This window comes from Neiella litorisoli (genome assembly GCF_014773395.1).
Classification (GTDB): Bacteria; Pseudomonadota; Gammaproteobacteria; order Enterobacterales; family Neiellaceae; genus Neiella; species Neiella litorisoli.
This window is the reverse complement of record NZ_JACXAF010000016.1, coordinates 57,672-115,342: the sequence shown is the minus strand read 5'-3', so window position 1 is coordinate 115,342 and position 57,671 is coordinate 57,672. Positions and strand designations below refer to the sequence as shown.

The window sequence follows — 57,671 nt, the reverse complement described above, 5'->3', positions numbered from 1 at the left end:
TTTCACAGATAGCACCGCTCAATAAACCCGTGCTTATCATTGGTGAGCGCGGCACCGGTAAAGAGCTCATCGCCGAGCGTTTGCACTTCCTGTCATCCCGGTGGGACCAACAATACATCAAGTTGAATTGTGCTGCACTCAACGAGAGCCTGTTAGAAAGCGAACTATTCGGCCACGAAGCAGGCTCTTTTACCGGCTCGGGTAACAAACGGCGAGCCGGCCGCTTTGAGCTAGCCGATAAAGGCACCTTATTTTTGGACGAGTTGGCTAATACCTCCGGGCTGATTCAAGAAAAGCTGCTCCGTGTGATCGAATACGGCGAATTCGAGCGTGTGGGTGGTAGCCAGTCGATCAAAGTTGATGTGCGCCTTGTTGCCGCTACCAATGAGGATTTGCCAACTCTCGCCGAGCGCAATGAATTTCGCTCTGATTTGCTCGACCGCCTCGCCTTTGATGTGATCACCCTACCGCCCCTTCGGGCCAGACGCAGCGACATCATGCTGCTAGCCGATGCGTTTGCCATCAAAATGGCGCGACAGTTAGACCATCCGGTGTTTTCCGGCTTTTCCCGTGAAGCACGAGAGCTGCTGCTCGATTATCACTGGCCCGGCAATGTCAGGGAATTGAAAAACGTGGTGGAGCGGAGCGTCTACCGACATAACGATCCGGAAATGCAAATCGACCAGATCATTCTTGATCCGTTCGAGTCAGAGTTCCGCCCCGGCCAGACCATACGCACCAAAGACCGCCGTGATAGCGAGCCACAGACTCAATCGCAGCAGCCTCCGCAAGCAGAGGATGACAACCTAACCATTCCTAGCTTTCCTTTTGACTTGAAAGCCCATTTACAAGATCACGAAACAGCAATTTTACAAAAAGCCCTTGAGCAACATCAGTTCAATCAAAAGAAAACTGCTGACGCTTTATCGCTGACCTATCATCAGTTGCGCGGTATACTCAAAAAATACAACCTGTTAGATGGCATAAACTCTGGTGAATAAGTTGTTGCTGCAACTCGCTCGGCCCCCTGTCACGGCACTGCTGCTTGGTACTTTGGCTCTCATGGGGTGTGAGCCAATGGACATGCCAAAACCAAAAGACGGATTGGTTTATTGTTCACTGGGAAACCCGTCGAGCTTTAATCCGCAGCTCAGCACCTCTGCCAATGTCGTCGAAGCGACCAGCATGCAACTGTACGACAGGTTGATGGATATGGCCCCCGATGGTCGCAGTTTTGTGCCAGCGCTCGCTACCAGTTGGCAAGTTGACCCATCGGGCACCCGTTATACCTTTCATCTGCGCCCTAATGTGCAATTTCACCAAACCAAGTATTTCACACCATCACGCCACTTTAACGCCGATGACGTGGTGTTTAGTTTCCGCCGCATCATTGATAAAACCCACCCTTATCATTATGTCGGGCGCAGCGATTATTCGTTTTTCGTTAGTGTCGGCTTTCCGTGGATGGTGAAGTCGGTTCAGGCACTGGAGGAACACACGGTAGAATTTGAGTTATTTGCCGCTGACAGCACCTTTTTGAGCAACATCGCGACCAATTTTTCTGTGATCTTGTCTGCTGAATATGCAGCCAAATTGTCGTCTGAAGGCCAACGCCACTTGATCGACAAATTACCAGTCGGTACCGGCCCATTTCATTATTACCGTTATAAAGAAGAGCATTACATCAAATATCGGGCCCACAAGAACCATTGGCGCGGTCGCCCGAAACTCAATGAAGTGGTGCTGGATATCACCCCAAATGGCACCATGCGCTTGGCCAAGCTGTTGACCGGCGAATGCGACGCCATGGCGTCGCCGCTTGCCAACGAGTTAGCGCTGTTACGTGACCAGTCGGACTTCAAGCTGCAATCTGAAACCAGCTTTAATGTCGGCTACTGGGCGTTTAACACCGACAATCCACCGCTGGATAATGCCAAAGTACGCCGAGCTCTCTCGCTTGCTATCAATCGCGATGTAATTATGGAAGCGGTGTTTTATGGCACAGCATCAGTGGCATCAACGCTGCTGCCACCGGCTTCATGGGGGCATGATGGTTCAGTCGCGGGGCAGTTGTATGCCCCTGAGCAAGCGCAACAATTATTGGCCGAAGCAGGCTACCCCGATGGCTTTGATATCGATATCTGGGTACTGCCGGTGCAGCGTTCGTATAACCCCAATAGCCGCAAGATGGCCTTGTTAATTCAGGATAACTTGCGGCAAATAGGTGTCCATGCTCATCTGGTCAATAAAGACTGGAACGCTTTCCGCTCAGGGTTGAGCAAAGGCGCCCACGATACGGTTCTGATTGGTTGGACCGCCGATAACGCCGATCCCGACAACTTTTTCCGACCACTACTCAGTTGCCAAGCCAAACTAGCCGGTACTAACCGAGCAATGTGGTGCGACAAGTATTATGATCGGTTAATCGACTTGGCGCGCCAATCAACGTCATTTGAACAGCGTCAACAACTATACAGCCAAGCGCAAAGCTACCTAGCAGAGCAAATGCCGGTAGTGCCCATTGCCCATGGCATGAGAACGCAAGCAACCGGCTTGCATGTCAATGGGCTCAATGTTTCGCCATTTGGTGGCATTGATTTTTCCTCTGCTTCAATAGAGTAAGACCATGTGGCGCTATTTCATTCGTAAGTTCAATCTGCTGATCATCACTATTTTTCTGCTCAGCTTGCTGTCATTCAGCTTATTGCATCTGATGCCGGGAGCGCCGATTGACGCGCTCGATCCCGACTCGTCTTTGTCTTTGGCGGAAAAATCTGCGCTGATCCAACATTACGCGTTAGATCAGGGGTATTGGTCACAATACATTCACTACATGGGCAATATTTTCAGCGGTGACTGGGGTACTTCGCGCATTGACCAAATTCCCATCTTTGCCCAAATGATCAATAGCTTCATGGCAACCCTGCAACTGGCTATTTCAGCCATGTTTGTAGCCATGCTGGTTGGCGTACCACTGGGCATTATTAGTGCTTACTACCATGGTTCATGGTTTGACCGCGGGGTCACTACCTTAACCCTTATCGGCCAATCGGTGCCGGTATTCTGGTGGGCACTGATGTTAATTCTGATCTTCGCTTTGGGTCTCCATTGGTTGCCAATCTCTGGGCGTATCGGTTTGTTGTATGACATTCCAGAAGTCACTCATATCCTACTCATTGATATTGCTTTAGCCGATGATGAATACCAACGGGCCGCATTGTGGAGCGCCATTCGTCACATTATGCTGCCGACACTGGCAATCAGCATTATTCCGACCACCGCGTTGGCACAAATCACTCGCGCTAGCCTCATCGATATCAGCGAGAAAAACTACATTCAGGCTGCCAGAGCCAAGGGCCTCAGTCGTTATCAGGTGTTATGGCGTCATGCCCTGCCAAATTACTTCAGTAGTTTTATTCGTCATGTTGGCGCGCTGACCAACCCGTTACTGACCACCACCATGGTGGTCGAATATATCTTCTCCTGGCCAGGTGCTGGCCGCTGGCTCATTCACAGCTTGGTGGCACAAGATGTGCCAGCTATTCAGGCCTGCATGCTAACCATATCGATCTTCGTTATCTGCGTCTCAGTGATCACTGATTTACTCGCCGCATGGAGTGACCCTCAACAGCGGAGTATGCCGCATGGATAGAAATACGATTTATCAGGACGACGCTGTTCCTTCGATTTTCCGTCAGGTAGCCAATGCCTTTAATGCCCGGGGCGCTTATATGGTTGCGTTCTGGACCCTAATGATCATGCTGGTGATCATGATTTTCAGTGCGGTGCTGGCGCCCTATCACCCTCACCATCAGCACACTGATTTACTGTTGCTGCCGCCAAGCTGGGCCGACAAAGGCACCGTTGAGTTCTTTTTTGGCACCGATGATTTAGGCCGCGACATTTTATCCCGCGTCATTAGTGGCACCCGTTATACCCTTGGCGGGGCGTTGCTAACCGTTGCCATTTCTGGCCTCATTGGTGTTGCCATTGGTGCCCTAGCGGCCATGTTACGTGGCTTGCGCTCTAGTATTTTGCATCACCTGCTCGATACCGTGTTGGCAATTCCGTCGTTGTTATTGGCAATTCTGGTGATTGCCATTCTTGGCCGCGGCTGGAGTACCGTATTACTTGCGGTGACCATTGGCCTTATTCCGCAATTCATCCGCGTCAGCCACCAAGCGGTACTGGAAGTACTGGCCACTGAATATGTCCGGATGGCGCGACTGGATGGCTACAGCAAATTCAGGCTGTTTTACCGTGTGGTACTGCCGAACATCGCTGAGCCGTTGATCATTCGTTTTACTGCGGCGATTTCCAGTGCCATCATGGATCTAGCCGCGCTCGGCTTTCTCAGTCTCGGCGCTCAAGCACCTGCTCCCGAGTGGGGTAGCATGATGGCCAGTGGCATCTCGTTGCTGACCACTGCGCCTTGGGTTATCACCTTACCTGGCATTGCAATCTTCATTACCGTATTGAGCATCAATCTGGTTGGTGCAGGACTGCAAAGTAGCTTCAAGAAATTGGAGTCATCATGAATCTGTTGGACATACGTAACCTCACCATTGAGCTTGAGACACCGCAGGGCATTATCACTGCGGTCGAGCGTTTCAGCTTAGTGGTTCAAGATGGCGAGTTTCGTGGCATTGTTGGCGAATCTGGCTCAGGTAAATCGCTTGTGGGTCGCGCCATTATGGGTTTGCTGTCGAATAAATGGCGAGTCCGAGCGGACCGTTTCTTCTTCGCTGGCGAAGATCTCCAGCAAATGGATGTCGATGAGCACCGCCGCTTTATGGGTCGAGAAGCAGCCATGATCTTCCAGCAGCCGTCGAGCTACCTTGATCCGATTGCCAAAATTGGCGAGCAGATCCTCGAAGCGCTGCCCCAAACGCCTCGGCTCAATCTGGCATTCTGGCGTCGCAACAGCGATCGCTTAGAGAAAGTCAGCGCATTGCTCCATAAAGTTGGCATCCGCGATCACAAACGAATTATGGCGTCGTATCCTCACGAATTGTCGGAGGGCTTATGCCAAAAGATCATGATTGCCATGGCCATTGCTAATGAGCCAAGGTTGCTAATTGCCGATGAACCAACGTCAACCATGGAAGCGACCACCAAAATCCAAATCTACAAGCTGATGGCAAAAATGAATCAGCTCCGAAAGCTGTCGGTGGTCCACATTTGCAATGAGCTCGAAACAGCTGCCAACTGGACGGACCGTGTCACCATCATGTATTGCGGCCAATCAGTTGAAGCAGGGCCAACCCAGCAAGTCGTCGAGCAGCCGCTTCACCCATACACCCATGCATTAGCCACCTTGATTAAACGCGATCCACAACGACAAATGCTCAATGTGATGCCCGGCACTATGCCGACCTTGCAGCATTTACCGACGGGGTGCCGATTGGGCCCTAGGTGTCCGCGAGCGCACAAGGATTGCATTGAAATGCCACGCTCACGGTATTTAAGAAATCGCAGCTACCGTTGCCATGCACCATTCAACCTGGAGGAAAAGCATGCAAACGCCGCTGCTTCAGGTCAAACACATTAGTAAAACCTATCACAACTCAAAAGGTTGGTTTCGACACGAAACCGTAGAAGCGATTAAGTCGGTATCGTTCGATCTAAAACGAGCTCACACCTTGGCGGTGATTGGTGAAGCAGGCTCAGGTAAATCGACACTTGCGCGCATTCTGGCTGGTGAAATGTCACCCTCTTCGGGCGATATTTTACTCCATGGCCAAAACCTCAATGACACCAATCAGCGGCAACGCTGCATGGATATCAGAATGATCCCGCAGCGGCCGTCATTGTCGTTGAATCCTCGGCTCCGAGTGGGTATGCAAATATTAGCGCCGCTGGTGCAGCACCGCTCGCTGACGCCATCACTGCGGCAGCAGAAGCTATACGCCACCATGCGCGACGTAGGCCTACTCGAAGAACATGCCGACTATTATCCCAATATGCTATCGGCCAGTCAGCGTTTGCGCGTGACCTTGGCCCGCGCCATGATTGTCGATCCTGAAGTGTTGGTGTTTGACCAAACCTTATCGGCGATGGACATCACCATGCGCGCTCAATTGATTAACCTTCTGACCATGCTGCAACAATCTCGCGGCATGGCATACATCATGATTGGTCACCAATTATCGATGATCCGCCACTTAGCCGATGATGTCATGGTGATGCAACAAGGCGAAGTCATTGAATTCAGGCCTACCGATGAGATCTTTGAGTCGCCTGCCAGTGAATATACTCAGCGACTGATTTACGCCTATAACGAGTTGGTTCAAGGGCCAAGTTCATAAGCCACAAAAAAAGCACACCGAAGTGTGCTTTTTGATGTGTCATTGAGACGAATGCCGCAGCAATTAGAACAAATCGCTATCCGCTTCATCCTGGCGAACATAAACAATGTCAGCCTGTTCTTTTAAGGCGTTGACCAGAGCCGTATAGGCTACTTGTGCTTGAGTTTGCTCCAGCGCTTGTGCCAGTCGCTCATCACTTTCTGGCTCGGCCACTTGTGACACGTTATCCAGCGCAATCACTGCAACGTAATCACGGCCTGAAACCTTGGCAAATTGGCTGCCCTGCTCTGGGCGTGGCATGGCAAATGCGCGATCCCGAACAGCACGGTCTAGCTCCATTGAGTCACGGCGAAAATCAGCTTGCGATAACAGTACAATTGGCTGGTCTGCTTCAATTAACGGTGTCTCGCCAGCCGCCAACTTAGCTAAGTAGTCGTCAGCGATGTCATTTGCAGAATCGGCGGCGTTTTGCAAAGCGACCGCTTGCGCAACTTCTGGCTTCACTTCATCCAAGGTTTTGCTACGAGCAGGCTGGTAATCTTTCACGCGAACCACCATCAACAAGCCTTCACCCAACTCAATTGGATCAGAGTTCAAGCGATCTCGCATCACTTGTTCAGAGAACAACGCGGTAATCACTTTTGGATCGGCAACCACTGCTGGCGGGTTGCTGCGCTCGAAGGTATCTGTGTGCTCAACCGTTAAACCTGTTTCGGAGGCAAGTTCATCAAGGCTATCGGGCAACTCAAAGGCCAGGTTAGTGACTTCTTCTTGGAGCTGATAGTACTGCTCTAGCGCTTGGTTTTGTTGCAACTCTTGCTGAATGGTAGTGGCTACTTCAGACAATGGTTTGGTCGCTTCTGGGCGAACACCAGTCAACTGAATGATGTGCAGGCCAAATGGCGTTTCAACGACATTACTGACATCACCTTCTTGGGTCAAAGCGAATACCGCTTCGTCGAATTCGTCGCCCATAATGCCACGAGCGAACCAATCTAGGTCGCCACCTTTTTCAGCAGAGAAGGTATCTGTTGAATAGGTTTTAGCCAGCTCAGCGAAGTCGCCACCAGCCGCCAATTCAGCTTCGACTTTGCGCGCCGCTTCGCGACCTTCATCGGAGTTTTCCAACAGAATGTGCGACGCACGGCGTTCTTCTGCGGTTTTATACAAATCAACATTGGCTTCGTAATACTCAGCAACTTGTTGTTCTGAAATAGAGATGTTCTGTGCTAGTTGCTGCGCGTCAATGCGAATGTATTCCGCGGACAACATTTCAGCTTGCTGGTAAAGGTACTGATGATCATCAAAGTACGCCTGAACCTGCTCTTCTGTTGGAATATAACTGGCAGCAATTTTCGCGGTATCAATTTTCCAATAGCGAACCGAGCGAGTTTGGTTCAGCAATGATTCAATGCGCTCCAATTCGTTAGGCAGTACAAAATCACTATCCAACACTCCAGTAACAAACTGACGACGAGACATATCGGCGCGCACCGTCTCACGGAAACTCGCTGGCGAGAACCCCTGGCGGCTGATCAGCGACAAATACAGATCGTTATCAAACACACCATCGCGCTGGAATGCCGGCATGCTGACAATGGCTTGACGAACTTGCTCATCACCAATAGCCAAGCCATGCTCAGCAACCGCTTGATCTAATAGAGCTTCAGTTATCAAACGCTCCAATACCGACGCTCGGATTTGCTGTTCGAATGCGGGGTTAGACGCCATCATTTCAAACTGCTCACCCAGTTGCTGCTGGAGCCGAGTTCGTTCGTCACGAACGGCATTTTCCAAAGCTTGAGTATAGATTTTTTGGTCGTTGACTTTAGCAGCAACAAGCTCCGCAGGATTACCTAAATAACTACCTACACCGGCTAGTGCGAAAGAAAGGATAACCGCACCGAGAACTACTTTAACAATAGTGCCCTGTGAGCCTTCACGAATTTTTTCGAGCATGCTTTTTCTCTTGCCTGAGTAATTTGAATCCGAATTGAGTAAATTAATCAGATTGAATGAATTGCGTTTACCAAACAGATGAAGGCGTCACTTGCAACCAAGCATCTCACCATCACCAACAATGCGGCGCATGTTAACACAGCCGAGTAATCAGACCAACGATGTCAACCGAGTTGTGCCAACATTAAAAAAGGCCGATAAAAATCGACCTTTTTGATTCAATGAATTCTGCAGGATTTTAGTTAACTGCGTCTTTCAGTGCTTTACCTGGCTTGAATGCAGGAACTTTAGCTGCTGCAATTTCAATAGTTTCACCAGTTTGTGGGTTGCGGCCAGAGCGAGCAGCACGTTCACGAACAGTGAAAGTACCGAAGCCAACAAGAGCCACTTGATCACCTGCTTTCAGCGTATCAGTTACCGCTTCTACCAGAGCATCCAATGCACGACCAGCAGAGGCTTTAGAAATATCCGCATTCTCTGCAATTTTGTCGATTAGTTGAGATTTATTCACGTTTACATCCCCTTTGATTTTATATCGGTCACCTTGGCAGTTGCGTCCCTAAGTGATGACCTGCGCAGGTTTTATATCAAGCTTGGTATTTAGATTCAAGCTCAAAAATTACAAATAAATTTCTTGCCAAGCCGCGCCAACACTGGGTTCAAGTGCGGTCGACAAGATTCAATCTAGGCTATCACAACAAATTTGAGTTGGAAGCTCTCAAAAAGAACTTTTTGCGAATAAATTTGAGAGCAAGTTCAAATTTGCACAAATCGGCCGGCTAAAAACCGGCCAACCTGCGCCAGCAAAGGCCTAAGGCCTAGTTTTTCGACAATTTACTGACACTTGACGGGTTCATCTTGCAGCGCCAATTTCAGCACATCATCGATCCAACGAACGGTGTGAATTTCTAGATCTTGCTTGACGTTATCCGGAATTTCTTCCAAATCACGGGCATTTTCATGTGGAATTAACACCCGCTTAATACCACCGCGATGCGCTGCCAACAGTTTTTCCTTTAATCCACCAATTGGTAACACTTCGCCACGCAAGGTAATTTCGCCAGTCATAGCGACATCGGCTCGCACTGGATTGCCCGTTAAGGTCGATACCAAAGCGGTACACATGGCAATACCAGCACTCGGGCCATCTTTTGGTGTGGCACCTTCTGGGACGTGCACATGCATATCACTTTTCTCATGAAAATCACTGGAAATACCCAATTGCTCGGCGCGCGAACGCACCACAGTCATTGCCGCTTGAATCGATTCTTGCATCACCTCACCCAAGGAGCCGGTGTAAGTAAGCTTACCTTTACCCGGTACACTAGTGGTCTCGATGGTGAGTAAGTCGCCACCAACTTCGGTCCAAGCTAAACCAGTAACCTGACCAATGCTGTTTTGATCGTCGGCCTTGCCAAAATCAAAGCGCTGCACACCAAGAAACTCTTTTAGGTTGTCGCCATTGACGATGACCTGCTTAAGATCTTTCTCAAGCAAAATACGTTTCACTGCTTTGCGGCAAATTCGAGACAATTCCCGCTCCAAGTTCCGCACACCAGCTTCTCGCGTGTAATAGCGAATGACACCGGTAATGGCCGAATCTTGGATTTCAATTTCACCCGCTTTTAAGCCATTGCGCTTAATCTGTTTTGGCAACAAATGCTGCTTGGCAATATTGAGCTTCTCATCTTCGGTGTAACCTGACAGACGAATCACTTCCATCCGGTCGAGTAATGGCGCTGGGATGTTCATCGAGTTGGACGTCGCCACAAACATGACATCCGAGAGGTCGTAATCAACTTCCATGTAGTGGTCGTTGAACGAGCTGTTTTGTTCTGGATCGAGCACTTCAAGTAACGCCGAAGATGGGTCTCCACGCATGTCTGCGCCCATTTTGTCGATCTCATCCAGTAAGAACAGCGGGTTCTTCACCCCAACCTTGCACATTTTCTGGATCAATTTGCCTGGCATAGAGCCGATGTAGGTACGGCGATGACCGCGGATCTCGGCTTCATCACGGACGCCACCCAGCGCCATGCGAACGTATTTACGGCCAGTGGCTTTGGCAATGGATTGTCCCAATGATGTTTTACCCACACCCGGTGGTCCGACTAAACAAAGAATTGGCCCTTTCAATTTGGCAATGCGATTTTGTACCGCCAAGTATTCAAGGATCCGCTCTTTGACTTTTTCCAAGCCGTAGTGGTCCTTGTTAAGAATTTCCTCTGCCAGCGCCAGATTCTTCTTCACTTTACTGCGCTTTTTCCATGGCACGCTGATCATCCAGTCAACATAGCTACGAACAACCGTTGCTTCTGCCGACATGGGAGACATCATTTTGAGCTTATTCAGTTCAGCCTCAGCTTTGCTGCGCGCTTCTTCGGGCATCCCTGCTTCTTTAATCTTATTGGCTAAAGCCTCAAATTCATCCGGCGCATCGTCAAGCTCACCAAGTTCTTTTTGAATGGCTTTCATTTGCTCATTCAAGTAGTACTCGCGCTGGCTTTTCTCCATCTGCTTCTTCACCCGCGAACGGATCCGTTTTTCAACCTGAAGCAAATCGATTTCTGATTCCATCATCGCCATTAAGTATTCAAGGCGATCTTTGGCGTCAGTCAGTTCCAATACCTTTTGCTTGTCTTCAAGCTTCAACGGCATATGCGCAGCCATGGTATCGGCCATGCGCGAGGCTTCTTCGATACCTTGAAGCGAAGTGAGTACTTCTGGTGGAATTTTCTTATTGAGCTTGACGTAACCTTCAAACTGGCTGATGGTCGAGCGGATCAACACTTCCAATTCTCGCTCTGGTGGCTCAAGTTCGGCTACCTCGGCGACAGTCGCGCTGAAAAATGGCTCTTCTTGCAAAAAGCTATCGAGTTGTGCTCGACGGCTGCCTTCAACCAGCACCTTAACCGTGCCGTCGGGCAGTTTTAACAATTGCAGAATGGAGGCAATGGTACCGACTTGGTACACGTCATCTTTTGATGGCTCTTCGGTAGAAGCATCTTTTTGCGCCACCAAAAAGATTTGTTTGTCCTGCTCCATCGCCGCTTCTAAACACTGAATGGATTTTTCCCGGCCAACAAACAGCGGAATCACCATGTGGGGATAAACGACGACATCGCGCAATGGTAATACGGGGAGTTCAATTAAATCAGAGTGCGATTGCACCATGGGCAGTCTCCACAGAAAAGGTATATGACAGCATATGGGGATCAGAGCTTATTTTTAAATGGCTTTCTGCCGTAAAAACAAAAAAAAGGAGCCTAAGCTCCTTTTTTGTTTACTAATTAGTCAATCGACCATTATTCCGAGACCGCTTGCTTGTCACTATTTTCATAAATCAAAATAGGGTCTGACTCACCGTTGACCACAGATTCGTCAACCACCACTTTGGTGACATTTTCGATTGACGGCAATTCGTACATGGTGTGCAACAAAATGTGCTCCACAATGGATCGCAAACCACGGGCTCCGGTCTTACGCTCCATCGCCTTATTAGCAATGGCGAACAACGCATCTTCACGGAACTCAAGCTCAACATCTTCGAGCGAGAACAAAGCACCGTATTGCTTGGTTAGGGCATTTTTCGGTTCATTGAGGATTTGCACCAAGGCATCGCCGTCCAATTCGGTCAGCGTTGCAACCACAGGCAATCGACCAATGAATTCTGGGATCAGGCCGTATTTAACCAAATCTTCAGGTTCCACTTGCTCGAAATTAGCGGTCAGCGAGGTTGTTTCAACCTTGCTCTTCACTTCTGCGCCAAAGCCGATACCGCTATTTTTGTCGGTGCGTTGCTCAATAACCTTGTCCAAGCCAGCAAAGGCACCACCACAAATGAACAAAATTTTAGACGTATCAACTTGCAAAAACTCTTGCTGCGGATGCTTGCGGCCACCTTGCGGCGGCACCGAGGCAATCGTTCCCTCGATCAGCTTCAACAGCGCCTGCTGAACACCCTCACCAGAGACATCTCGGGTGATCGATGGATTATCAGATTTACGAGAAATCTTGTCGATTTCATCGATATAAACAATGCCACGCTGTGCTTTCTCGACATCGTAATCGCATTTTTGTAGCAGCTTCTGGATGATGTTCTCTACATCCTCACCGACATAACCGGCTTCGGTTAAGGTGGTAGCATCTGCCATGGTGAATGGTACATCGAGAAAACGAGCAAGGGTTTCAGCCAGCAGCGTCTTACCGCTACCAGTTGGGCCAATTAGCAAAATGTTGCTCTTGCCAAGTTCAACGCCATCAACACTGTCACCATTGCGAAGACGCTTGTAGTGGTTATAAACCGCTACTGAAAGTACCTTCTTGGCGTGTTCCTGCCCGATCACGTAGTCGTCCAGGTGCTCACGAATCTCTCGTGGCGCTGGCAACGCGTTAGAATCTTTGCGCGGAGCAATCTCTTTGATTTCTTCGCGAATGATATCGTTGCAAAGCTCAACACACTCATCACAAATGAACACCGAAGGACCGGCAATCAATTTGCGTACTTCGTGCTGACTTTTACCGCAAAATGAGCAGAACAGCAGCTTGTTATCGCCTTCGGTTCCGCCTCTGCGAGAATCAGACATCTGATATCCTCAATCTCAAACTATCGTATTTATCACTGTCGACCTGAGTGTACTTCATTCCAGCCGACTTTGCAGGACTTAGTCCTTTTCTGCGCGCTTGCTCAAGACATCGTCAATTAAGCCGTACTCTTTGGCTTGCGCAGCACTCATGAAATTGTCACGGTCAGTATCGTTTGCAACCACATCATAATCCTGGCCCGTGTGCTCCGCCAACAAGCGATTCAACTTCTCTTTAATAGACAGGATTTCTTTGGCATGAATTTCAAAATCTGACGCCTGGCCTTGGAAACCACCGAGTGGTTGGTGAATCATCACCCGCGAATTTGGCAAACAGAAGCGCTTACCTTTGGCGCCACCGGCCAACAGGAATGCGCCCATGCTGGCTGCCTGACCAATACACACGGTACTAACATTCGGCTTAATAAATTGCATGGTGTCATAAATCGCCATACCTGCCGTGACTGAACCACCGGGTGAGTTGATGTACAGATAAATATCTTTATCTGGATTTTCTGACTCCAAAAACAGCATCTGGGCAACAATTAAGTTGGCCATGTGGTCTTCAACCGGCCCAACCATAAAAATCACGCGCTCTTTCAGTAAGCGGCTGTAGATATCGTACGAGCGTTCACCTTTACTGGTTTGCTCAACAACCATTGGGATCAGAGCGTTAAGCGGAGAATCGATCAAATCAGACATTGGTACTGCCTCCTTGTCTTGAAAATAAATAGCCTAAAAAAATGGCTCGTGTGATCTTCACACGAGCCATTATAGGCGTCAGGCCTGCGGTTTCGTCAATTATTGCTTGAACTTACTGCGCAGGTTGCATCACGTCTTTGAAAGATTTTTCAACTTCGGTGACCTTGGCTTCTGCCAACAAAGCGTCAATTGCTTGGTCTTCCAGAGCCAGATTGCGCATTTGCTCCATCAACTCATCGTTCGACTTGTAGTAAGCAATCACTTGGTCTGCATCTTCATATGCAGAGGCCATTGAAGCGATTTGCGCTTCAACGCGCTCGTCTTCAACTTTCAGTTCTTTGGCCTTGATGAACTCACCCAATACCAAACCAACTTTAACGCGCTTGCGAGCTTGTTCGTCGAACAATTCAGCAGGCAACTCTGGCGCATTTTGGGTGTTACCACCAAAGCGTTGCAGCGCTTGTTGACGCAGCGCATCAATTTCTTGAACAACCAGAGCCTGAGGAACGTCAACGTCGTTTTGCTCAACCAAACCATCTAAAACCTGTTGCTTAACAGTATTCTTCAGCGTTTGCTCAAGTTCGCGAGTCATGTTTTTCTTCACTTCTTCGCGCAGCTCTGCAATGTCGCCAGACTCAACACCGAATTTCTTAACAAACTCTTCGGTCACTTCTGGCAGCACTTGTGCTTCAACTTTGTTCACTTTAATCGCGAACTCAGCTTCTTTACCTTTCAGGTTTTCAGCGTGGTAGTTTTCTGGGAACGTTACGTTAGCAACAACATCTGCGCCCGCTTCGGCACCAACAATTGCGTCTTCGAAACCAGGAATCATTTGACCGCCACCAAGGGTCAGATCAAAGCCTTCTGATTTGCCGCCGTCGAACTCTTCACCGTCAATTTTGCCAACGAAGTCGATGTTCACTTTGTCGCCTTCGGCAGCTGCACGCTCTGCAACTTCCCAAGTGGCGTTTTGCTTACGCAATGTTTCGATCATGTCGTCCAAATCAGCATCTGCGATTTCAACAACAGGCTTTTCAACTTCTACTTTGTCAACGCCAGACACTTCAAACTCTGGGTAAACTTCAATCGTAGCCTTGAATTCCAGGTCGGCACCAGCTTCCGCTTTGGTCACTTCCAAGCGCGGGCTGCCTGCTGGGTTGATTTTCTCAGCAATGATGGCTTCAACGTAGCTGCGCTGAGCAACTTCACCGATCACGTCCTGACGAACGCTAGCGCCATACATTTTGTTAATTACACTTACTGGCACTTTACCTGGGCGGAAGCCAGGAACACGACGCTTCTTGTCGCTCGCCATGCGGCGAAGTTGGCCTTGAACCGCAGAATCTACTTTGTCAGCAGGTACGGTGATTGTCAGACAACGCTCTAAACCTTGAGTCGTCTCAACAGAAACTTGCATTGGATTTACCTCAGTCGTTCAGCCGCCAATAGCAGCCATGGCGAGAGCCCTGCCCCATGGCGATTTGGCTTCTCATTCGTGCTTACGCGCGAACACTTACGTAATAGCTAGTGCTCAGTTAAAATTTTGACGCGACATTATAGCGGCGGGTTATCGGGGAGTCGAGAGCAGAAACACGGAAATTCTGGCTTCTCGCTGAGAATCGCAAATAATGGCGACCCCAGCAGGATTCGAACCTGCGACCGTCTGCTTAGAAGGCAGATGCTCTATCCAGCTGAGCTATGGGGTCATGACTTGCGGCAAACCTTGGTCCACTTGCCGATCAGGCGGCGATAATAGCGATGCTGCCGAACAGCGTCAAACGGTTTTTGGTATTGTGCGGAGCATCACCAAAGCTTTGTGGTTAATTAACCATCAATCGCCGGTTGCAACCGCTTGACGCTTCCAATTTTCCCTAAAAGTCTGCGACAATATCGCTTCTTTTCCCTACATCAATAAACAGACAACAAGATGACTGCACAAATCATCGACGGTAAAGCCGTCGCTGCTCAACTCAAAGAGCAAGTTGCTGAAGCGGTAAACGCACGTCGTGAAGCCGGTAAACGAATTCCTGGGCTGGCCGTTGTGTTGGTCGGCGCCGATCCTGCTTCGCAAGTCTATGTCGGCAACAAGCGCCGTTCATGCGAGCAAGTTGGGTTTATCTCCCGCTCCTATGATTTACCAGCAACCACCGATGAAGCAGAACTGTTATCGTTAATTGATGAGCTTAATAATGACAGCGAAGTCGACGGCATTTTGGTGCAGCTACCACTGCCGGAGCATCTCAATTCAGAGCTGATCTTAGAGCGCATTCACCCGCACAAAGACGTTGATGGTTTCCACCCGTATAACATTGGCCGTTTAGCCCAACGTATTCCGGCACTGCGCCCATGTACGCCCAAAGGCATCATGACGCTGATTGAATCCACCGGAGTGAAAACTCACGGTTTGAATGCCGTGGTCGTGGGCGCATCAAACATTGTCGGCCGGCCAATGATGCTCGAGCTATTGCTAGCAGGCTGCACTGCCACCTGCTGTCACCGGTTTACTAAAGACTTAGAAGCCCACGTTCGTGAAGCCGATTTGGTCGTGGTCGCCGTGGGTAAGCCAAATTTCCTTCCCGGAGCTTGGATCAAGCCGGGCGCTATTGTGATTGATGTGGGCATCAATCGACTAGAAGATGGCAAGTTGGTTGGTGATGTCGAATATGCCGCAGCAGCGGAAAGAGCCGGCTTTATTACGCCTGTTCCTGGCGGCGTCGGTCCAATGACCGTTGCCAGCTTGATTGAGAATACCCTGCTGGCAGCCGAGCAATACCACGATTAATTGCGATTGAGTCGTAGCAAGCCTCCGCCATATGCGGAGGCTTTTTTGTTGTGGCCGTGATAGTTAACGTTAAAATTTATAGCGAATGGTTGCCCGCAGATCGTGCGCTTTGTCAACTGGTGGCGGCATTCCCATCATTTCAGCCATAGCCCATGCATCAGCAATTTTCATCGGTGTGCCAGTAGCATTGCCAAAGAACCCATTACTACCGGTGTAGTCGTAATCGATATAGGTAAAGCGCAACTGGAAAGTCAGCGCTTCATCAATCAGCGGCAAGTTGTAATACATTTCAAAAGCATCACCACGCGCCGCAATTTTTGAACCGATCATGGTGTCTTCACCATAGGTGAATGAGCGCCAGTATTTCGATCCGTGATTGAATTCAATACCGAAGGAGTCATCAGAGAGGAAGCCTGGGAAGTTCGCGCCGAGCCAATAAGAATAACCGGTCTCTTTTTTGGTAGAGCCAAGCATGGCCATACCCGACGCCGGATCCGTCTCAGACATCGACACCGAGGCAAATAGTCGCGTTTCATCAAGAAAATCATTGATGAACTCGCCGACTCCGTTCATCTCAAAAGAGACAGTGGCATTATTCAGATCGCCAAAATCTTTAAAGTTATACTCGCCGGTCATCATGATATCGGCCATGTCATAACCAATCAGGTTCGTGGCATGGTAGAGCTGTGCTTTGATGTCGTATTGACCATCATTGTATGGTGTATAGATCAGCCCGATCATGTCAATATCGTCAGTTTTACTGTCATCTTTGGCATAATCAGTACCCGCAGGCACAAAGCGAGAAGTGGCATTGCTCAGCCCTCGGCCAGCACAAAACTTCAGCGCATGTCCGGTCATATCAGTGAGCTGATCCAGCTTCATATTGAAGCTGGCACCATCAAATTCAACGTTGATGGAATGAGCCAGCGGCGAATTCGCTTTATCAAACCCTTCTCGATGATTGGCCAGAAAGCCCGTGGTCGACGGACGACGACCAACACTGACGCTCCATGGCAACTGCTCATTACCAAACAAGGCATCACCCATATAAAGGAAGTAAGCCTCTTTGACGCGCAAGTCATTGTCATAAAGGTTTTCATTAATGACCCAGTCGAAATCAGCAAAACCAGACTCGTTGCGCTGGTCATGATTGGCTGTATCACCAAACGCCTTGTTGTATGAAATGACGCCTTTGAACACTAAGTTATCGTTATAGCGATAGCCCATCTTCAAATGCAGCCTGTTAGCAAGCAGCGAATTGTTTTTCACCTTGCTGCCATCCGCCAGTTCATATTCCAGCGTGTCGTGAGTGACGCGATAATCAACGCCAAATTGCAGATGATTGCCGCCGGATTTGGCTTGTAGCTTGCGCAACTGCTTCTGCAATTGCTCTACTTTTTGCGCCAGCTCTTCTGTTTGGCGGGCCAATTCATCATTATTTTCCGTTGCCAACGCGCAGGCAGGTAACGCCAGCAGCAAGGCTGCCGCAATGGGAGTGAGTTTTTTCATAAATAACACCAATTATTATTTGTTGTATTGATTGATGGTTGAGCCTTCAACAACCGCGCGGTTAGGAATTGCAATCCGGCAATTCACCGCTGTCCGCCGCATATTTCATGACAAAATCTTGCAAATGCGGGGCAATTTTCTGGAAGGTTTCACTGTTGAGAAACTCAGCAGCTTCTGGGTGTTTTTGTGAATATTTCTTAATGAATTTCTTGGCGTCTTTGCGGAAGTAGCTTTTCCACTCCACTTGGAGGTGTTGCTGGGCCAGCACATCACCGTTATAGCCAAATAGTGGCTTCATGTATTTCAGGTAATAACTCTGGCCTTTTTCAGCATCTGCCAATGCATTGAAAGACAGCATCAGAGCGGCAACCGCAATCGTGATTTTTTTCATCATGTGTTCCTCAAGTGATTATTTGGAGTCAATCTGTTCTTTGCCGGTAACCATGGCTTTGAGATGGGCACCGAGCGTCGCGCCGAAGGTGATCATGTACAGGTGGATCACGAGAAAGCTGAGCAAGGCATAGGCATTTAGGGTGTGGATAATGGCGATCCAGTCGATCTGCTGAAGCCAACCTGCAGCGCGCAATTCAGGGAAGAAAAAGAACATCAGCCCAGTGAAGATTTGCACTGGCAGCATGACAAACAGAATGGCGATATAGCCCAAACGTTGCAGCGGGTTAAATTTATTGGCCACCGTCATGTGATGGGGGTGAGGCTGGCCTTTGAAGACGCCATAAGCGTAATACTTCAGTGTGGCGGGTACGCCATCGAACGAAGGCTTGTACTGGCGCCACTCACCAGTGGTGGCGATCCAACTGAATACCAGCACCAATAACGCCAGCCAGATAAATCCTGCCCAGTCATGCAATTGCACCGCAGTGTTAAAGCCAAACAGGCTAAAAAGACCGTGCAACTCCAAGCCCGTCGCTAATAAGAGCAATATCAGTAGTGCCTGCAACCAATGCCACAGGCGCTCAAATCGTTTGAATATGGTGATTGTTGTCGCCATGGTCTTAATCCTGCTGTTGGTCGTCATATTGATTGTCATGTTGCTTGCGGTTGCTCGCGTTGCGGCGGCGATAACTGACATAGCGATAGGCGCTATGGCCGCCGACTCCCGCTAAGCCACCGAACACCATCACGGCGCCCAACAGGTCGACCCAGGTACTGCCGTCGCGCCCGAGTAAATAAAAGCCGTCAAGCGACTCGAGGCGACCGCCGCGAGCATGGCATTGCTCACACGCAACGGCCTGTTCGGCAGGCGCCACCATGTGCTTGATGGGCCAGTAGCCATTGCTCTCGATAAAATCGAACTGGCCACTGAATTCCATCTCGTTTAGCGCTGCGCCAGCGGCTAACGCTTTGGCCCAGTCGAAGTCGCTCCATAAGGCACCGGAGCCTTTTTTGCCAACCAAGTAGATTGGCAGCATGGTGTTGTTTTCGGTGTCGTAAGGCTGCTTGCCGCGATGAATTTTGAAGGGCCAGATCTTTGCGTCTGGATCATCGTAATCGCCGGTTGGCGGGTTAATATCAATTGGCGCTTGGTTCGGGTCGATCACATCCGAAAGGCTTTTTTGGAGCAATTCGCCTTTGTACCAACGGTACTCTGGCACTACATTGCGGCCCCATGTGAAAGTGCCTTTTTTGCTCATGTATTGATGAACATGCACGCCGTCAATTTCAATGTCTTGAGAAAACGGCTTACCGTCTTTGAGTTCTCCAGCCGTTGACCAGTCCCAGCTCAGCTTGGTTGGGTAAGGTCCGCGTGCCATTTCACCAATATGGCAACTGGTGCAGGCAACCTTACTGGTATGGTTGTCGAGCTGGCGCTCGTCATGGGGCCGATTGCTATGACAGGATTCGCACGACACATTGTTGCCGAGTCGCTCATGGCGGCCCATGTCGAGCTGATCATCAAGAAACGCTTTTTTGCCGTTGTATCGACCGGAGATCTGGTGACCGCTGGTGCTATGGCAGGTTTGGCAGGAGAAATTGAGCTTGTCGGCGCTCATGTGAACGTCCAACTCATGCACCGGATCGACCAGTGACATGTCGGTATCGCCGTGTTTAACGCCGTTACCACCACCGCCATTGGCATGGCAAGCTAGGCAGTTTTGCCGGCTCGGCAGGCCTACGCTTTGAGCGACCTTACGTAAATCAACGCCTTTAATGAGTTGGTCGCCGACCTGAGTATCTTCATAGTAAGGGTGGCCGGACATTTTTGCCGATTTCTTATAGGTGCCCGTGGTGTCGTGACAAACCAAGCAATCGACGTTTTCTTCTGCTTCTAAATCAAAATCATCATTACGCCAACCATAGCCGGTATGACATTGACTACATGAGCTATTCCCGCGCGCCGCAACGCAATAATTGTTATAGCCATTTTGACTTTTGCCCACCATTTTGCCGTCAACCTTGGCCGCCCAACGCCAATGTGGCGTTTGATGGATTTGTTGAGCAGCTTCGGTATGGCACTCAAGGCAGGCTTCGGTCACATCCGGCGCAAAATCAAATTCATCATCAAGGATCTCAAACTTCGAATGGTCGGCAGTTGAGTTTTGAGGGGAAATGACTGGGGCTGGCTCGGCTTGTGATGTATTTGTCACTGCATCAACTGGGCTTATAGCAAGCGCAGCACATACGAAAGCAGCAAAGTAAATTTTCATCAGAACAACTCATTTCAGCAACAATTAATTTTCAGCTGAAACTAATTTAGATCTAACTAATTTATTTAATGCTAATTTAGATCAATCTTTCTTTCGAATGATTTCACGATCGCCTGCAGTGTGATCTGGTTCTCTGGCTGACTCTGATCGGTACCGATGTCGCACAAAAAAACCGGAGCAAGGCTCCGGTTTGTTCTGATGTGCTGACGTGAATGGTGATTATTTGCGACGCCAAGTGGTGCCGTTCGGCCCATCCTCCAACTCAACGTTGAGCGCATTGAGGGCATCACGTGCCTGATCGGCTGCCGCCCAATCTTTATTGGCACGAGCATTGGCTCGCTGCTCAATTAGAGCCTCAATCTTCGCCACTTCGTCATCATCTCCGCCGCCCTGCAAAAACGCCTCGGGCTGTTGTTGAAGAATGCCCAACACCGCAGCCAGCTGTTTCAAAGTGCCTGCCAAAACGGCAACATCATCACTTGCTTGCTCTTTTGCGCGATTCAGCTCGCGGACTAAATCAAACAACACCGCCATCGCTTCGGGGACATTTAAATCATCGTCCATTGCCTGACAGAAACGTGCTTTGTAGTCGTTTCCTTGCAGTGACACATCAGCGACTTCAACACCACGCAATGCGGTGTACATGCGCTCCAGTGATTGGCGAGCTTGATTGAGGTTATCTTCGCTGTAGTTCAACTGGGTGCGATATTGCGAACCAATCAAGAAAAAGCGGATCACCTCACCAGGGTATTCTTTGAGCACATCGCGAATGGTAAAGAAGTTATTCAGCGACTTCGACATCTTCTCAGAGTTAATCTGCACCATACCGCCATGCATCCAAGTGTTGGCATAGTTTTTACCAGTGGCGCAGCAGGATTGGGCAATTTCATTTTCGTGGTGAGGGAAGGTCAAATCTGAGCCGCCACCGTGAATATCAAACTCTTCACCCAAGTGAGCCATGGTCATGGCCGAGCACTCAATATGCCAGCCAGGGCGGCCTTTACCCCAAGGCGAATCCCAACTTGGCTCGCCGGGCTTGGCCGATTTCCACAAGACAAAATCTAACGGGTCGTCTTTGTGCTCATCGATATCAACGCGTGCGCCGGCTTTGAGCATGTCTAAATCTTGTTGGCTCAACGCGCCATATTTATCAAAGGTCGAGACATCAAACAGCACATCGCCATTGGCAACCGCATAGGCATGGCCACGTTCCACCAAACGTTCAATCAAGGCGATGATTTCAACCATTGATGTGCTGACTCGTGGCTCAACATCTGGTCGGCCAATGCCAAGGGCATCAAAATCTTCATGCATGGCGGCAATAAAGCGCTCGGTGACTTGCTCGAAGCTCTCACCATTTTCATTGGCGCGGCGGATAATCTTGTCATCGACATCCGTGATGTTGCGAACATAGTTGACCTCATAGCCGGAAAACTTGAGATAGCGATTGAGAATGTCGAACACCACATAAGTGCGGCCATGACCAATGTGACAGAAATCGTAAGTGGTGACTCCACAGACGTACAAGCCAACCTTGTTCGGCTCAATTGGCTCAAATACCGATTTTTTGCGCGTCAGCGTATTGTGAAGTTGAAGCACTTGGATTCCTTATTAATCTGTAAAAAGAGGCGGCATTGTATCACTGCTCAAGCACCAAACAAGCGCCCTGCCTTAATCCACGGACAAATTACGGGTTTAGGAATTACTTTTCCAATGGCCCGCATTTAGTTACTATTCGGCTCCCTGATTTTGACGAGAGTATGTTTCATGGTTGTTCTTCACACCACCTTTGGTGACATCAAACTCAACTTGTTTGAAGACAAAGCACCAAAGACCGTAGCCAATTTTCTGTCGTACGTAAAAGATGGATTTTACGACAACACTATTTTCCACCGCGTCATTGATAACTTCATGATTCAAGGTGGTGGCTTTGCCCCAGGCATGGAAGAAAAGGACAGCAACGAGCCGATTCAGAATGAAGCCAACAATGGCGTCAGCAACAAAGTAGGCACCATTGCGATGGCTCGTACCATGGAGCCTCACTCCGCCTCTGCCCAGTTCTTCATCAACGTTGCTGACAACGGCTTTTTGGATTTCAAAAACGAATCAGTGCAAGGTTGGGGCTACTGCGTATTCGGCGAAGTCGTCGAAGGAATGGATGTCGTGAACAAAATCAAAGCGGTGAAAACCGGCAGCTTTGGTTTCCATCAGGATGTGCCAAACGAAGAAGTGCTGATCACTAGTGCGACTATCGAGGACTAATCATCATGTCCGGCATCACCTACCTCTTGTCGGACATGCATGTCACCGAGCAACGGCCTGATATTACCCAGACCTTGCTCGATTTTCTCGCTGGCCCAGCGAAACAAGCCGACGCCGTTTATCTGCTTGGCGATGTGTTCGATTACTGGGTTGGCGATGACTATCGCACCGATACCATTGATCAAGTCAAAGCAGCGCTAGCTGCCCTTTCTGCTGCCGGAGTGGCACTGTATTTTATTGCTGGCAATCGCGACTTTCTGATTGGTCGTCGCTTTAGCAAAGAAACCGGCGTCACCATTCTGCCCGAACACAGCGTGGTGGACCTTTACGGCCAATCGGCGCTGTTGATGCATGGCGATACCCTGTGCACGCTCGATGTTGATTACCAGAAATTTCGCCGCAAAAGCCGCAGCTGGTGGTGGCCATTGCTGATGCTGCGACTGCCGTTAAAAGTTCGCACCCGTATTGCTGAAAACATGAAGAAGCAAAGCAAGTCGGCAAAATCTGAGAAATCCATGACCATTATGGATGTGACTCAAACCGAGGTGGAGCGGCAGATGACCCTTCACCAGAGCCGCTTGTTAATTCACGGCCACACTCACCGCCAAGCCATTCACTCGCTTGATATTGACGGCAAGCAAGGCCGACGCATTGTACTGGGCGATTGGTTCAAGCAAGGTAACGTGCTAGCTTGCACCGACGACGGTGAAATCCGCTTTATTGAACTCCCCCTCCGTAGTGCTTAAACGACAAATTTAGCCAACCAATCAGAACATCCACAGTCATTGTGAGGATGTGGCATACATGTTGAATTGATTCCTCCATAACACTTTGGCCAATGGAGGCAGTTATCAAACCCACACCGCAACAACAGTGTTTCCTTGATGAAAACGGCCTAGATATCAGTTATCTCCAGCATGCGCAAAAATGGTTCATGCCAATTTCAGCTGAAATCAACGAGCACCAAAATGGTGCAAAAAGGCCACTAATCGTTGCGATTAATGGTTGCCAAGGCTCCGGAAAGTCGACATTGGCGGCCTATCTCGAACTCACCCTTAACGAAACTTTTGGCCTGTCTGTCGTCGCCATGTCGATGGATGATTTCTATCTCACCAAAACAGAACGCCAGCAACTAGCCAAATCAGTGCATCCTCTGCTGGCGACTCGCGGCGTCCCAGGAACGCACGATTGCCATTTGATGATGGACGTGATTGGCGCATTACAACGCAACGAGACAACCGCAGTGCCACGTTTCAACAAAGCCGTTGATGATCGATTTGAAGCCAGCCAATGGACTAAGGTGTCATCTGCAGTGGACGTTATTATTGTCGAAGGTTGGTGTTGGGGTATTGGCCCTCAGCCTGCCGATTCACTCATAGACCCGTTGAACCCACTGGAGGCTGAGCAAGATAAGCAAGCCGTGTGGCGCACTTATGTCAACGAACAAATCATTGCCAACTATCAACCTTTGTATCAACTGACTGATGTCATGTTGATGCTAAAAGCACCATCGTTCGCCTGCGTCAAGCAATGGCGTCACCAGCAAGAACAAAAACTAGCCGCCCGATTATCAGCGGATGATGATCGTTCCGGACTGATGAGCGAACAACAAATCGAAACGTTTATCAGCTATTTTCAACGTCTGACAGAACACGGATTAGCCACCTTGCCAGCCCATAGCCATGTGGTTTGGCAGCTTCAGGCCGACCGTTCAATATCCCAAGTCAGCCGCAACAAGGAATTATTTTTATGATTGGTCAGCCGCTAATTTTCACCGACTTAGATGGCACCCTGTTGGACCACTTTAGCTACTCGTTTGAACCGGCCCAAGCACTACTGAGCTACTTTGACGAGCAGCAGATCCCTGTGATTGCAAACACCAGCAAAACTTGCGCGGAGCTGATCCACATTCGCAAGGAAATCAATAACTCGGCACCGTTTATTGTTGAAAATGGTGCCGCCGTATACCTACCGAAAAAACTGTTTCCGGATTGTCCGCCCGATTGCCATGATGATGGTGCTTTATGGCGCTATCAAATGAGCCGGCCACGAGCCCATTGGTTAGATTTGCTGCACAGTTTGAAGCCCAGTTTTCAGTCTCTCTATACCAGCTTTTCTAATCTTTCGATTGAACAGTTAGTGCAGTTAACCGGCTTAACCACCGAGCAAGCGGAGCGGGCCGCACAACGGCAATTCGGTGAACCCGTGCTCTGGCACGGAAACCGTGAAGACAAGTTATTGTTTATTGAAGCCATCAACGAGCTCGGTGGCAATGTGTTGCAAGGCGGGCGGTTCCTGCATGTTGGCGATGCGGTCAACAAGGGCTCGGCCATGCAGTGGCTCAAACAACTCTATAGCAACCAACATCCAGATAAAGATTTTCAATCGATCGCGTTAGGCGACAGCCAAAACGACGTCGACATGTTGGAGCTTGCCGATCACGCCGTAGTGATCGCCTCTCCGACCCATTCGGCTCCTAGCCTACAACGCCAGCACAACCTTAATTATTCCAAAGCCTATGGCCCCGAAGGCTGGCGCGAGACCCTTATTCAATTGCTGGACATTCCAGCACAGGCCCTTTTAGAACGAGAGAAATAATATGGCAGACTTTTACCAAAATGGTGTGATCACCACACTGCATAACATTGCCGAACGCCCACTTGATGAAATTGAAGCGGAGCTGTACGAATTTAATAAAACCCGCCCGATGGCGCTTATTTTGCCGTCGCTCTACTCCGAGCTTGAAGGGCCCGCACTGAAAAACATCATCGATAAACTCAAGGGCGTCAATTACCTCACTGAGATCGTCATTGGCCTTGATCGCGCCGATCAAGCGCAATATCAACACGCTCTGAAATTCTTCGGCGAACTACCGCAACATCACCGCGTGCTGTGGAATGAAGGCCCGCGATTACAAGCGCTGGATAAAGAATTAGCCGAGCTTGGCTTGGCACCCAAAGAGCTAGGAAAAGGCCGCAACGTTTGGTATTGCATGGGCTACATTCTGGCTTCGAATAAATCAGAATCGGTCGCCCTGCACGATTGCGATATTCTGACCTACGAACGCGATTTGCTAGCACGCCTGATTTACCCAGTGGCCAATCCCCAATTCAACTATGAGTTTTGTAAAGGTTTCTACGCTCGAGTCGCCGATGGCAAAATCAATGGCCGAGTCTCGCGCTTGCTGGTTACGCCGCTATTACTGGCACTAAAACGCATCTGTGGCCACAGTGAGTACCTCGAGTACATGGACAGCTTCCGCTACCCGCTCGCCGGTGAGTTCTCGTTCCGCCGCGATGTATTAAATGACATCCGCATCCCAAGTGATTGGGGCTTAGAAATTGGTGTGCTCTCTGAAATGCACCGCAACTATTCCAATAACCGCTTGTGTCAGGTTGACATTGCGCGGGTGTACGATCACAAACACCAAGATCTGTCACTAGAAAACAAGAATGCCGGTTTAAGCAAGATGTCCATCGACATTACCAAAGCGCTATTCCGCAAACTGGCAACCCAAGGTGAGACCTTTAGCACCGAAGTGTTCCGCTCGCTCAAAGCCACCTATTACCGTATTGCGCTAGATTTTATTGAAGCCTATCGCAACGATGCCATCATTAATGGCTTGACCCTTGATATTCACAATGAAGAAAAGGCGGTTGAAATGTTTGCCCAAAACATCATGACTGCCGGCCAGCAATTCCTCGAGTATCCAATGGATACACCATTTATTCCGAGCTGGAACCGCGTCGTCAGTGCCATGCCTGATGTACTCGAGCGCCTGTACACCGCGGTGGAAGAAGATCGCAATGAATTCATGCGTTAAGGAGCGCCAATGACCGACGCAACCGAGTACCTGCAACAACGAGTGCTGCACCATCTCACCACCATCTATCAAGATATTGAGTTGGCGGAAGATCTCGAAATTATTATGGGCCGCGTGTTAGCAACAATGAGGCTCGATGAAGTTGACGCCACACCGGCGCCATTCGTCAATCATTGGGACCAGCAAGATGTCGTGCTGATCACCTACGGCGACAGTATCTGTGGCGAGCAACAACAGCCACTGAAATACCTCCATCAATTCCTTGATCAGCATTGTAAAGGCGTCATTAACTCGGTTCACATCTTGCCGTTTTTTCCATACAGCTCAGACGATGGCTTTGCCGTCATCGACTATTCCAGCGTGAATGATGCGTTGGGTGACTGGCAAGATATTGAAGCCATTGCTGGGGATTATCGATTGATGGCTGATTTGGTGATTAATCACTGCTCCAGCCGCAGCCCTTGGTTTCAAAACTTCATTCGTGGTGAAGGTGTCGGCAGCGATTACTTTATGACTGCCGAGCCTGATGATGACTTGTCGCAAGTGGTTCGTCCTCGCACCTCACCATTGCTCCGTGAAACCGAAACCGGCAACGGTATCAAGCACGTTTGGTGTACCTTTAGCCATGATCAGGTTGATTTGGATTTCCGCAATCCCGAGGTATTAATCGCCTTTATCTCGATTATTCGTCAATACCTCGATAGTGGCGTGAAATTATTCCGGCTCGATGCGGTAGCATTTTTATGGAAAATTGTTGGCAGTAGCAGTATCAACCTACCGCAAACTCACGAATGTATTCGCTTACTGCGCTGCTTGATTGAGCATGCGGTGGAAGATGCAGTAGTGATCACAGAGACCAATATTCCCAATCAGCAAAATCTCAGCTACTTCGGTAACGCCAACGAAGCCCATTGGATTTACAATTTCTCGCTGCCGCCGCTATTGGTCAACACCCTAGTCACCGGCAACTGCCGTTATCTAAAGCAATGGCTGATGAGTATGCCACCGGCGCAAAACGGTACCGCCTACTTTAACTTTATTGCTTCTCATGACGGCATTGGCCTGCGCCCCGCCGAAGGGCTGCTCAATGAAGAAGAAATCAATCAGCTGGTCAACACCATGGCGGCATTCGGTGGCTGCGTTAGCTGGCGTTCAGCAGAGCAAGGCCAGCGCAAGCCCTATGAGATCAACATTGCGCTTTATGATGCCCTGCAAGGCACCATCAACGGTCCGGATCGATGGGGCGAGCAGCGCTTCTTGTGCGCCCACACGATTATGTTCGCACTAGAGGGGGTACCGGGAATTTATATTCATAGCCTGCTGGCCACCGGCAATGACTATGAAAAACTCAAGCACACCCAGCATAACCGGTCGATCAACCGCCACCGCTGGGACGATCAGGCACTGGCCGAAGCGCTCGCCGATGACCGTACCCAACACAGCAAGGTGCTGGCGAAAATGCGTCAGCTCATTAGCATTCGCACCAAACAACCGGCGTTTCATCCCAATGCCACGCAATTTACCTTGCAGCTCGGCGGCCAGTTATTTGGCATTTGGCGTCAGAGTCTGGATCGCAAGCAAAGTATCTTTTCGGTCAGCAATGTTTCCGATGAGCCGCAAATGCTCAATCTCGGTGACATTAACCTGATTGATAATATTGACTGGTTTGATTTGGTCGCGCAGGAGCAAATTGACCTATCCGGCATGGAAATGGAGTTGGCACCATACCAAACAGTTTGGATCACCAACATTTTCTAACCGAATGATTTAGTTCGATGTGAGCCCGGCCCTGTGCCGGGCTTTTTATCATACCAGCGGCGATTTGCTCCATTTTGAGTCGAAAAGGCAGATTGAGAAATGTGACAAAACTCACCAAATATGTGCATTCGCCCAAAAACGCCCCCAAAGCAGAGCACTCATTTTAGTGCAAATCGAATACAACAATAGAAACGCGGCAGCAACGAGAACAACAAAAATAAACATAACCTATTGTTTTTATTTTATTTAAAAATTATTTTTCAGTTAAAATTAAGTTCTGGCACAAGCTTCGCTAATACCTATATAACAACAGCAGCAATGATTTATCGATGGATCCTTTGCTGCTAGACAAACTGGATTAGAGCAAAGGCGCTCTCGCTCACTGAATGTTATCAGTGCTGTGAGAGCGCCTTTTTTAGTTTTCAGAACAACATAATAAACGGATGGAGAATGCAGGTGTCATTAATCAAACGTACGTGGACTAGCCTCACGCAACTAAAAAAAGAGGCACTTAAAAAACGCGCAGCAATCGCTTCGGTTGCCACGCTGACGATCGCAACCATGTTTGTACCTCAAGCAACCGCTGAAGAGCTGGGCTGGCCAGAAAAAGAAGAGCTGAAATTTGGCTTTATTAAACTGACCGACATGGCACCAATTGCCATTGCTTATGAAAAAGGTTACTTCGAAGAAGAAGGCCTTTACGTCACCATTGAGGCGCAAGCAAACTGGAAAGTATTGCTTAACGGCGTCATCGACGGCAGCCTCGATGGTGCTCACATGCTCGCGGGTCAGCCACTGGCTGCAACCATGGGCTTTGGTACGAAAGCACACATCATCACGCCATTCTCAATGGATTTGAATGGTAACGGCATCACGGTTTCTAACGAAATTTGGAAACAGATGAAGCCAAATATTCCGAAAATGGCAGATGGTCGCCCGGTGCACCCAATCAAAGCCGACTACCTCAAGCCTGTTGTTGACAAATACACCGCTGAAGGTAAGCCATTTAACATGGGTATGGTATTCCCCGTATCGACCCACAACTATGAATTGCGCTACTGGTTAGCCGCTGGCGGCATTCACCCTGGTTACTATGCCCCGCACAAGGGCGATGTATCAGGTCAAATCGATGCCGAAGCATTGCTGTCGGTAACTCCGCCACCACAAATGCCAGCCACTCTGGAAGCAGGCACCATCTACGGTTATTGCGTGGGTGAACCTTGGAACCAGCAAGCGGTATTCAAAGGCATTGGTGTACCGGTTATCACCGACTACGAAATCTGGAAAAACAACCCAGAGAAAGTATTTGGTATCACTGCAGAGTTCGCCGAAAAGTATCCAAACACCACTATTCGTCTGACTCGAGCCCTGATCCGCGCAGCTATTTGGTTGGATGAAAACAACAACGCCAACCGTCCAGAAGCGGTCAAGATCTTGTCACAATCTAACTATGTTGGTGCTGACTACGACGTAATCGCCAACTCAATGACTGGCACTTTCGAATACGAAAAAGGCGACAAGCGTGATGTTCCTGACTTCAACGTGTTCTTCCGCTACAACGCGACCTACCCGTACTACTCAGATGCCATCTGGTATCTGACGCAAATGCGTCGCTGGGGTCAAATCTCAGAAGACAAGTCTGACGATTGGTACTTCGATATGGCGAAGAAAGTGTACCGTGCTGACATCTATGCAGCAGCAGCGAAGTCACTCATCAAAGAGAAAATCGTTGATGCCAAAGACTTCCCTGATTTCGCTACGGAAACTGGCTTCAAGCCTGCCCAAAAAGAGTTTATTGATGGCGTTACCTACGACGGTACCAAGCCAAACGCCTACATCGATAGCTTCAAAATTGGTTTGAAATCTGGCGACAAAATTTAAACACCAATCATGACCACGCGCCCGGAGAGCTTTTCTCCCAAGCAAACCGGGCGCAACATTCCAGGTGTTAGAGGTTATAGATATGACAACTACAACGACTAAGGTAGCGAAAATGAATGCACTTCAATTGAACAACCCTCAATTTAAGTCCATTTTGCAACAAGCTACCAATTTGATTGCCCTGCCCCTTGTCGGAATCGCAATGTTCTTGCTGATTTGGTCAATGGCAGCCGATCGCATTGATACTTCATTAGGTAAGTTCCCAGGCCCATCTCAAGTCGCAACCCAAGCGGTTGCCCTATATGACGAACATGTTGCTGAGCGCGAGAAAGCTGCGGCATTCTATGAGCGTCAGGAAAAGCGCAATGCCGCTCGCATTGCCAAAGATCCAACCTATGAACCGAAGATCCGTAAATACACGGGTAAAGAGACCTTCTTCGACCAAATTGTCACCAGCTTGATTACCGTCATGTCAGGCTTCATTCTGGCCGCTGCGGTTGCCATTCCACTGGGCATTGCCATTGGTCTGAACAAAAAACTGAACATTGCGGTCAACCCAATTGTCCAGTTATTCAAACCGGTATCACCGCTAGCATGGCTACCACTTGTCACTATGGTTGTTAGTGCCCTGTATGTTAGCCCAGATCCAGTGGTTCCTAAGTCATTCCTCAACTCCATGATCACCGTCACTCTGTGTTGCCTGTGGCCGATGGTGATTAACACCTCAGTCGGTGTTGCTTCTATCGATAAAGACTTAGTGAACGTCAGCCGCGTGTTGCGCTTACCCGCGCTCAAACATGTTCAAAAAATTGTGTTACCTGCCTCCATTCCAGCCATTTTCACCGGTATGCGCTTGTCGCTGGGTGTTGCCTGGATGGTATTGATTGCCGCCGAAATGCTGGCTCAAAACCCTGGTTTAGGTAAGTTCGTTTGGGATGAATTCCAAAACGGTAGCTCTGATTCCCTATCTCGCATCATGACTGCAGTGATTGTCATTGGTTTCATCGGTTTCTTGCTCGACCGCGTCATGCTGCAAGTGCAACGCGTGGTGTCTTGGGATAAAGCAGGCGCCCATTAAGGCTTTGGATTAAGAGGATAAAATCATGAGTGTTATTTTAGATATCAGTAAAATCGACATGGTGTTCCCGACTCCAAAGGGCCCATTCACCGCACTGAAAGAAGTTGACCTGCAAATCTCTAAAGGCGAATTCGTCTCGCTGATTGGTCACTCTGGCTGCGGTAAATCAACAGTATTGAACGTTGTTGCTGGTTTGTACCAAGCCAGCAAAGGCGGCGTCATTCTCAACGGCCGCGAAGTCTCTGAACCCGGCCCAGAGCGCGCCGTAGTTTTCCAGAACCACTCCTTGCTGCCTTGGTTAACGGCTTATCAGAACGTCGAACTAGCGGTAAAACAAGTGTTTGGTCGCAGCAAGTCAAAAGCAGAAATCAAAGATTGGGTTGAACACAACCTCAAGCTGGTTCACATGGACCACGCCATGAACAAGCGTCCGGATGAAATCTCCGGTGGTATGAAGCAGCGTGTTGGTATTGCCCGTGCGCTGGCCATGCAGCCCGAAGTTCTGCTGATGGACGAACCGTTTGGCGCCCTCGATGCGCTGACCCGCGCTCACATGCAAGATTCATTGATGGAAATTCAAGCCGAGCTTAACAACACCGTCATCATGATCACCCATGATGTCGATGAAGCCGTTCTGCTATCTGATCGTATTGTCATGATGACCAACGGCCCTGCGGCAACCATTGGTGAAATTCTCGATATTAACCTGGAACGCCCGCGTGAACGCTTAGCGCTGGCTGAAGACCCTGAATACAATCACCTCCGCTCAGAAGTTCTGAAGTTCCTCTACGAGAAGCAACGCAAAGTAGAGCCAATTTCGGCAACTAAAAGCACCAAAGAATCCACTAAAAAGACCACAGAAGTGGCGTAACAACAATTTGCAACGATAAATTCTAAAAGGAACTATCAGATGAACAAAATTGCACTTTCGGTATCACTAGCACTTGCTGCAGCTGCTCAACCTGCGTTAGCCGACGACTTCACCAGTGCTTTAAGTGCCGGCAAAGTGTCAACCGATATGAACTTGCGCTATGAAAACGTATCGGATGACTCAGACAAAAAAGATGCAGACGCGCTGACACTTCGTACTCGTCTGACCTACTCCACTGGCGCCTTCAAAGGCTTCTCTGCCACCATTGGTATGGAAGATGTGCGGGTAGTTGCAGGTGTTGAAGACTACAACGCCGCCGGTTTGAACGGTAAGCCAGAGTACTCGGTTATTGCCGACCCAGAAACCACTGAGCTAGACCAAGGTTTTGTTGCCTATGGCAGTGACAAATTCAGCGCCAAGTTAGGTCGTCAGGTCATTGCTTGGGATGGTCAGCGTTTTGTTGGTCACGTTGGCTGGCGTCAAGATCGTCAAACCTTTGATGCGTTGAGCTTCGACTACACGCCGATGAAAGATTTGGCACTGAAGTATGCCTACATCGATCAGCGTAACCGTATCTTCGCTGAAGAGCGCGACATCAATTCTAAAGACCACCTGTTCAATGCTTCTTACAAAACATCGATCGGTACCGTGACCGGTTACGGTTACTTGCTGGAAGAAGATAACGACAGCGAAAACCAATACGATACTTACGGTATCAGCTTCAAAGGTGCACAGCAGTTAGACTCAGTAAAGCTCTTGTACGCGGCTGAATTTGCCAAGCAAAACTATGAAAATGCTGCCGGCGCTGACTTCGATACTGACTACTACTTGGTTGAAGGTGGCGTTGTCTTTAACGGTATTACGTTCAAACTGGGTTACGAAGTACTGGGCTCAGATGATGGCATGAAAGGCTTCCAAACGCCGTTGGCAACCTTGCACAAATTCCAAGGTTGGGCTGACCAGTTCCTCAGCACGCCAAACGAAGGTGTCGAAGACATCTATGTTTCTGCAACAGGTAAGCTGTTTGGCGGTAAGTGGGTCGTTGCTTATCACGACTTCAGCGCCGACGAATCTTCTGACGCACTGGATGATTTAGGTTCAGAACTTGACTTGCTCTACGCTTACAAGTGGAACAAGGTATTCTCTAGCGGCATCAAATTCGCCGCTTACTCGGCTGACGACTACAAAGTTGATACCGACAAGCTGTGGATTTGGACTAGCGCTAAATTCTAAGCAATTGATTTAATTTCTGTATCACCAATCAATACCATCAAAGGGAGCTACGGCTCCCTTTATTCGTTGGTCACAGGCACGCCACTGTGAAACTTAAAGTCGCTATCTTCTGACGAAATCAATTGTGCTTCTATCTCACCAAACTGCTGCACCCGCGGACTAATATCCTGGCCTGCAATCTGCTCAGCCAACGTCAGATAATCCTGATAGTGACGCGCCTCAGAGCGCAACAGTGAGATATAGAAATCACTTAGCCTTTTATCAACATGTGGCGCAAGCTTGGCAAAGCGCTCGCACGATCGAGCTTCGATATATGCGCCGCATATTAATTTATCAATCAGGGTGTAGGGCTCATGGTTGGTGACATGAGTAAGCAGCCCCTTGGCGTAACGGCTAGAGCTGATATTTTCATAAGCAATGCCGTATTCATCCATGATTTCCAGCACCTGATAATAATGATGTAGCTCTTCTTTGATCAGCAGTACCATTTTATCAATCAGATCCTGGCCATAAGGTGTGCCCGATTTCGGCAACATCGACTTACTGAGTTTGTTTTGCTCGACCAACGTGCGCCAATCGCCTTCCTGACGATAGGCGTAATCTTCAAACGGTTTTAACCACGCGAGCAACGCATCGCCACTGGCTTTATCGACCGCATATTTGCGAATCAAAAACATTGCGCTTTGAGCCGCTTTCAACTCACAAATCATGTGATCAATCAAAATGATATTGAGGTTTTCTGGACGTTTCGCTTGAGCAATCCACGCATCTGGCGTTGAACATTGCAAAAAGCCGTTAATCGGCTCGAGTAGAGATTGATAATTGCTGATGGTCATTGCCTGTTCCGGAGTAACGCAGTCAAACATGGGGAGGCGATTATAATACCAACAACGCAACGGCACCAAGTCAGGAGGCGTGACCGAAATATGTTAATTTTTTGTGATTGACATCACCATCAATGTTAATAAATTTAAGCTCATTGCCACACAAGTTGATCGGTGCCCTGTTTTTTTTCGAGGTTTGTATTTAAAGTGTTTGCCAAGCTCGGCACCAAGCCGTTCGCCCTCATGGAAGAGTCGTTTGTTGTAATTCCCTTTAGAGTAGTTGTATGGGTGGCTCCACAATACGATCAGTTGCTGTATTTACTCAGGTTGCCCATGGATACTACCATGGCGACTTGTGTCGCGAACTGCTAACCATTGCCCGTGAGCTGAATATCCGCATTCAGCTGATTGTGACTGGCGCTTACACCGATTACGACGCCGAACTCAGCCTGAATCACATTGATGCAGCCATTGTCATCCATGACGCTATCTCCAGTCGCCTTTTGCAAACCATTCAAACACGCAAACTACCCGTGGTATGCATTGGCAATAACTATGCTCATCATCAAGTTGATACGGTAGTCATCGATAACGAGGACGGTATCACTCAAGCATTTACCAACCTGCATGAACAAGGCCACCGCCAGTTCACGTTTGTTGGCAACCTATCGAATCTCGACATCAAGCAGCGTTGTGATGCCTTTCGTCATTGCCAATATGCCTACGGTATTGAGCCACTAAAAACGGACGTGATTGACGTTGGCAGCTTATCGTTTTTTGGCGGCGAGCAGGCCGCCAACCGATTGACGCAGTTTAGTGCCATGCCAACGGCCGTGCTTTGCGCCAACGACTTAGTCGCCATTGGCCTCATTGGCCAACTGCAACAACTGGGCTGGCGGATCCCTCAAGATGTTGCCGTGGTTGGCTTTGATGGTTCCCATATTGCCGCAACGCACAGGCCAACCATTAGCACCATCGATCACGACTATTTTGCCACCGCAGATGCCGCATTTGAGCTGCTGTTAGCGCGTCATCAGCAGCCGCAGCAGACACCTCAACAACGCTTAATCGAAGCGAAGTTTCTCGCCGCACAAAGCTCCGATCTGACGGAACGGCCAGTATTTGATGACAGCCGCGAAGCGCAAGGCGAGTTGGCCATTCGCTCTCATCAAGCCTATTTCAGTGTCCATGAGAGCCTGCGATCGAGCTTGGCTGAATTTATCAGCTTAAATCACCAGTTCGGTGAATTTATGCGCTTTGCTTGTTTGGCCGAGTGGACCGGCGACGAAGAACATCACCATTATCTGAAAATTGTTGAGATGTACGGTGACTTCAATGCTCTGGATGTCGCCCAAGATGCTGGCACTTGCCATTGTCTAGCGGAACATTATCCGCCACATGCATTAACCGAAAAATACTGTCAGCCTGCCAGTCAGGTGCTCACTGTGCCGATTCGTTTGCGCGGCGAGCTGTGGGGTGCGCTGACCTTTGCCGCCCGCTTTACTCCAGCCAACAAGCTTGATCTTTACCACCAATTTGTCGAATTAGTCGCCCAGTTAAGCCAGCGCATCGAAAGAGATTTGCTGGAGCAGCTGGCCAATCGCCACAGCAAGCTGACTGACCGGCTGCAACGCCGACTGCAGTCGGTTACCCAGACCGCTTCCGGCGGTTTGTGGGAATGGGATTTGGGCAATGATACGGTGCAATGGAATGAGCGAGCACTGGAGTTGTTTGGTTTCAATCAAACTGAGCAACCCATCTGCCAGCAACAGAGTTTCTATCACTATATGAGCGAAGCAGATGTTGCCATTGTTAAACGTCGGGTTGAGGCTCATATCAATCATGGCATGCCATTTTCGGTGAACTTCCGAATGCAATGTCAGGACGGCTCTATTCGCTGGTTCGCCGCCACGGGAGAGGCGATCGTGGATGGCAACGGTATCGCTAAACGTATGCTTGGCAACATCAAAGATGTCACGGATAAACGTAAGAATAATCAGCGCTTTCAAATGGCAGCAAGCTACGATGCGACCACTGGACTACCTAATCGCTCGATGATTAGTGAGCAAATAGCGCAACAGCTGAGCGCTGCGCCAGAGCAGCCGGTCGCGGTGTTGCAAGTGGGCCTCGATCGCTTTAAACATTTGAATGATCGCTTCGGCCATGAAATCGGCGACAAATTGTTGCAACACATCGCCAGCGTGCTGAAAAAGGGCCTACGAGACAGTGATTTCTTCGCCCGATTCAGCGGTGATGAATTTATCTGCCTGTGCTTAGTGGATAACCAGCGGCAAGCGGTGATGATGGCCAACCGCCTAATTAAATTAATTGAGCAGCCGTTAACAATGACCTTCGGCGTTGATTTTTATGTCACCGCCAGCGCTGGTATCGCGCTCTATCCGGATCATGCTGATACCCCTGCAAACTTGCTTCGCAATGCCGACATGGCAATGCAACAAGCAAAGAAATCGGGCCGCAATCAATCAGTGCTGTTTAAGCAATCGCTGCGACTTGAACACAATGTCCGAGCCCGTATCGATCACGAACTGCGCAAAGCAATCGTGAAGAATGAGCTATCGCTAGTATTTCAACCGCAGATCTCCACCGTCTATGGCGAATTAGTGGGTGTCGAAGCGCTGTTACGCTGGCAATCTAGCGAGCTTGGCGCCGTATCGCCTGCGGAGTTTATTCCCATGGCCGAGGAGAATGGCCAGATTGTCGAACTTGGCCTGTGGGTGTTAAAAAACGCCTGCATGGTGCTTCGACAATGGCAGCAGAGCCAGCGGCGGCCGATTAACATGTCGGTCAATGTCAGTGCCGGTCAGCTTACCGATCCCAATTTCTTAAAAAATATCACCGATATTATTAATGCCACCGGTGTTGACCCAACAGGCTTAACCGTCGAGATCACCGAATCAACCGCGATTTCTGAAATGGATAACGTCAGAAATTTGCTGGAGCAAATGAGCAGTTTGGGGATCCGCATTGCATTGGATGATTTTGGCACCGGCTTTTCGTCGATTTCACTATTGCGCCAGTTGCCATTTGACAGCATTAAGATTGATCGCAGCTTTTTGAGCAATTTGACTCGCGAATCTCAAGATTGGTTTATCGTCAAAGCAATTCAGGATTTGGCCTCGGCGCTGGGTCATGAAGTCGTTGCTGAGGGCGTTGAAACCAATCAACAATTAAGCCTCACCCGCGAACTTCAATGTGATGTTGTTCAAGGTTACGTGTTTAGCCCACCACTAGCTCTAAATGAGCTGGAAGCCCGATATTTCCTGCCTGAGAACCGAAAAATCCGCCGTATTAGCTGAAAATCTAAGCTTGACGAAACTCAGCCCCTCGTCAACAGTGGTTTTAGCAGTTTAAAAATTGAACTGTTGCTGGTGAGAACGCCGTATAAACGGTGACACAGAATAAAGAAGGAAATAGCTATGATCCTGAACCATCTTTGGGGCCTGTATGCGCACCCACGAGAAGAATGGCAAACCATTGATCGCGAGCACGAGAGCGCGTCCTATAGCATTGCTCATATCATGCTGGTCGCCCTGATCCCGTCAGTATGTGCTTACATGTCGGCAGTGCACATCGGCTGGCGAATCGGCGCTGGCGACCCAATATTTCTATCATCGAACTCGGCCTTGATGATGGCAGTAGCCATGTACGTTGCGTTGCTCGCTGGCGTTGGTGCCCTCGCCTATCTGGCAAAATGGATGGCCAACACCTTTGGCTCATCACCCACCTATACCCAATGTCTTGAATTGGCATCGTACACCGCGACACCGCTGTTTATGGTGGGCTTTGCTGCCCTCTATCCGGCGGTCTGGTTCGTCATGTTGGTGGGACTGGCGGGACTGGCCTACTCGGTCTATTTGCTCTACTCCGGCATTCCAATTTTGATGCACATTCCAGAAGAGCGCGGCTTTATCTACGCCAGTTCGGTGGTCACCTGCGGTCTGGTGCTGCTGGTGTCAACACTAGCTGGTACCGTGATCTTGTGGAACCTCGGGCTAGGCCCAGTATTCGTTCAATAGCACCTTCAGCAAAAACAACAAAGGCAGCCGAGGCTGCCTTTTTCATTTGTTCCGTCACGACGAAGCGACCTATGGGTGGCCTTCGTTATGCATCTCTAAGTTCGAAGCCAGCTCTGCCGCTCGATCCGCTTTGGCATCGTCATTGCGCATGTCGTTCAACATTTGCAAGTAACCGCTGTCGATGTCATTGGTGATATAGCAACCATCAAACACCGATGTTTCGAAACCAGTTAGATCCGTGTTGCCTTCTCTTACAGCTTCAATCAAATCACTGAGATCTTGGAAAATCAGACCGTCCGCTTCGATTGCCTCGCAAATGCCATTAACCGTCCGATCATGAGCAATCAGCTCTTCGGCTGATGGCATATCAATACCGTAGACGTTGGGATAACGAATTTCCGGCGCCGCAGAAGCGAAGTAAACTTTATTAGCGCCGCTATCACGAGCCATTTCGATAATCTGTTGCGAGGTAGTGCCACGCACAATCGAATCATCCACTAACAGTACGTTTTTGCCTTTGAATTCTTCACCAATGGCGTTGAGCTTCTGGCGTACTGATTTTTTCCGCGTTTTTTGCCCTGGCATGATAAAGGTGCGGCCAATGTAGCGATTTTTTACGAAACCTTGGCGATACGGAATTTTCAGCTCAGCAGCAATCTCCAAAGCAATATCACAGGACGTTTCAGGGATCGGGATGATCACATCGATGTCTTTGTCTTCCCACTCGCGACGGATCTTTTGTCCGAGCTTGCGGCCCATGCGGACGCGAGCTTGATAGACAGAGACTTTATCAATGAAGGAGTCAGGGCGAGCAAAGTAAACGAACTCGAAGATACAAGGGCTGTGAGAGAATTTCTCCACGCACTGTTGGCTAAACAATTGACCATCGTCAGTGATGTAAATCGCTTCGCCTGGCTCAATATCGCGCTCTAGCGTAAAACCACAAACATCAAGCGCAACACTTTCCGACGCAACCATATAGTCGGTATTGCCTTGCTCATCAACCCGAGAGCCCAATACCAACGGACGAATACCGTGGGGGTCGCGGAAGGCAATCAAACCATGACCAATAATCAGAGCCACCGCCGCATAGCCGCCGCGGACCTGTTTAACGGTTGCCTTAACCGCACTGAAAATATCATCAGGAGTCAGGCTCCACTGCCGCGAGACACACATTTCGTGGGCCAAGACATTGAGCAACACTTCTGAGTCAGAGGTGGTGTTAATGTGGCGACGAGCCGTCTGATAAAGCATTTCTTTGAGTTCGTCGGCATTGGTGAGGTTGCCATTGTGAGCCAGCGACACGCCAAATGGCGAGTTGGCATAAAATGGCTGCGCTTCTGCCGAGCTTGAGCTACCAGCCGTTGGGTAACGAACATGGCCAAGACCAATGTGGCCCTGCAAGCGGTGCATATGCAAAGTGCCGAACACATCGCGCACTAAACCGTTGGCTTTGCGTAGACGAAAACGCTGCTGATCATCAATGGTCATGATACCGGCTGCGTCTTGACCGCGATGCTGCAATACAGTCAACGCGTCATAAATAGTTTGGTTCACTGGCGAATTCGCCACAATGCCCACAATACCGCACATAAGAAGGGTCACCTCAGCTTGAGGTCGTCGCTACCTTTAATAAGTCGGACGACTGCTCGATATAATCAAAAAACCAACGAACTACAATTTTAAATTCAGGGATAAGCAACGATTGCTGCCACCACTGAGTTTGTGCTGCGCCGGTAAAGGCATCCATGAAAAATAGCAAAGCGCAGACAATTAACACACCACGCAAACCACCAAAGACCAAGCCTAGTACTCGATCTGTTCCTGACAAGCCGGTTTTATCAACCAAATTGCCGATCACTGTGTTCACTAGCGCCCCTAAAATCAGAGTGCAAATAAACAAGGCGGCGATCGCTGCAGCATCCCTCAACAGCGCATCTTCAATACCGGTCAGAAAGACGGACAAATCTTGATAAAACTGACTAGCAATGAAAAAAGCAATGACCCAGGTAAGTAGCGAAATCGCTTCACGGCTGAAACCGCGAATTAAACTAACCAGCGCCGATATTAAGACAATCGCAAGAATCGAATAGTCAACCCAAACCATGCTAATACTCACTTGCCGAAATCGGCGCGAATTCTAACAAAATAATTACAGGCTTGACCATGACGATTTATTGGCTTTGTGGATTATAGGGAAAGACGCGTCCGTTCAAGCCAGTCAAGCGCTTGACTTCGGGCTGCATCGCAGACAGTTTCTGCTTGTCGAGATTGGGGCCAACATAAACCCATGTTGGCTTGCCCTGAACGGCGGTTTTAGGCTTGCTAAAGGCAGGAAAGCCCGCCTCTCTAAGTTTTTCGATCAGCGCATTGACGTTGTTGGCATTACGAAATACGCCAAGTTGCAATACCCAGCCACTATCATTGAATTGGGCCAATTGTCGGTCTGACGGATTAACCGCCGGCTCGGCAGCTACAGGCTGCGCTAATAAAGTATTATCGTCATCCACTATCGAGCTGTCATCAGCGTCAGTTGGTGGCTGCTCAGTGGCTTGGTTGGGCGCTGTCAGTTGTTCAATCGGTTGCTCAAGCTGAAATTCCGGAGCCGATAGTTGCGGCTGCAACGGGATCATGGCGAAGTCTTGCTTACGGCTGACTTTTTGAGCATCGAGCACATCCGGCAGAATAATCGCAGCCAGTGCCACTAGCACGGTTGCGCCGACTAATCGATGCTTGAGTTGAGAGTTCACGCTCAGGTATTTCCTTGCAGCACGGATTGCGCCTCTGCAACCGTATAGAATGAGCCGAAGACGACAACCATATCATCTTGACCTGCCGTTTCAAGAGCTTGTGCCAGCGCATCTGAGACATTTATGTGCTGACTAACTGCGCAGTCAAACACTTGTGATAGTTGCGCGGCACTGGCGCCCCGTGGCACCGCCAAACCAGCCAAGTGCCAATGGTCGATCACGGGCAGCAGCGGTTTCACTGAATTAAGGCTGTCTTTATCGGCCAACATGGCAACAACAGCATGCACTTTGGCGTGTTGCCGCTTCGCCCGAGCGATTTGCTGCGCCAACAATCGAGTCGATTGCGGATTATGGGCAACATCGGCAATGACCCTAGGCGCCGAGCGTAATTGCTGCCAGCGGCCTGGCAATGCTGCGGCGGCGAGCCCGTCGCGAATAGCCTGGTCAGACACGGGTAATTGCAATGCCTGAATCGCCGCTATGGCCGTTGCCAAATTAGCAATCGGCAACTGCGGCTGCGCAATATCATCAATGTGCAATTCGCCGGAGTGGTAATGCCAACTGTCATTAGCGCTCGGCTGAAGCTCAAAATCAACACCTGCTGCGATGATGTTGGCGCCAATCGCCGAGGCGTGTTGGGCAACACTCTTAGGCAAATTCTCATCGCCGAGAACCGCAGGCTTGGAAGCGCGAAAAATGCCGGCCTTTTCAAAACCAATTTGCTCAATATCGTCGCCCAAAAAGGCTTGATGATCGAAGTCTACAGTGGTGACAACGGCGACATCTGGCTCAACGATATTGGTTGCATCTAAACGCCCACCCAAGCCGACTTCCAACAAAATGACATCGGGAGCCGCTTGTTGCAGCAACCACAACGCCGCCAACGTGCCGAATTCAAAATAACTTAAACTGACGTCATCGCGGGCCGCTTCAACCGCCGCAAAGGCTTGGCAATGCTGCGGTGCGGTGAGCATCTGATGGTTGAGCCGAACTCGCTCGCGATAGTCCACTAAATGTGGCGAACTATAAACACCGACACTGTAACCGGCATTAGTTAAACAATGTTCAATGTAGGCACAGGTAGAGCCTTTACCATTGGTGCCCGCCACGGTAATCACTTTGCTGTGAGGCATATGGGTCAACGACAGTTGCTTGGCCACTTGGCCAACACGTTCGAGACCGAGTTCAATGGTCGTTGGATGAATCGATTCGAGATATGCCAGCCACTCATCTAATGAGCGGCTGGGAATTGAGTGAGTCGACATTACTCAGAAAGTGGAAGTAGTTCGCTTTCGGTGGTTGGCTGATTGGTCAGCTTAGCCAGCAAGCGAGCCAAAGTGTCACGCATTTCACGACGATCGACGATCATATCCACTGCGCCATGCTCCACCAGGAACTCACTGCGCTGGAAACCCTCTGGCAGTTTTTCCCGTACGGTTTGTTCAATAACTCGAGGGCCAGCAAAACCAATCAAGGCTTTGGGTTCAGCAACATTAATATCGCCCAGCATAGCCAGACTTGCTGATACGCCACCCATGGTTGGATCGGTCAGCACGGAAATGAATGGCAACCCTTGCTCAGACATCCGCGCCAGCGCCGCTGAGGTTTTTGCCATTTGCATCAAGCTAAATAATGCTTCTTGCATGCGCGCGCCACCACTGGCGGAAAAACACACCAACGGCAGGTTGTGCTCCATGCAGTATTCCGCTGCTTGCACAAAACGAGCACCAACAACCGATGCCATCGAGCCGCCCATGAAAGAAAATTCAAACGCCGCAGCTACCACTTTGACGTCTTTGATTGCGCCACTCATCACCACCAACGCATCTTTTTCACCAGTGGATTTTTGCGCCGAAGCGATACGTTCTTTGTAACGCTTTGAATCTTTAAACTTGAGCACGTCTTTGGGCTCTAAATCGGCACCAATCTCAACCCGATTGCCCTCGTCTAACAAGCGCTCTAAGCGCGCCCGTGCGCCAATACGCATGTGATGACCACACTTAGGGCAAACTTCGAGGTTGCGTTCCAGTTCGGCACGGTAAATGACTTGCTCACAGCCATTACACTTACTCCAAACGCCTTCTGGAATATTGCGACGCAGCGAAGCGTCTACTTTGTTTTTGGGGAGAATCTTTTCAATCCAGCTCATGTTTTTATTCTCGGTCGCTGTCCGCGGATGAAATTCATTAATAAAACCGGCACATTAAACCACAACTAATGTGATTGTTCATCGTTTACTGGTCTTACCCGATGTGTCAGTTGGACCACCAGCGCCATTGTTTGTTCAATTCAAATCAAAGTCATCGGGCAGGAACAATGGCCCCATGGTTGGTTTGGGAATGGCGTACTCTTCAGGATAGATGACATTGACCAAATACAAACCATGTGGTTTGGCAGTCGCCGCTGCAACCGTCCGGTCTTTTGCCTCTAGCACTTGCTGCAACCAGTCGCCGTCGCGCTCGCCTTCACCCACTTTGATCAGCGATCCGACAATATTGCGGACCATGTGATGCACAAATGCGTTGGCCTGAATATCAACCACCAAATAGTCACCGAAACGTTTGACCGCAACATGATGAACATTGCGAAATGGTGAGTTGGACTGACAATGAACCGCGCGGAAGCTGCTGAAATCCAGCTCACCGAGTAAACATTGCGCAGCTTGATGCATGGCATCGGCATCAAGTGGATGATAATGATGAGTCACACCAAAGCGCATGATCCCTGGTCTAAGCCGTTGATTGAGAATGATATAACGATAGCGCCTTGCCGTTGCGCTAAAGCGCGCATGAAAATCATCAGCGACCGGTTGGGCCCAACGAATAGCAATATCATCAGGCAATTGGGAATTGGCCCCCAAACTCCACGCCGCCATGTCGCGGGGTTTGGCACATTCAAAGTGAACCACTTGGCCGGTGGCATGAACGCCAGCATCGGTGCGTCCGGCACAGAGCACTTCAATGTTTTCGCTGGCAATGTGTGACAAGGCTTGTTCAACTTGAGCCTGAACGCTATCCACCTCGCGCTGGCGTTGCCAACCAAAATAACGGGTGCCCTGATACTCCACACCAAGTGCAATGCGCATGCCGGTCTACTCTCTTCAAAAACAACAAAGCTCGCCATTATAGCGAGCTTTGCTTTGATTGGTATGCCGCAGCGCTTAAGTTAATCGCTGCAGTAGTTCTGCGGCTTCGGTTTTCTGGCTGTCATTACCATTATTGGTAATTTCCTCCAGTAATTGCTTAGCCACCTCTTTGTCGCCAATTTCAATATAGGCTCTGGCCAGATCAAGCTTAGCGGCAATGCCATCTTCTTCTTCCAACTCGATGTCATCGTCCAGATCGCCAACCAGCATGATATCGTCATCAGGGCCGGCAGCACCGTCAGCCTCGGCCAACAACTGATCGATGTCGAGATATTCATCTTCACCGTCTTTGTTTGGCGCAGCTGGCTCTGGCTCGGCTGGCATCTGTTGCTCAATAGCAGCGAGTTCGGAATCAAAGTCGACACTGTCATCGTCGGCCAGCTGGCTTAATTCCTCAGCTTCAGAAATGGCCTCCTGATCGTCGCTTGATTCATCCAGCAGCTCATCGGCAACGTTGGATAAATCAAACTCCTGCTCAAGCTCATCAAACGACACTTCATCTTGCTGTGCATCGTCATCGGGCTCGGCAACTAAATCCGATTCGAATTCGGCCAACAGGTCATCGGCGGCGTCGTTATCAAGCGCCTGCGACGTTTCGGGCTCTGGTTCTGACGCTGCTGCGACAATATCATCAACATCCAGCTCGGTGAGCGTTTCATCGCTGGACTGTTGCTCTGCTGAAACATCAACAGCTTCTTGGGTTTCAGCAATAAGGCTTTCAATATCAATGTCCGTCTCGACCTCAGGCGCCTCAGCAAGGGGCTGCTCAGGCCCCGATTCCGCCAGCAAACTGTCGATATCAACCAGCTCTTCAGTTTCCGGCTCATCCAATTCATCCTGAACCTGCTGCGAAATATCATTACTCTCTTCTGACTCAGCAACCGATGCCAATAGCTCGTCAACATCCGCCGCCGTTTCCGGCTCTGGCTCTTCGACCTGTTCTTCTGCTAATTCCTGAGGTTGTTCTGCTGGTGCAATTTCGGCGTCAAACTCGTTGACCAAATCATCGATGTCGGCAATCTCGTTAACCGATTCGCCAGCTTCTTCGGCCGCGGTTTGCGCAGCCACTGCAGCGGCAAATTCATCCATGATGTCATCTGGATCGGCGCTTGATTCAGCCGTTTCGGACGCTGTGGCAGGCTCGCTGCTGTCACTGGCACCAATGGCATCAAAGGCCTCTTCTAATGAATCATCGTCATCGCTCGACGATGGTCCATCGGATGCAGCAAGCTCATCCATTGCCGCCAGCGCGTCGAGCGCATCTTGGGTAAGCTCGCCACCATCATCACTCAGGTCTAAATCCAGCTCCTGAATATCGGCCATTTCCGGCAGCGTTTCTGTCGTCTTTGAGGTATCGTCAGCAGGCTCATTGAGATCATCGTCCATGGCCAGCAGATCGGCGCTATCATCGTCTAGGTCAATCGCAGCCTCATCATCGTCATCCAGACTAATAGCTTCAATCGGCGCATCATCCAGTGCCAAATCAACCAGCGCATCATCCTCTGGCGCCTCTTTGTCATCATCCAGACCAAGATCCAGCAAAACATCTTCTTCAGCGCTGTCTTGTTGCTCCGTGGCATCGGCCTCGGCTGGCGCTTCAGCGACCGCTTCTTGGGCCAGCAGGGTTTCTGGCATCGGCTCGCTTGGCGTTTGCTGCTGGGCTGTTTCGGCATGCTTACGGTGGCGGAAAATCAGCCAGCCAATCAGGCCAAATACCACAGCCAAACCAGCTGATAGCGACCATAACCAAATACTCGACGCGCCAATGGGTTGCTCCAGCAAACTATCGACCTTGGTGCTGGTCACTTCGGTCTGCTTGGTCAGTTGCGCCCTAGCTTGCTCGGCAGCTTCGCGCTCCTGAGTTAACTCGGCTTCAAGATTGACGATGGTGGAGGACAAATCTTCCACTCGACTGGCCAGCTGTTGGTTCTGGTCAATCAGGGTTTCAATGCTACCAATCGAATTGGCCAAATCTTCTTTTAGCTGACGCATTTGAGCGTCGTATAGACGACGTTCGCGATCAGAAATGGTGGTTTGCGGCTGAGGCTCTGCGGGCTGCTCAGCAACCACTTGCTCAGTTGGCTCAGGTTGAGCTTCGGCAACCGGTTGCGCTTTAGGCGATTCAACAGCGGCAGGTTCAGGTTTGTTCGCTGGCGCGGCGGCAACTTGCTCGGTGGCTGCTGGCTCTGCGGCAGGCTTAGTAGCTTGGCTGGCGGCAAGACGTTGCTCATCGTCACGCAATTGGGCAACTGCTTGCCGGTTGGTATATTGCCGCGTTTCTGCCAATGTCGGGATCAGCAAGGTGCTACCGCGACTCAGCAGGTGAATGTTGTTTTGCTCAAATGCATGCGGGTTTTTCAGGTACAGCGCATACATCATCTGGTAGACAGAGATCGAACCATCGGGGCGAGTAACACTGGCGATGCGCCACAGGGTATCGGCATTGGCGACAGGACCATACCGCGTTGGAGCAGCCTGTTCCTGCACTTTGGGTTTGCCATCAGGGCCAACAATATCGACCTTCCCGCGCTCAAAAGCACCTGCGGTGATGGGGGCACTGGCAACGATGGCCAGTAATGTAGCAGTCAAGACACGGCGAACCGCGGAAAACCCTGAGCTAGGGGTTTGAGACATATTCCTTTCCTTTACTGTGCTGCGCCGGAATATGGGCACAATTGCTTAATTGTCGCTTTATCCCAACATAATAAGCAATTCGCATTCCAACGCCACTACCCATATCGCAACTTGTAGCAATACCCATAGCAATCAATGGTAAAACGCTGACCATAAAAAAAGCCAGTACGCGACTGGCTTTTTGTCGTCAAGATATTGACATCCGAATATAAAAATCGCCCTACAGATAGTCGCGGATCAGTACTTCGGCGATTTGCACGCTATTTAATGCCGCACCTTTACGCACATTATCAGCCACCACCCAGAGATTAATGCCGTGCGGGTGACTAATGTCATTGCGTACGCGCCCCACGTAGACCTCATCATTACCACTGCCTTCTTCCAACTGGGTTGGGTAGTCGCTGTCATCTTCAAATAAGATCACGCCCTCGGCTTCACGCAGCAGCGCCTTAACGCCTTCGGCATCGATTTGGTCACGGGTTTCGATATGAACCGCTTCGGCGTGACCATACATAACCGGCACGCGCACTGCGGTCGGGTTCACTAACACGGTCTCATCGCCGAGGATCTTCTGAGTTTCCCAGACCATTTTCATTTCTTCTTTGGTGTAGCCGTTATCCTGAAATACATCAATGTGAGGCAACACATTAAAAGCAATCGTTTTTGGGTAAACTTTGTGGCTTGCTGGCCGACCATTGAGCATTTCCCCCACTTGTGAGGCCAACTCTTCAATGGCTTCTTTGCCTGTGCCGGAAACCGATTGATAAGTCGATACATTGATGCGGCTAATGCCCACCGTGCGATGAATCGGGCTTAGCGCAACGACCATCTGAATGGTCGAGCAGTTGGGGTTAGCAATAATATTCCGATTGCGGAAGTTGGCTAAATCATGAGCATTCACTTCGGGCACAACCAAAGGAATATCAGGCTCATAGCGAAACTCAGAGGTGTTGTCGATGACGACGCAACCTGCCTCGGCGGCGATTGGTGCATATTTGGCAGATACAGAGCCGCCAGCACTAAAAAAGCCCAGCTGAACCTGATCCCAGTCGAACTCCTCGGCATCCAGCACTTCGAGTTGCTTGTTGCCAAATTTCACTGTACCACCTGCACTTCTGGCACTGGCCAGCGCGAAGACCTGATCGACTGGAAACTCGCGTTCGGCGAGAATATCGAGCATGGTTTGGCCGACCACGCCGGTAGCGCCTAAAACGGCAACATTATATTTGGCTGACATGCTTGGATTCTCCGCTTTGTCATCTGTGATTTATGTTCGCACCTGAAAACCAAGCTGGGCGATGGTATCGCGCGCCACTGGCTCTGCAAGTTCTAAAAATTGAATGTGTGTGCTGAGCAACTCTCGGCGCAATGGATAGGTTTTCCGCAACCGGTCAAAATACTCAGCCTGATTGACGGCCTGACGCATTCGCTCATCATCATTACGGACATCGTACACTGCTTGCACCAGTTGCTTGAGTATCGATTGCTTCGGTGCTCCAGCCAAAATCATCGCGGCCAAATCGGGCGGCGGTAATAAAGCCTGTACATCGGCAGGCGCATGACCATGCAAGTTAGCCCAATGATCGTAGACAATACTGGTGCCAAACGCCTTACCTTCTTGAGAATAGCCGGCGATGTGCGGTGTCGCGATATCAACCGCTCGGAGTAAATCCTGATTCGGATTCGGCTCGTTTTCCCACACATCAAGTACCACTGATAGTTGGGGATGCGTGGCCATATGTTGCAACAGGGCGTGGTTGTCGATCACCTCTCCGCGGCAAGCATTAATGATGATGGCATTGGGTTTGAGCAACTCAAGTTGGCTCGGACCGATTAAATGAAACGTTGGATGCTCGCCATCGCGCTGCAAAGGCACGTGAAAGGTGACGATATCCGCTTGCTGCAGCAATTGATTCAGTGGTGTCGATTGAAAATCGGGCTCCGCAGCCGCTCGCGGAGGGTCATTGACCAGCACCTGAAGGCCAAGCGCTTGTAACCGAGGCAGCAAACGCTTGCCAATATTACCAATACCAACCACGCCCATGGTCAGGCCCGCTAACGTTAATTGGCGCCGCTCGGCAATCAGTAACAAGCAACTCAGCACATAGTCACAAACCGCATACGCATTACAGCCTGGCGCATTGGTAAAGGCAATGCCCTTATCGCTGAGGAATTGTTGATCAATATGATCGGTGCCGATGGTGGCGGTACCGACAAAGTGAAGCTTATTGGCTTTGCGCAATAACTCGGCATTCACTTTGGTGACGGAACGAACCAGCAGCACATCAACATCAACCAACATGTCAGCGCCAATATCACGCCCAGGCGCCCGAATGACCTCGCCAAAGGGCGAGAATAACTCCTCGACATAAGGCATGTTCTCATCGGCTAGAATGCGCATGATTGTTTATCCATCTAGAAGTCTAAAAATCAGGGCGAATGTATGCTTTTTTAGTTCGCCTGTCCAGAACGCCACAGCACCATTAAAACTAAAAAACCGGCCAGATGGCCGGTTTTGCAAGGCCAACGATAGCGTTAGCTGTACTTTTTGAAAACCAAAGTGGCGTTAGTACCGCCGAAGCCAAAACTGTTTGACATCACTTGAGTCAGCTCGGCGTCTGTTGGTTCGGTCACAATGTTCAGCCCTTGTGCGGCTTCATCGAGATTTTCAACATTGATTGATGGCGAAACGAAACCATTTTCAACCATTAACAACGAGTAAATGGCTTCGTGAACACCTGCTGCACCAAGGGCGTGGCCCGACAATGACTTAGTGGCGCTAATCATTGGCGAGTTGTCACCAAAGACATGTTGAATGGCTTCCAACTCTTTGACATCACCAACTGGTGTCGAGGTACCGTGAGTATTGAGGTAGTCGATTTTACCGTCAGTGGTGCTCATCGCTTGTTGCATACAGCGGATTGCGCCTTCGCCAGACGGAGCCACCATGTCGTAGCCATCGGATGTCGCACCGTAACCGACGATTTCAGCATAAATTTTGGCGCCACGAGCAAGTGCGTGTTCGAGTTCTTCGACCACAACCATGCCGCCGCCGCCGGAAATAACAAAGCCATCACGATCGGCGTCATAGGTACGTGACGCTTTCTCTGGTGTGTCGTTGTACTTGGTCGACAACGCGCCCATGGCATCAAACTGCATTGCCAACGACCAGTGACATTCTTCACCACCACCGGCAAAGACCACGTCTTGTTTGCCCAGCTGAATCAATTCCCAAGCATGACCAATACAATGGGCAGAGGTCGCGCAAGCTGAACTCATGGAGTAGTTGACGCCTTTAATTTTGAATGGCGTTGCCAGACAAGCAGAAGTGGTACTGCCCATGGTTCGAGGCACCATATAAGGGCCAATGCGCTTGACGCCTTTTTCACGCAGAATGTCGGCAGCCAACACTTGGTTTTCTGAGCTGGCGCCACCAGAGCCGGCCACTAAACCGGTGCGGACGTTAGATACTTGCGCTTCAGTTAAACCGGAATCTTCAATGGCTTGACCCATGGCGATATAAGCATAGGCAGCGGCATCACCCATAAAACGCAGTGCGCGACGGTCGACATGTTCCTTGGTATTGAGTTGCACATCGCCCCAAACCTGGCTGCGCATACCCATTTCTTTGAACTGTTCAGATGCGCGAATCCCTGATTTGCCCGCACGCAAAGAAGCCAAGACTTCCTCGGCATTGTTACCAAGACTCGAAACAACGCCTAAACCGGTGATAACGGCTCTTTTCATTGATAATTCCTGTTTAATTTAGAAACCTGCTGGTACAAAAACGCGTGAATTGTAATTGTATTCAGACTCTATACTGGTCTGCTTTGCTTACAATAAAGTTACACGTGTACGCTAATTTGTCGGTTATAGTAGCGCCACTTTAATCGCCATGCCACGCTAATATGAGTTCTGAACAGAAAATTCACTCTGCCAACCTACATTTCAACGCCCACGGCACGCCAGTTGCAGAAGATTTCGATGACGTTTATTTCTCTAATGATGACGGCCTTGCTGAAAGCCAATATGTATTTTTAGCGGCAAATAACCTACCCAGTCGCTGGCGAGCGCACAGCTGTAACTCATTTACTATTGCCGAAACGGGTTTTGGTACTGGCCTTAACTTTCTCGCCAGCTGGCAGGCATTCGATGATTATCTTAGTCAAGGTTCAGCAAACGGCGCACAACAACTGCATTTTATTTCGTTTGAAAAGTTCCCTCTGACCAGTGCTGATCTCGCAGCAGCTCATCACCACTTTCCCAACCTAGCGCAATACGCCAAGCAATTGCAGCAGCATTTTCCAACTGAGCTGCGCAGTGGTTGCCACCGATTAAGCTTTGACCAAGGTCGGATCATTTTAGATTTATGGTTGGGCGATGTGAATGAGGTCATGCCGAGCGTACCGGCTGACTCCAACGGCATTGTCGATGCTTGGTTTCTAGATGGTTTTGCGCCCAGTAAAAATCCGCAAATGTGGCAGCAGAGTCTATTTGATCAAATGTTTCGGCTGTCGCGTTCTGGAGCTTCGGTAGCAACGTTCACCGCCGCAGGATTAGTGCGCCGAGGCCTAGCGCAAGCGGGCTTTACCGTGAAGAAACAACCCGGCTATGGCAACAAGCGCGACATGACCATTGCCAGCAAAGCAAGCCTGCAAACTCCTGCAGCTGACACCACGCGTCAAACGGTTGCCATCATTGGTGGCGGCTTAGCGGCATGCTTAACCGCATGGAAACTGGCGCTTGCTGGCAAGCAGGTTGTCTTGTTGTGTGCCGATGAGCAGCTTGCCTCGGCCGCGAGTGGTAACCGCCAAGGCGCGCTCTACCCGCTATTGACGCCGCAACCCGGTGAATTGTCGCAATTCTATTGGCAGGCGTTTGATTTTGCCCGCCGAGACTACCAGTGGCTAACGGCTCAGACAGACACGATCCGCCACCAGTGGAGCGGTTTGTTGCACCTCAACAGCAATGAGGAACTGACTCGCAAACACGCCGCCATTATTAGCCAGCCTTATCCAGCAACGCTAGTGCAGGCCGTCGATGCCGAACGAGCCAGCGAACTGGCCGGCATCGATATCCCGCATGATGCCGTTTATTACCCAAACGCAGGTTGGTTCTGTCCTGGCGATATCTGTCGGTTTATCGGTGGTTGGCTGCTCGCAAAGGGGCATGATGTTCACTTGGGTTGGCGAGTCGACGACATTGTCAAAACGGGTGAACACTGGTTATTGCAAGGCGATCAGACGATTGAGGCTGACCAAGTGGTTATTGCTGCAGGCATCGACTCGAATGGCTTTCATGTCAGCCGTCATTTGCCCATCAGCGCAGTTCGCGGGCAAGTCAGCCATGTCCCTGCCACGGCTCAAAGCACACAGCTAAAAACAGTGATCTGCCACACCGGTTACTTAACTCCTGCTGGCGGTGGAGATTGGCGCAGTCATTGTATGGGCGCGACATTCTCACGCGACAACAGAAGTGATGAACTGCTCGATGACGACCATCAAATCAACCTTGAGCGACTGCAGCAAGCCCTGCCAGAGTCGCAATTGACTCAGCAGTGGCTGAGCTCCCCAGCCGAGGGCCGAGTCGGCTTTCGCGCAGTGCTGCGCGATCACTTTCCCATTGTTGGGCCAATTCCCGACTGGGAATCTGTTGGGGCCTTGCCACAAACGACGCCACTTTCCGAACTGGCTCAGCAGAGCGGCTTGTATGTGATCTCCGGCCTCGGTGCTAGAGGCATCTGCTCTGGTCCTCTCGCCGCTGACATCATCACTAGCTATATCTGTAATAGTAGTCAGCCAACTTCACAGGCTTTATTGGATGCAGTCCACCCAGGGCGATTCGTCTGGCGTCGCTTGAAGAAAAACCGCCCTTTGTTTGATTAGTCTTGATGATCCAATTCCTACCCCGCGTTCGACCCGATTATTTCAGGGTTCAATGTTCAATGTTCAACAACGGGTAACCAGCTGTATCAGCCTTGTGTTCTTGGTAGTCCGCGATGACATAAAGAGGCAGCAAATAATGCACAGAGGTGCTTCAGCCGACATGGATGTGCTTGAGCGTCAGCATGGGGTGAGATTTGCTATCGCCAAAGCTCGCTTTCGCTTGAAGCGAATTTTGGGTGTAAATTCCACCCGCACGCTGCCACAGCTCCAGACAAAACCTTCCGCCAGTGCAAAGCAAATCTGCCAGCATTCCACTAAAAATTTCCAGACGGCCAATAAGCAAAGCCCCGACAAACGGGGCTTTTGATGAGAGATCACTCGGGCTCTAGAAAACAAAAAACCTATTTACTCTGCCCCTTTGAGCTCTTTGGATTGTTCTCTATTATTTCGGATAGCTCAATGGTCAGCACCAAATCACACTCACCATAAGATATGTTTAGGGAGGACTTTGCCGCCAACTCATTAGAAAGCAGGAAGTAATACATATTAAGGTTCTTTTCGCTATCTACTGACTTCAACTCTGTATAAAAGTCAAAATCACTTTCAAAACTCGAACCTATAAGAATCGATACCGCCTCTAAGTCGGAGCCATGTAACTTCTGTTGTAGAAATAACGAATAAGCTGAAGCAGCTCCTTGAACTTGTCTTTCAATCCGAAAAATATTGGCATATTTTTCGGTGTTTTTGTTAGCAAAGCCTTCCGCATCAATACATGAATTAGCTTTTGCGAAGAAACCTGCCATTGCTAGAAACAAATAAAATTTTGCCACACTTTTTCTCGACATTAAGCTGATCTTCGTGGGCCGCCGAATCGGTTTGCATAAAGCGGCCAAGCTTTGGATTGTAAATCCTTGCTTTGTAATAGAATTATCGGAAACAGGCTCCCAACATTCTATTTCTTGAAGGAGTAACTAGGTGGGTCGCCTTGCTTCAATAGGTCAAACTATCCCAAAACCCCATTGATGGTCTCTATGCTCAAAAACATCTTAGCGATGTCGTCGCGGCTTCCGTCATCAAGCCGGGTAAAGCCTAGCGAAAGGTAAAAGTCGGTGGCACCGGGGTCTGCATCCAAATATAAGCCATATATACCGATCACTTTCGATGCGCGATGCACTCGGTGGAGAGCATCAGACATCATTTTCCGCCCTATACCTTGCCCTTGAAGACTATTGTCAACGCCAAGCATTACTAAGCGAACACAAGGGACGTCCCTTGGTAAGCTCCCGCCAGATAGCTTCTCCATATCTGAAGCAAGTAACTTGAAAGAAGTCAGCGTGTAAAAAGCACAAAAGCGTTCATTGTTGTCACAATCCAAAAGAACATAAGCTTTCGAAAATTGTTGGCTCACCTGCTTTTTTAACGAAGAGCGAACAAACTTGTTAATGACTCCATGTCCGCAATCAAATTTTTTCTGTTGATAGTACGTCTTAGTTGAATCGTACTGCTCTAAGACAAATCGACTATCGCTCACTGAACATCCCTTCAGATAACAAGCCATGCAATGCTTTTGTTGGCTTATTTGGCTTAGACAAAGCTGCAAATAGTGCCTGCTGCTCTGATTGCCTCAACTTCATTTGCTCTACAACTTCCCTTGCTTCTCTGAGCGCAGGCTCCATGATAAATGTCGTCATATCGACACCTCTCAGGATTGCCGCCTGAGACAACAGCTCTTTGTTCTGTTGTGTTGTTTTCAAATCAAGTCGAGCATCTTTTTTCAGTGATAATGCTGTCATGACAAACTCCTATACGGGTATTGTACGTATCAACCCTACGAGTCTAGCAAAGCAAATATATACGTTCAACATACGTACATAGAACTGTCAAGTTCACAACTCCAACCGGTTTTGAATCATCGCGAAAGGACATTGTTTGCTGCCGACTTAGGGCTGATTGCTTTGGCAGCGGGCCTAGCTGCATCAAGTATCCAATATCAAAGACGCCGAGAAATCATCCCTGATGGCTCCACTGCAGCTTCCCTGCTGCAGAGGCTTTGATATTGGACACTTGATTCCGCTTTGGACAGCTCCGCACCTTTTTCACTTAGGGCCCAACTCCAACCAGCGTTCGAACCGGATGTGCAGGCATTCCCTTGAGTGACAGCAAACCTCGCACCTTGCTGCTTCAGGCGGCATGGATGCCGCGTGCAGAGCGACACATGGATGTGCTTGAGCGTCAGCATGGGGTGAGATTTGCTATCGCCAAAGCTCACTTTCGCTTGAAGCGAGTTGTTAGCTGCCTACTTCAAGGTTCTATTATCTACAGCATGCAACCAGCTGCAGAGGCTTTGATATTGGATACTTGCTTCCGCTTTGGGCAGCTCCGCGCACTTTTACAATGCTCGCTGAGCGTAAAAGAGTCAGGTAGTAATGTCTGGCGAAGAGCTTCCGCAGCACTGATGCTGCGGCAGAGCTTACATGGAAGTATTCACAGCGTGTCTGAGTGAGACATTGCTGCCTGACTCTTGGCCCAAAGCCGCGAACAGCAGACTAAGCTGGGCTCGATAACGGGTACATGACATAATCCCGATAACCGGTAACGACGCGAATGTAGCCTGACAACTGCTGATCAAGTTCAACATCACCGGTATCAGCAATCAAAGGCCTGCCTTGTAACGACTGTAACTTGGATTTAGTAGCCACAACGATGATGTTATCGATGCCGATTAATCGAATCAGCTCTGGCGATAATTGCTGATTACCACGGCCAAATACATGACCCTGCCCGCCGATCACGGTGACAACCAACTTACAAACCTGTCCAGACGCTTGCGCTTGTGTCACATGAGCAATCAGCTCAGCAGCAGTTTGATCAGCAGCGATTAATTCCTGCTGCGCAACGATATCAACGCCCAGCAAAGTATTGTCTAACTGCAACAGCTCCATCACCGCCGCCACAGTCGAGCCTGAGCCCATAATCGCCAAGCTGTCGTCAATCAAGTCAACCACCTCAGCAGCAATGTCAGCAAGCACTAACTCATCCGATTCCTTGCCACCCGACTTGACACTCTGCACATACCGTAAATCATCCGGAATCGTCATCTCGCCATAACGCTTGGCACGCACGACACCATCGCGAAATGCCGCCTCGTCAATATCCATCACGTTCGCTTCAACCAAGCTGAGCAGTTCACCATTAACCATCTGCTCAACCATTCGGCCTGCCGCAATCGGCGTCACCGCATAAACCCCACTGTGAATTTTGCAGCCAGCCGGAATCCCTAAAACTGGCGTGTTTTCATTAACGTGAGCACAAATGTCTCGGGCGGTGCCATCGCCACCAGCGAATAGCAATAATGCCAATGGTTGCTGCTGACCATAGTCGTTGAGGGCGTCAATAAAGCCGTGGGTATCGCTAGCTAGACTCGGCTGCTTTGGCTGAAAAATAACGTTTGTTTCAAACCCCATTGCCATTAAACAGTCTTGGCCCATTGCGCCCGCGGGGCAAATAAACTCAATCCGTTCGGCATAGGGTTGCAGCAACTTGAGGGCCTGCTCGACACGTTGCTGGGCCAGCGGCACGGCACCTTTCGCTAGTGCTAGCTTGACCGTATCTGCGCCATCACTGCCCTTTAGAGCGACGCTACCGCCAATGCCGGCAAACGGATTGAGCATAAAACCAATGGGCAGCTTAGCGCTCATACATCCCTCGATAATCAAAGTCGGCGAGCGACAACTCTGCAGTTTGATAGGCGCTTTGCAGCGCTTCGATCCATTGTTGCGCGCGCGGCGGAAAACCAAGGTTGAGGTAGTCTCGCACTTGATCATAAACCCGATGCTGGAACCCCAGCCGATCAGGCTCAACGCCATTAAGGTTATCAGTGCTCACTCGAAATGGTCGTCCCGATGCCACCATAAACGCCCATTCAATGGCTTGTGGCTTTACTTCAACCTGTTCAAATTCAGCTTGTTGCCGCGCATCTCTGCCATCAGGGCAGTACCAGTAGCCATAGTCTTCGAGCTGACGGCGCTGCTCTCCTGCCAAACACCAATGTGCCAGCTCGTGCATGGCACTAGCAAAATAACCATTGGCAAAAATGACTTGGGCAGGTTGCTCGGCCGTTGCGGGTAAGTACAGCGGCTCGTCATCGCCTTTGACTAAAATCGTGTTCAAGGCGCGAAAAGTCTGGTTGAATAACGCAACCAAAGGTGCGGTTTGTTCAGTATCGGTTAATGGCAACAATCTATCCTCTGGGGCGAACACACAAACTGCCCCATAAGCGCGTATTCTATGTTGCCTGCTGCTAGCGCCTCAACTAGCAACTTCAATTTGCTCTAAGTTTGATACAAGGACTTTGTTATGACGACTACCGTCGCATTTCTCGGCCTCGGCGTCATGGGATTTCCCATGGCAGGCCATCTATCCAAGCACTTCAACGTCAATGTTTACAACCGAACCACCAGCAAGGCGCAAAACTGGGCCGAACGCTATTCTGGTAAAGCATTTGAAAACCCACGCGATGCGGTTGTCGACGCTGATTTTGTTTGTGTTTGCATTGGTCGCGATCAGGACGTGATCGAAATGATGGAAGCGCAAAGTATTGCCTCGGTAATGAAACCGGGCACCATTGTCATCGATCACACCACCACCTCAGCGCTATTGGCTGAGCGCATGTCTGCGCTGGCCGAACAATACGGTATTCATTATCTCGACGCGCCGGTATCTGGCGGCCAAGCAGGTGCTGAAAATGGCTGTTTAACGACAATGGTCGGCGGCAACCTTTCCGCTTATGAAAAAGCACTACCGGTGATGCAAGCTTATTCGCAAAAAGTGGCACACATGGGCGCATCGGGTGCTGGTCAACGAACCAAAATGGTCAATCAGATTTGTATTGCTGGCCTATTGCAAGGACTCTCAGAAGCCATGCAATTTGCCCAACAAGCCGAACTTGATGGCGATAAAGTGCTCGATGTCATCAGCAAAG

The 57,671-nt window shown here is 49.7% G+C and carries 48 protein-coding genes and 1 tRNA gene (2 of these 49 cut by a window edge); 21 read left to right on the top strand and 28 right to left on the bottom strand.

Going from position 1 to position 57,671, the window contains the following annotated elements; all coding sequences use genetic code 11:
- The 6 genes in view from pspF to IC617_RS12825 are tightly spaced (at most 4 nt apart) and all read left to right on the top strand, a layout consistent with a single transcriptional unit that may run on beyond the window.
- Positions 1–1,001 carry the 3' portion of a phage shock protein operon transcriptional activator gene (gene pspF, locus IC617_RS12850; RefSeq protein ID WP_191145390.1) on the top strand. The gene continues 64 nt to the left of window position 1, outside the view, so only the last 1,001 of its 1,065 coding nucleotides appear in the window; its start codon lies off the left edge, out of view; the stop codon is at positions 999–1,001.
- Complete coding sequence (locus tag IC617_RS12845; RefSeq protein WP_369410401.1) at positions 994–2,622, top strand: ABC transporter substrate-binding protein; 1,629 nt, start codon at positions 994–996, stop codon at positions 2,620–2,622. The genes pspF and IC617_RS12845 overlap by 8 nt, the downstream gene beginning before the upstream one ends.
- Before the next feature lie 4 nt (positions 2,623–2,626).
- Positions 2,627–3,652 carry an ABC transporter permease gene (locus IC617_RS12840; RefSeq protein ID WP_191145389.1) on the top strand — a complete coding sequence of 342 codons (1,026 nt, stop codon included), beginning with the start codon at positions 2,627–2,629 and terminating at the stop codon, positions 3,650–3,652.
- Positions 3,645–4,538 carry an ABC transporter permease subunit gene (locus IC617_RS12835; RefSeq protein ID WP_191145388.1) on the top strand — a complete coding sequence of 298 codons (894 nt, stop codon included), beginning with the start codon at positions 3,645–3,647 and terminating at the stop codon, positions 4,536–4,538. The genes IC617_RS12840 and IC617_RS12835 overlap by 8 nt, the downstream gene beginning before the upstream one ends.
- The gene (locus tag IC617_RS12830) at positions 4,535–5,551 is read left to right on the top strand and encodes an oligopeptide/dipeptide ABC transporter ATP-binding protein (protein WP_191145387.1); all 1,017 of its coding nucleotides are present in this window, start codon (positions 4,535–4,537) and stop codon (positions 5,549–5,551) included. The genes IC617_RS12835 and IC617_RS12830 overlap by 4 nt, the downstream gene beginning before the upstream one ends.
- Positions 5,517–6,308 (top strand): ATP-binding cassette domain-containing protein, encoded by a 792-nt coding sequence (locus IC617_RS12825; RefSeq protein WP_191145386.1) that lies wholly within the window; start codon positions 5,517–5,519, stop codon positions 6,306–6,308. Before IC617_RS12830 ends, IC617_RS12825 begins: the two co-directional genes overlap by 35 nt.
- Before the next feature lie 63 nt (positions 6,309–6,371).
- Here the strand turns inward: IC617_RS12825 and IC617_RS12820 are convergent, their stop codons facing one another.
- The 7 genes from IC617_RS12820 to IC617_RS12790 form a co-directional block, all read right to left on the bottom strand.
- Entirely contained in the window at positions 6,372–8,267 is a 1,896-nt protein-coding gene (locus tag IC617_RS12820) for a SurA N-terminal domain-containing protein (RefSeq protein ID WP_191145385.1), read from the bottom strand.
- Between the two features lie 238 nt (positions 8,268–8,505).
- Positions 8,506–8,778, bottom strand: coding sequence for a nucleoid-associated protein HU-beta (hupB, locus tag IC617_RS12815; protein WP_087506004.1), 273 nt, complete (start codon positions 8,776–8,778; stop codon positions 8,506–8,508).
- Positions 8,779–9,101: 323 nt separating this feature from the next.
- Entirely contained in the window at positions 9,102–11,441 is a 2,340-nt protein-coding gene (lon, locus tag IC617_RS12810; protein WP_191145384.1) for an endopeptidase La, read from the bottom strand.
- A 131-nt stretch (positions 11,442–11,572) separates the two neighbouring features.
- The gene (gene clpX, locus IC617_RS12805) at positions 11,573–12,853 is read right to left on the bottom strand and encodes an ATP-dependent protease ATP-binding subunit ClpX (protein WP_191145383.1); all 1,281 of its coding nucleotides are present in this window, start codon (positions 12,851–12,853) and stop codon (positions 11,573–11,575) included.
- 78 nt (positions 12,854–12,931) lie between these two features.
- Positions 12,932–13,552, bottom strand: coding sequence for an ATP-dependent Clp endopeptidase proteolytic subunit ClpP (clpP, locus tag IC617_RS12800; RefSeq protein ID WP_191145382.1), 621 nt, complete (start codon positions 13,550–13,552; stop codon positions 12,932–12,934).
- Between the two features lie 112 nt (positions 13,553–13,664).
- Entirely contained in the window at positions 13,665–14,969 is a 1,305-nt protein-coding gene (gene tig / locus IC617_RS12795) for a trigger factor (protein WP_191145381.1), read from the bottom strand.
- Positions 14,970–15,181: 212 nt separating this feature from the next.
- Positions 15,182–15,258: transfer RNA gene (locus tag IC617_RS12790), tRNA-Arg, on the bottom strand.
- A 221-nt stretch (positions 15,259–15,479) separates the two neighbouring features.
- Between IC617_RS12790 and folD the strand changes: the two genes are divergently transcribed.
- Positions 15,480–16,334 (top strand): bifunctional methylenetetrahydrofolate dehydrogenase/methenyltetrahydrofolate cyclohydrolase FolD, encoded by an 855-nt coding sequence (gene folD, locus IC617_RS12785; protein ID WP_191145380.1) that lies wholly within the window; start codon positions 15,480–15,482, stop codon positions 16,332–16,334.
- Between the two features lie 69 nt (positions 16,335–16,403).
- Here the strand turns inward: folD and IC617_RS12780 are convergent, their stop codons facing one another.
- The 5 genes from IC617_RS12780 to cysS all read right to left on the bottom strand — a co-directional run bounded on the left by IC617_RS12780 (position 16,404) and on the right by cysS (position 22,108).
- Positions 16,404–17,843: a DUF3373 family protein gene (locus IC617_RS12780; RefSeq protein WP_191145379.1), complete on the bottom strand. Its 1,440-nt coding sequence runs from the start codon at positions 17,841–17,843 to the stop codon at positions 16,404–16,406.
- A 61-nt stretch (positions 17,844–17,904) separates the two neighbouring features.
- Entirely contained in the window at positions 17,905–18,237 is a 333-nt protein-coding gene (locus IC617_RS12775; protein WP_224745983.1) for a hypothetical protein, read from the bottom strand.
- Between the two features lie 15 nt (positions 18,238–18,252).
- Positions 18,253–18,852, bottom strand: coding sequence for a cytochrome b/b6 domain-containing protein (locus IC617_RS12770; protein ID WP_191145378.1), 600 nt, complete (start codon positions 18,850–18,852; stop codon positions 18,253–18,255).
- Positions 18,853–18,856: 4 nt separating this feature from the next.
- Positions 18,857–20,509: a tetrathionate reductase family octaheme c-type cytochrome gene (locus IC617_RS12765; RefSeq protein WP_191145377.1), complete on the bottom strand. Its 1,653-nt coding sequence runs from the start codon at positions 20,507–20,509 to the stop codon at positions 18,857–18,859.
- Between the two features lie 219 nt (positions 20,510–20,728).
- Positions 20,729–22,108, bottom strand: coding sequence for a cysteine--tRNA ligase (gene cysS, locus IC617_RS12760; protein ID WP_191145376.1), 1,380 nt, complete (start codon positions 22,106–22,108; stop codon positions 20,729–20,731).
- A gap of 168 nt (positions 22,109–22,276) precedes the next feature.
- On the opposite strand from cysS, the gene IC617_RS12755 reads away from it, so the two are divergent.
- From IC617_RS12755 to IC617_RS12710, 10 genes are all read left to right on the top strand, one after another.
- Positions 22,277–22,771, top strand: coding sequence for a peptidylprolyl isomerase (locus IC617_RS12755; RefSeq protein ID WP_191145375.1), 495 nt, complete (start codon positions 22,277–22,279; stop codon positions 22,769–22,771).
- 5 nt (positions 22,772–22,776) lie between these two features.
- Positions 22,777–23,517 carry a UDP-2,3-diacylglucosamine diphosphatase gene (lpxH, locus tag IC617_RS12750; protein ID WP_191145374.1) on the top strand — a complete coding sequence of 247 codons (741 nt, stop codon included), beginning with the start codon at positions 22,777–22,779 and terminating at the stop codon, positions 23,515–23,517.
- Between the two features lie 92 nt (positions 23,518–23,609).
- Entirely contained in the window at positions 23,610–24,524 is a 915-nt protein-coding gene (locus IC617_RS12745; protein WP_191145373.1) for a kinase, read from the top strand.
- A complete protein-coding gene (locus IC617_RS12740; protein WP_191145372.1) occupies positions 24,521–25,369 on the top strand; it encodes an HAD-IIB family hydrolase in 849 nt (282 codons plus the stop codon). The genes IC617_RS12745 and IC617_RS12740 overlap by 4 nt, the downstream gene beginning before the upstream one ends.
- A gap of 1 nt (position 25,370) precedes the next feature.
- Positions 25,371–26,594 carry a glycosyltransferase family protein gene (locus tag IC617_RS12735; protein WP_191145371.1) on the top strand — a complete coding sequence of 408 codons (1,224 nt, stop codon included), beginning with the start codon at positions 25,371–25,373 and terminating at the stop codon, positions 26,592–26,594.
- A gap of 9 nt (positions 26,595–26,603) precedes the next feature.
- Positions 26,604–28,352: a sugar phosphorylase gene (locus tag IC617_RS12730; protein ID WP_191145370.1), complete on the top strand. Its 1,749-nt coding sequence runs from the start codon at positions 26,604–26,606 to the stop codon at positions 28,350–28,352.
- A 546-nt stretch (positions 28,353–28,898) separates the two neighbouring features.
- Positions 28,899–30,233 carry a CmpA/NrtA family ABC transporter substrate-binding protein gene (locus IC617_RS12725; protein WP_224745991.1) on the top strand — a complete coding sequence of 445 codons (1,335 nt, stop codon included), beginning with the start codon at positions 28,899–28,901 and terminating at the stop codon, positions 30,231–30,233.
- 112 nt (positions 30,234–30,345) lie between these two features.
- The gene (locus IC617_RS12720) at positions 30,346–31,311 is read left to right on the top strand and encodes an ABC transporter permease (protein ID WP_224745982.1); all 966 of its coding nucleotides are present in this window, start codon (positions 30,346–30,348) and stop codon (positions 31,309–31,311) included.
- A gap of 25 nt (positions 31,312–31,336) precedes the next feature.
- Positions 31,337–32,182 (top strand): ABC transporter ATP-binding protein, encoded by an 846-nt coding sequence (locus IC617_RS12715; protein ID WP_191145367.1) that lies wholly within the window; start codon positions 31,337–31,339, stop codon positions 32,180–32,182.
- 39 nt (positions 32,183–32,221) lie between these two features.
- The gene (locus tag IC617_RS12710; protein WP_191145366.1) at positions 32,222–33,415 is read left to right on the top strand and encodes an alginate export family protein; all 1,194 of its coding nucleotides are present in this window, start codon (positions 32,222–32,224) and stop codon (positions 33,413–33,415) included.
- Positions 33,416–33,474: 59 nt separating this feature from the next.
- Here IC617_RS12710 and miaE read toward each other — a convergent pair whose 3' ends face one another.
- Positions 33,475–34,251: a tRNA isopentenyl-2-thiomethyl-A-37 hydroxylase MiaE gene (gene miaE / locus IC617_RS12705; RefSeq protein ID WP_224745981.1), complete on the bottom strand. Its 777-nt coding sequence runs from the start codon at positions 34,249–34,251 to the stop codon at positions 33,475–33,477.
- Positions 34,252–34,523: 272 nt separating this feature from the next.
- Here miaE and IC617_RS12700 point away from each other — a divergent pair, with 272 nt between their 5' ends.
- Both IC617_RS12700 and IC617_RS12695 read left to right on the top strand, forming a co-directional pair.
- Positions 34,524–37,556 (top strand): EAL domain-containing protein, encoded by a 3,033-nt coding sequence (locus tag IC617_RS12700; RefSeq protein WP_191145364.1) that lies wholly within the window; start codon positions 34,524–34,526, stop codon positions 37,554–37,556.
- 120 nt (positions 37,557–37,676) lie between these two features.
- Positions 37,677–38,276, top strand: coding sequence for a Yip1 family protein (locus IC617_RS12695; RefSeq protein ID WP_191145363.1), 600 nt, complete (start codon positions 37,677–37,679; stop codon positions 38,274–38,276).
- A 69-nt stretch (positions 38,277–38,345) separates the two neighbouring features.
- Here IC617_RS12695 and purF read toward each other — a convergent pair whose 3' ends face one another.
- The 10 genes from purF to fabB all read right to left on the bottom strand — a co-directional run bounded on the left by purF (position 38,346) and on the right by fabB (position 50,552).
- The gene (purF, locus tag IC617_RS12690; RefSeq protein ID WP_191145362.1) at positions 38,346–39,869 is read right to left on the bottom strand and encodes an amidophosphoribosyltransferase; all 1,524 of its coding nucleotides are present in this window, start codon (positions 39,867–39,869) and stop codon (positions 38,346–38,348) included.
- A gap of 13 nt (positions 39,870–39,882) precedes the next feature.
- Complete coding sequence (locus IC617_RS12685; protein WP_191145361.1) at positions 39,883–40,383, bottom strand: CvpA family protein; 501 nt, start codon at positions 40,381–40,383, stop codon at positions 39,883–39,885.
- 67 nt (positions 40,384–40,450) lie between these two features.
- Positions 40,451–41,026: an SPOR domain-containing protein gene (locus tag IC617_RS12680; RefSeq protein ID WP_191145360.1), complete on the bottom strand. Its 576-nt coding sequence runs from the start codon at positions 41,024–41,026 to the stop codon at positions 40,451–40,453.
- Positions 41,027–41,028: 2 nt separating this feature from the next.
- The gene (gene folC / locus IC617_RS12675) at positions 41,029–42,291 is read right to left on the bottom strand and encodes a bifunctional tetrahydrofolate synthase/dihydrofolate synthase (protein WP_191145359.1); all 1,263 of its coding nucleotides are present in this window, start codon (positions 42,289–42,291) and stop codon (positions 41,029–41,031) included.
- The gene (gene accD / locus IC617_RS12670; protein ID WP_191145358.1) at positions 42,291–43,175 is read right to left on the bottom strand and encodes an acetyl-CoA carboxylase, carboxyltransferase subunit beta; all 885 of its coding nucleotides are present in this window, start codon (positions 43,173–43,175) and stop codon (positions 42,291–42,293) included. Before accD ends, folC begins: the two co-directional genes overlap by 1 nt.
- Before the next feature lie 135 nt (positions 43,176–43,310).
- Positions 43,311–44,111 (bottom strand): tRNA pseudouridine(38-40) synthase TruA, encoded by an 801-nt coding sequence (truA, locus tag IC617_RS12665; RefSeq protein ID WP_191145357.1) that lies wholly within the window; start codon positions 44,109–44,111, stop codon positions 43,311–43,313.
- A gap of 75 nt (positions 44,112–44,186) precedes the next feature.
- The gene (locus IC617_RS12660) at positions 44,187–46,805 is read right to left on the bottom strand and encodes a FimV/HubP family polar landmark protein (protein ID WP_191145356.1); all 2,619 of its coding nucleotides are present in this window, start codon (positions 46,803–46,805) and stop codon (positions 44,187–44,189) included.
- A gap of 220 nt (positions 46,806–47,025) precedes the next feature.
- Entirely contained in the window at positions 47,026–48,042 is a 1,017-nt protein-coding gene (locus tag IC617_RS12655) for an aspartate-semialdehyde dehydrogenase (protein WP_191145355.1), read from the bottom strand.
- Positions 48,043–48,072: 30 nt separating this feature from the next.
- On the bottom strand, positions 48,073–49,206 hold the full coding sequence (locus tag IC617_RS12650; RefSeq protein ID WP_191145354.1) for a 4-phosphoerythronate dehydrogenase: 1,134 nt from the start codon (positions 49,204–49,206) through the stop codon (positions 48,073–48,075).
- Positions 49,207–49,340: 134 nt separating this feature from the next.
- Positions 49,341–50,552, bottom strand: coding sequence for a beta-ketoacyl-ACP synthase I (gene fabB, locus IC617_RS12645; RefSeq protein WP_191145353.1), 1,212 nt, complete (start codon positions 50,550–50,552; stop codon positions 49,341–49,343).
- Between the two features lie 161 nt (positions 50,553–50,713).
- Between fabB and mnmC the strand changes: the two genes are divergently transcribed.
- Positions 50,714–52,690 carry a bifunctional tRNA (5-methylaminomethyl-2-thiouridine)(34)-methyltransferase MnmC2/FAD-dependent 5-carboxymethylaminomethyl-2-thiouridine(34) oxidoreductase MnmC1 gene (mnmC, locus tag IC617_RS12640; protein ID WP_191145352.1) on the top strand — a complete coding sequence of 659 codons (1,977 nt, stop codon included), beginning with the start codon at positions 50,714–50,716 and terminating at the stop codon, positions 52,688–52,690.
- Positions 52,691–53,091: 401 nt separating this feature from the next.
- Here mnmC and IC617_RS12635 read toward each other — a convergent pair whose 3' ends face one another.
- The 5 genes from IC617_RS12635 to IC617_RS12615 form a co-directional block, all read right to left on the bottom strand.
- Positions 53,092–53,535, bottom strand: coding sequence for a hypothetical protein (locus tag IC617_RS12635; RefSeq protein ID WP_191145351.1), 444 nt, complete (start codon positions 53,533–53,535; stop codon positions 53,092–53,094).
- 158 nt (positions 53,536–53,693) lie between these two features.
- Positions 53,694–54,221: a GNAT family N-acetyltransferase gene (locus IC617_RS12630; RefSeq protein WP_191145350.1), complete on the bottom strand. Its 528-nt coding sequence runs from the start codon at positions 54,219–54,221 to the stop codon at positions 53,694–53,696.
- Complete coding sequence (locus tag IC617_RS12625; protein ID WP_191145349.1) at positions 54,211–54,483, bottom strand: type II toxin-antitoxin system TacA family antitoxin; 273 nt, start codon at positions 54,481–54,483, stop codon at positions 54,211–54,213. Before IC617_RS12625 ends, IC617_RS12630 begins: the two co-directional genes overlap by 11 nt.
- A 753-nt stretch (positions 54,484–55,236) precedes the next feature.
- Complete coding sequence (locus IC617_RS12620) at positions 55,237–56,388, bottom strand: ATP-NAD kinase family protein (RefSeq protein WP_191145348.1); 1,152 nt, start codon at positions 56,386–56,388, stop codon at positions 55,237–55,239.
- A complete protein-coding gene (locus IC617_RS12615) occupies positions 56,378–56,926 on the bottom strand; it encodes an elongation factor P hydroxylase (RefSeq protein ID WP_305080175.1) in 549 nt (182 codons plus the stop codon). Before IC617_RS12615 ends, IC617_RS12620 begins: the two co-directional genes overlap by 11 nt.
- A 120-nt stretch (positions 56,927–57,046) precedes the next feature.
- Here IC617_RS12615 and IC617_RS12610 point away from each other — a divergent pair, with 120 nt between their 5' ends.
- Positions 57,047–57,671, top strand: the 5' portion of a protein-coding gene (locus IC617_RS12610; RefSeq protein WP_191145347.1) for an NAD(P)-dependent oxidoreductase. The gene runs 248 nt beyond the window's last position; the window shows 625 of its 873 coding nt (coding positions 1–625); its start codon is at positions 57,047–57,049; its stop codon lies beyond the right edge, outside the window.

Bases quoted from the DNA above. Each gene is read 5' to 3' on its own strand.
- IC617_RS12840 (WP_191145389.1), top strand. From the start codon at position 2,627: ATGTGGCGCTATTTCATTCGTAAGTTCAATCTGCTGATCATCACTATT.
- IC617_RS12835 (WP_191145388.1), top strand. From the start codon at position 3,645: ATGGATAGAAATACGATTTATCAGGACGACGCTGTTCCTTCGATTTTC.
- IC617_RS12830 (WP_191145387.1), top strand. From the start codon at position 4,535: ATGAATCTGTTGGACATACGTAACCTCACCATTGAGCTTGAGACACCG.
- IC617_RS12825 (WP_191145386.1), top strand. From the start codon at position 5,517: ATGCAAACGCCGCTGCTTCAGGTCAAACACATTAGTAAAACCTATCAC.
- IC617_RS12820 (WP_191145385.1), bottom strand. From the start codon at position 8,267: ATGCTCGAAAAAATTCGTGAAGGCTCACAGGGCACTATTGTTAAAGTA.
- lon (WP_191145384.1), bottom strand. From the start codon at position 11,441: ATGGTGCAATCGCACTCTGATTTAATTGAACTCCCCGTATTACCATTG.
- clpX (WP_191145383.1), bottom strand. From the start codon at position 12,853: ATGTCTGATTCTCGCAGAGGCGGAACCGAAGGCGATAACAAGCTGCTG.
- clpP (WP_191145382.1), bottom strand. From the start codon at position 13,552: ATGTCTGATTTGATCGATTCTCCGCTTAACGCTCTGATCCCAATGGTT.
- tig (WP_191145381.1), bottom strand. From the start codon at position 14,969: ATGCAAGTTTCTGTTGAGACGACTCAAGGTTTAGAGCGTTGTCTGACA.
- folD (WP_191145380.1), top strand. From the start codon at position 15,480: ATGACTGCACAAATCATCGACGGTAAAGCCGTCGCTGCTCAACTCAAA.
- IC617_RS12780 (WP_191145379.1), bottom strand. From the start codon at position 17,843: ATGAAAAAACTCACTCCCATTGCGGCAGCCTTGCTGCTGGCGTTACCT.
- IC617_RS12775 (WP_224745983.1), bottom strand. From the start codon at position 18,237: ATGATGAAAAAAATCACGATTGCGGTTGCCGCTCTGATGCTGTCTTTC.
- IC617_RS12770 (WP_191145378.1), bottom strand. From the start codon at position 18,852: ATGGCGACAACAATCACCATATTCAAACGATTTGAGCGCCTGTGGCAT.
- IC617_RS12765 (WP_191145377.1), bottom strand. From the start codon at position 20,509: ATGAAAATTTACTTTGCTGCTTTCGTATGTGCTGCGCTTGCTATAAGC.
- IC617_RS12755 (WP_191145375.1), top strand. From the start codon at position 22,277: ATGGTTGTTCTTCACACCACCTTTGGTGACATCAAACTCAACTTGTTT.
- lpxH (WP_191145374.1), top strand. From the start codon at position 22,777: ATGTCCGGCATCACCTACCTCTTGTCGGACATGCATGTCACCGAGCAA.
- IC617_RS12745 (WP_191145373.1), top strand. From the start codon at position 23,610: ATGGAGGCAGTTATCAAACCCACACCGCAACAACAGTGTTTCCTTGAT.
- IC617_RS12740 (WP_191145372.1), top strand. From the start codon at position 24,521: ATGATTGGTCAGCCGCTAATTTTCACCGACTTAGATGGCACCCTGTTG.
- IC617_RS12735 (WP_191145371.1), top strand. From the start codon at position 25,371: ATGGCAGACTTTTACCAAAATGGTGTGATCACCACACTGCATAACATT.
- IC617_RS12730 (WP_191145370.1), top strand. From the start codon at position 26,604: ATGACCGACGCAACCGAGTACCTGCAACAACGAGTGCTGCACCATCTC.
- IC617_RS12720 (WP_224745982.1), top strand. From the start codon at position 30,346: ATGAATGCACTTCAATTGAACAACCCTCAATTTAAGTCCATTTTGCAA.
- IC617_RS12715 (WP_191145367.1), top strand. From the start codon at position 31,337: ATGAGTGTTATTTTAGATATCAGTAAAATCGACATGGTGTTCCCGACT.
- IC617_RS12710 (WP_191145366.1), top strand. From the start codon at position 32,222: ATGAACAAAATTGCACTTTCGGTATCACTAGCACTTGCTGCAGCTGCT.
- miaE (WP_224745981.1), bottom strand. From the start codon at position 34,251: ATGACCATCAGCAATTATCAATCTCTACTCGAGCCGATTAACGGCTTT.
- IC617_RS12700 (WP_191145364.1), top strand. From the start codon at position 34,524: ATGGGTGGCTCCACAATACGATCAGTTGCTGTATTTACTCAGGTTGCC.
- IC617_RS12695 (WP_191145363.1), top strand. From the start codon at position 37,677: ATGATCCTGAACCATCTTTGGGGCCTGTATGCGCACCCACGAGAAGAA.
- purF (WP_191145362.1), bottom strand. From the start codon at position 39,869: ATGTGCGGTATTGTGGGCATTGTGGCGAATTCGCCAGTGAACCAAACT.
- IC617_RS12685 (WP_191145361.1), bottom strand. From the start codon at position 40,383: ATGGTTTGGGTTGACTATTCGATTCTTGCGATTGTCTTAATATCGGCG.
- folC (WP_191145359.1), bottom strand. From the start codon at position 42,291: ATGTCGACTCACTCAATTCCCAGCCGCTCATTAGATGAGTGGCTGGCA.
- accD (WP_191145358.1), bottom strand. From the start codon at position 43,175: ATGAGCTGGATTGAAAAGATTCTCCCCAAAAACAAAGTAGACGCTTCG.
- truA (WP_191145357.1), bottom strand. From the start codon at position 44,111: ATGCGCATTGCACTTGGTGTGGAGTATCAGGGCACCCGTTATTTTGGT.
- IC617_RS12660 (WP_191145356.1), bottom strand. From the start codon at position 46,805: ATGTCTCAAACCCCTAGCTCAGGGTTTTCCGCGGTTCGCCGTGTCTTG.
- IC617_RS12655 (WP_191145355.1), bottom strand. From the start codon at position 48,042: ATGTCAGCCAAATATAATGTTGCCGTTTTAGGCGCTACCGGCGTGGTC.
- IC617_RS12650 (WP_191145354.1), bottom strand. From the start codon at position 49,206: ATGCGCATTCTAGCCGATGAGAACATGCCTTATGTCGAGGAGTTATTC.
- fabB (WP_191145353.1), bottom strand. From the start codon at position 50,552: ATGAAAAGAGCCGTTATCACCGGTTTAGGCGTTGTTTCGAGTCTTGGT.
- mnmC (WP_191145352.1), top strand. From the start codon at position 50,714: ATGAGTTCTGAACAGAAAATTCACTCTGCCAACCTACATTTCAACGCC.
- IC617_RS12635 (WP_191145351.1), bottom strand. From the start codon at position 53,535: ATGTCGAGAAAAAGTGTGGCAAAATTTTATTTGTTTCTAGCAATGGCA.
- IC617_RS12625 (WP_191145349.1), bottom strand. From the start codon at position 54,483: ATGACAGCATTATCACTGAAAAAAGATGCTCGACTTGATTTGAAAACA.
- IC617_RS12620 (WP_191145348.1), bottom strand. From the start codon at position 56,388: ATGAGCGCTAAGCTGCCCATTGGTTTTATGCTCAATCCGTTTGCCGGC.